This is a genomic window from Klebsiella sp. K47 (assembly GCF_051858335.1).
Lineage (GTDB): Bacteria > Pseudomonadota > Gammaproteobacteria > Enterobacterales > Enterobacteriaceae > Klebsiella > Klebsiella pneumoniae.
Genome location: NZ_JBPYUI010000026.1, coordinates 26,713 through 83,754 on the forward strand (window position 1 = coordinate 26,713; position 57,042 = coordinate 83,754).

A 57,042-nucleotide genomic window follows, 5' to 3' on the forward strand; every position below is an offset into this window, starting at 1 on the left:
GAACCAGGGAATGCCGGTATCAAAAACCGGTGCCTTACCGCTTGGCGATACCCCAATACCGTCGCGGTGAACCGCAAATATCGAAGAAATATGGCTGGGGTACCTGGATTCGAACCAGGGAATGCCGGTATCAAAAACCGGTGCCTTACCGCTTGGCGATACCCCATCCGTACAACGCTAACTGGTGAATGGTGCGGGAGGCGAGACTTGAACTCGCACACCTTGCGGCGCCAGAACCTAAATCTGGTGCGTCTACCAATTTCGCCACTCCCGCAAAAAAGATGGTGGCTACGACGGGATTCGAACCTGTGACCCCATCATTATGAGTGATGTGCTCTAACCAGCTGAGCTACGTAGCCATCTTTTTTTCGCGTAACCTTATCGGCGTTGCGGGGCGCATTATGCGTATTGGGCCTGCGAGCGTCAACCTCTTTTTCAAGGAAAATCGTTGTAATGTGACTGTTTGGTTAGGTTGCGAACAGCTCGCTGGAATATTCGGCAATTATTGGTTATTTATCGTTTTTCAGCGGTATAAATCCGGCAAAAAGAAAACGGACCCCGGAGGGTCCGTTTTGCGTTTCACCGCCCGTCTGGGCTTATTTGTAGGCCGACTGGTGGACACCGACCGCGCGGCCTGATGGATCGTTCATGGTTTTGAACGCTTCATCCCACTCAATGGCTTTCGCTGAAGAGCAGGCCACCGACGGACCGCCAGGGACGCACTCCGCCGCGCTCGGCAGCGGGAACAGCTCTTCGAAGATCTCGCGGTACAAATAGCCTTCTTTGGAGGTCGGCGTGTTGTACGGGAAGCGGAAGCTTGCGGTTTCCAGTTGCTGGTCGCTGATCTGTTTGGCGGCCACTTCTTTCAGGGTATCGATCCAGCTGTAGCCGACGCCGTCAGAGAACTGCTCCTTCTGGCGCCAGGCGACGCTGGCCGGCAGGTAGGATTCAAAGCATTCGCGCAGAATGTGTTTTTCCATTTTGCCGTTGCCGCACATCTTATCCTGCGGGTTAATGCGCATCGCGACGTCGAGGAACTTCTTGTCGAGGAACGGCACGCGGGCCTCCACGCCCCAGGCGGACATCGCTTTGTTGGCGCGGGCGCAGTCAAACATATGCAGCGCCTGCAACTTACGCACCGTCTCTTCGTGCAGTTCTTTGGCGTTCGGCGCCTTATGGAAGTAGAGGTAGCCGCCGAACACTTCGTCCGAACCTTCGCCGGAAAGCACCATTTTGATGCCCATGGCTTTAATTTTCCGCGACATCAGGTACATCGGCGTCGAGGCGCGAATAGTGGTCACATCGTAGGTTTCGATGTGATAGATAACGTCGCGGATGGCATCCAGCCCTTCCTGGACGGTAAAGTGAATTTCGTGGTGCACGGTGCCGAGGTGGTTGGCCACCTCCTGCGCCGCTTTCAGGTCAGGAGAGCCTTCCAGACCGACCGCGAAAGAGTGCAGCTGCGGCCACCAGGCTTCGCTACGCTCCTGATCTTCGACGCGACGGGCGGCGAATTTCTTGGTGATAGCCGAGATGACCGATGAATCAAGACCGCCGGAGAGCAGCACGCCGTAAGGCACGTCGGACATCAGGTGGCTTTTCACCGACTCTTCCAGCGCCTGACGCAGCTCGTTCTTATCGGTAACGTTGTCTTTCACCGCGTCGTAATCAAACCAGTCGCGCTGATAGTACTGGCGAATTTCGCCGTCTTTGCTCCACAGGTAGCTGCCCGCCGGGAACTCTTTAATGGTGCGGCATACCGGCACTAGCGCTTTCATTTCGGAGGCGACATAGAAGTTGCCGTGTTCGTCATGGCCCATATACAGCGGGATAATGCCGATATGGTCGCGGCCAATTAAGTACGCGTCTTTTTCGCTGTCGTACAGGGCGAAGGCGAACATTCCCTGCAGATCGTCGAGGAACTCCGGGCCTTTTTCCTGATACAGCGCGAGGATCACTTCGCAGTCGGAACCGGTCTGGAACTGGTAGCGATCGCCATACTCCGCGCGCAGCGCCTGGTGGTTGTAGATCTCGCCGTTAACGGCCAGCGCATGGGTTTTTTCGGCGTTGTACAGCGGCTGGGCCCCGGCGTTGACGTCGACAATCGACAGGCGCTCGTGCGCCAGAATCGCTTTGTCGCTGGCATATACGCCAGACCAGTCCGGACCGCGGTGGCGCATCAGGCGGGAAAGCTCCAGCGCCTTTTTACGCAGCTCGCCTGCGTCAGTTTTAATATCCAGTACGCCAAAAATAGAACACATAGCCTTCTCCATTACCCTGTCGTGTTTGATGTTGTGCTGGCTTCGTCTCGTGGCGAAGCCTGAGTGCGTGCTTAAGAAAATGCCGTAAAGGGGGAGCAGGCGCAAGGGTTTTGCGGCCGGAAAAAGAAAAAACGCAACCGTGATTGTTGAACAGTGAAAAAAGAGTATCTTTTGAACGGCTTTATTGAGGAATTCGTATTTATAGGCCGTTTTTATTAGATGGGGTAATTCTGATGGGCGCTAGAAATGAAAAACCACGTCCTGCGACGTGGTTGGCATCAGAAAATATCGATTTCCGCGACGGAAGGGTAAATCCACGACGGGCGGAACGGCATGCTGTCGATGTCGTCGAGGGTGGAGACGCCGGAGAGCACCAAAATAGTCTCCAGCCCCGCCTGGAAACCGGCCAGTATATCGGTGCGCAGGTTATCGCCGACGATCACCGTCTGCTCGGAGTGAGCCTGCATTTTATTCAGTGCTGAACGGATGATCCACGGGCTGGGTTTGCCGACGTAAAACGGCTTACGGCCGGAGATCTTCTCGATCCCGGCGCAAAGCGCGCCGCAGGCAGGGTAGAAGCCGCGACCGTGCGTATCCGGGTTAGTGGCAATGAAGCGGGCGCCGTTGGCGACGAAGAAGGCGGCCTTATGCATCATTTCCCAGTTAAAGGAACGAGTTTCCCCGACGATGACAAAATCCGGGTTCACATCGGTAATGGTAAAGCCGGCTTTGTACAGCTCGTGGATCAGCGCCCCTTCTCCCACCACGTAGGCTTTTTTGCCTTCCTGGCGACGCAGAAAATCGGCGGTGGCCATCGCTGAGGTGTAAAAGGCGCTATCCGGAACATCAATTCCAGCGGTGGCGAAACGGTTCGCCAGATCCTGGCCGGTTTGCGACGGGTAGTTGGTCAGCATTACCAGCGGCATGCCTTTATCGAGGATGCGCTTGATAAACTCGGCTGCGCCGGGAACGGCGACGTTATCGTGCATCAGTACGCCGTCAATATCACAAATTATGTTTTGAATGGTCATGGTGGGTCCAGAATCATTAACAAAGACGAAACTATACGCGTCATCGATGAGGTTTCACACCTCTGACGGGCGAGGCCCGCCCGTATCAAGGTGACGCGCTATCAGAAAAGGGGCGATTAGCTCTCAAGCAAACGCTGCAGCAGCGTGCCATTGAGCATGGCGCGTTTGACCAGCGCGAAGGCGCCGATTGCAGAGCGGTGATCGAGGGTGGAGCGCACCACCGGCAGGTTCTTACGAAACGCCTTAAGCGCCTGGGCGTTAATGCAGCCTTCGATGGCCGGAAGAAGGACCTTTTCAGCTTCCACTATTTCGCCGGCGACGACGATTTTTTGTGGGTTGAACAGGTTAATGGCGATGGCGATCGTTTTCCCGAGGTGGCGCCCCACGTACTCAATCACCTCGCAGGCCAGGGCATCGCCCTTGTTGGCCGCTTTGCAGATAGTTTTGATCGTGCAGTCATCCGGCGTCAGACGGCTCTGGTAGCCCTGCTCCAGCAGGTGGCGAACCCGCTGTTCAATGGCGGCATTGGCCGCGACGGTCTCCAGACAGCCGAAGTTGCCGCAGTGGCAGCGTTCGCCCAGCGGGTCGACCTGAATATGGCCAATTTCGCCAACGTTGCCGTTGCGGCCGATAAAAATGCGCCCGTTGGAGATAATCCCCGCCCCGGTACCGCGGTGCACGCGCACCAGAATGGAGTCTTCGCAATCCTGGCTTGCGCCAAAATAGTGCTCGGCCAGCGCCAGGCTGCGGATATCGTGGCCAACAAAGCAGGTAACGTTGAAGCGTTTCTCCAGCGCCCCGACCAGGCCCCAGTTTTCCACCGCAATATGCGGCATATAGCGGATCACGCCGCTTTCCGGGTCGACGAGGCCCGGCAGGATCACTGAGATAGCGATCAGCTCGCGAATTTTGCGCTGACAGTTTTCGATAAAGGTGGCGATGATATTCAGCAGGGCGTGTTCCAGCGTTTCCTGGGTGCGCTCGGGCAGCGGGAAGTGCTCCTCTTCCAGGGTCTTGCTGCTTAAATCATACAGGGTCAGAGTGGCGTCATAGCGGCCAAGCCGCACGCCGATGGCGTTGAAGCTGCGGGTTTCTGCGATGATAGAGATAGCGCGGCGGCCACCGGTGGAGGCCTGCTGATCGACTTCTTTGATCAGGCCGCGCTCAATAAGCTGACGCGTGATTTTGGTCACGCTGGCAGGGGCAAGCTGGCTTTGTTCGGCTATCTGAATGCGCGAGATGGGCCCATGCTGGTCAATCAGGCGGTACACGGCCGCGCTGTTCAGTTGTTTTACGAGGTCAACGTTACCAATTTGAGCTTGTCCGCCTGCTGTCATACTTTTACTTACTCAGTGACGACCTCGTTACCATTAACGATGGTCTTGGTGATTTTATAATCGCGTGTAAAGGCGGTCAGGTTAGCGACCATGCCCGGCGCAATGCTGCCGAGCTGCTTGTCCACGCCGATAGCGCGCGCAGGATAGAGCGTCGCCATGCGCAATACTTCGTCCAGTGCCACGCCGCAATGCTCAACCAGATTACGCACCCCTTCAATCATGGTCAGGGAAGATCCGCTGAGGGTGCCGTTTTCATCTACGCACAGCCCATTGCGGTAGTATATTGTTTTCCCGGCAAAAATGAACTGGTCAATATTCGCCCCCGCCGGCGCGGTGGCGTCGGTGACCAGGCACAGCTTGTCGCCTTTCAGGCGCTTGGCGTTGCGCACGTTGGCGTAATCGACGTGCATCCCGTCGACGATGATACCGCAGTAGACATCCGGCTCGTCAAAAATCGCCCCGGCAAGACCCGGTTCGCGGCCGGTAATGTACGGCATCGCATTATACAGGTGGGTGGCGAAGGTAATGCCCGCACGGAAGCCGACTTTCGCCTCTTTCAGCGTAGCGTTGGAGTGGCCCGCGGAGACAACGATCCCGGCGGCGACCAGTTTGCGGATCACTTCTGGCTCAACGCGCTCAGGGGCGAGGGTCACTTTGGTGATCACATCGGCGTTGTCGCACAGGAAATCGACCAGCGCCGCGTCCGGTTTACGCACGTAGTCCGGATTGTGGGTGCCTTTCTTAACGATATTCAGCCACGGCCCTTCGAGATGCAGGCCCAGCGCCTGGTTCGGATGTTTTTGCAGATATTCGCGCATCACGCGCACGCCTTGCTTCATCAGATCGTCGCTGGAGGTAATCAGCGTCGGCAGGAAGCTGGTGCAGCCTGAGCGTTCGTTGGCCTTCTGCATGATCTCCAGCGTTTCGACAGTGACCGCCTCTGGGCTGTCGTTAAACTGCACGCCGCCGCAGCCGTTGAGCTGGACGTCGATAAAACCGGGGGCGATTATTGCGCCGTTGACTGAGCGCTGCTCGATGTCAGACGGCAAATCTGCCAGCGGACAAAGACGTTCGATAAAGCCATTAGCGATAACAACCGCATGGTCATCGAGAATTTCATGACCGGTATAAACCCGGCCCTGGGTTAATGCATACATTACGACCCCCGGTATATACGCCTCATCAGGTCAGCGTTCGTTCGTTTGCCGCCGGCATGATGGTGCGTACAAAGAAAAAGATGATCCCGCGCCAGGGCGCGGGAAGGACTACATTACAGACCTTTAATATTTTCAGCTTCTAATTCGTTGAAATATTTCAGCGTCTTCACTTTCAGCTCCATGGTGGACGGTTCGTCGCAGACGATCACCGCCTTCGGATGCAGCTGCAGACAGGTAATGGTCCACATGTGGTTGACGTTACCTTCTACCGCCGCCTGCAGCGCCAGCGCTTTCTGATGACCCAGCACCAGAATCATCACTTCTTCTGCGTCCAGCAGGGTGCCCACGCCGACGGTCAGCGCATATTTCGGCACCAGATCCACATCGCCGTCGAAGAAGCGGGAGTTCGCTACGCGGGTTTCATGGGTCAGGGTCTTAATACGGGTGCGGGACGCCAGAGAAGAGGCCGGTTCGTTAAACGCGATATGACCATCGTTGCCCACGCCGCCCATGAACAGGTGGATTTTACCGTAGGAACGAATTTTTTCTTCATAGCGACGGCATTCCGCATCGATGTCCGGCGCGTTACCATTCAGCAGGTTGATATTTTCTGCCGGAATATCAACGTGGTCAAAGAAATTACGGTGCATAAAGCTATGATAGCTTTCCGGATGCTCTTTCGGCAGGCCAACGTATTCATCCATGTTAAAGGTGACGACGTGCTTGAAGCTAACCTGGCCTGCTTTATGCATTTCAACCAGCGCCTTGTAGGCGGTCAGCGGGGTACCACCGGTTGGCAGACCCAGGACGAACGGACGGTCCGCGGTTGGTTTAAATGCATTAATGCGGTTAACGATATGGCGGGCAGCCCATTTACCGACCTGCTCAGCGGTTACCAGGGGAATCAGTCTCATTCTTCACCTCTATAGTCAAAGTAGATTCTGGCGGATTGGCGCCAGCACTCTAAGGAGAGTATTGCAGCAACTGCGCCGACCGGGGTCAATCCGTGTTGATTTTTTGAATGATAAAATAAGTTTTCGTTGTTAGCCAGTGCAAGGGAGGAGGGAATACGATATTTGGTGATAATTATCACAAAAAATACCCGTTTAATTTGCGATACGAATTAATTTTTCACACACTTTGCCGGTAAGTGATAAAACCGACCTTGTTACACAATAAAAAAGTGGCTTTGAAATGAGCCTCATCGGGGTCTCATAGGGGGAATAAGATGAATATTTTAGGTTTCTTTCAGCGACTGGGTAGGGCGTTGCAGCTCCCTATCGCAGTGCTGCCGGTCGCGGCATTGCTGCTGCGTTTCGGGCAACCAGACCTGTTGAATGTACCCTTCATCGCGCAAGCGGGTGGGGCGATCTTCGATAATCTGGCGCTGATCTTCGCAATTGGTGTGGCATCAAGCTGGTCCAAGGATAACGCCGGTTCTGCGGCGCTGGCCGGTGCGGTAGGGTATTTCGTGATGACCAAAGCGATGGTCACCATCAACCCGGAAATCAATATGGGCGTGCTGGCCGGTATCATTACCGGTCTGGTGGCAGGGGCGGTATACAACCGCTGGGCCGGCATCAAGCTGCCGGACTTCCTGAGCTTCTTCGGCGGCAAACGCTTCGTGCCGATCGCCACCGGCTTCTTCTGTCTGATCCTCGCGGCGATCTTCGGCTACGTCTGGCCGCCGGTGCAGCACGCTATCCACTCTGGCGGCGAATGGATCGTCTCCGCAGGGGCGCTGGGTTCCGGTATCTTTGGTTTCATCAACCGTCTGCTGATCCCAACCGGTCTGCATCAGGTGCTGAACACCATCGCCTGGTTCCAGATTGGTGAGTTCACTAACGCCGCTGGCGCTGTGTTCCACGGCGACATCAACCGCTTCTACGCCGGCGACGGCACCGCGGGGATGTTCATGTCCGGCTTCTTCCCAATCATGATGTTTGGTCTGCCGGGTGCGGCGCTGGCGATGTATCTGGCGGCGCCGAAAGCGCGTCGTCCGATGGTAGGCGGTATGCTGCTGTCCGTGGCCATCACCGCGTTCCTGACCGGGGTAACCGAGCCGCTGGAATTCCTGTTCATGTTCCTGGCTCCGCTGCTGTACCTCCTGCATGCGGTGCTGACCGGTATCAGCCTGTTCATCGCAACGGCGCTCGGGATCCATGCGGGCTTCTCCTTCTCCGCAGGTGCAATTGACTACGTGCTGATGTACAGCCTGCCGGCCGCCAGCAAAAACGTCTGGATGCTGCTGGTGATGGGCGTGGTGTTCTTCTTCGTCTACTTCCTGCTGTTCAGCGCGGTGATCCGCATGTTCAACCTGAAAACGCCGGGTCGTGAAGACAAAGCCGCTGACGTGGTAACGGAAGAAGCCAACAGCAACACTGAAGAGGGGCTGACCCAGCTGGCGACCAGCTATATCGCCGCGGTGGGCGGAACAGACAACCTGAAAGCCATTGACGCCTGTATCACCCGTCTGCGTCTGACCGTGGGCGATTCGGCGAAGGTGAACGACGCCGCCTGTAAACGTCTCGGCGCGTCCGGGGTGGTGAAACTGAATAAGCAAACCATTCAGGTTATCGTCGGTGCGAAAGCAGAGTCTATCGGCGATGAGATGAAAAAAGTGGTTACCCGCGGCCCGGTAGCGGCAGCGGCAGCCGCACCGGCTGGCAACGTCGCCACCGCAGCGCCCGCGGCTAAACCGCAGGCGGTAGCGAACGCGAAGACCGTTGAGTCGCTGGTTTCGCCGATTACCGGTGACGTGGTGGCCCTCGAGCAGGTGCCGGACGAAGCCTTCGCCAGCAAAGCCGTTGGCGACGGGATCGCGGTGAAACCGACCAGCAACATCGTGGTGGCCCCGGCCGCCGGTACCGTGGTGAAAATTTTCAACACTAACCACGCGTTCTGCCTCGAAACCAACAACGGTGCGGAAATCGTCGTTCACATGGGTATCGACACCGTGGCGCTGGAAGGCAAGGGCTTCAAACGTCTGGTTGAAGAGGGCACGGACGTGAAGGCGGGTGAGCCGATTCTGGAAATGGATCTGGACTTCCTCAACGCCAACGCGCGCTCAATGATCAGTCCGGTCGTCTGCAGCAACAGCGATGACTACAGCGCGCTGGTGATACTGGCGAGCGGTAAGGTCGTTGCTGGCCAGACGCCGCTGTATGAGATTAAAGGCAAGTAAGGCTCCTGAGTCGAGTTTTTGCCTCAGCGGCGAAGGGAAACCTTCGCCGCTTTTTTTTCCAGCAATCGGCCCCATAATCCTCTTCTGATACCTATTTTACGTAACTAATAGTTGTCACTACGCCCTGCTTGTAAGATCATGTGCCGTTATACGTTGTTTACGCTTTGAGGAACCCGTGATGAGTGAGGCAGAAGCCCGCCCGACTAACTTTATCCGTCAGATTATTGATGAAGATCTGGCTACCGGTAAACATACCACCGTTCACACTCGCTTCCCGCCGGAGCCGAACGGTTATCTGCACATTGGCCATGCGAAATCCATCTGCCTGAACTTCGGCATCGCCCAGGATTATCAGGGTCAATGCAACCTGCGTTTCGATGACACCAACCCGGTGAAAGAAGATATCGAATACGTTGAGTCGATTAAAAACGACGTGCAGTGGTTAGGTTTCCACTGGTCCGGGGACGTATGCTACTCGTCTGATTATTTCGATCAGCTGCATCAATATGCGGTTGAGCTGATCAACAAAGGTCTGGCCTATGTTGATGAACTCTCTCCTGATGAAATTCGCGAATACCGCGGCACCCTGAAAGCGCCGGGTAAAAACAGCCCGTATCGCGACCGCAGCGTGGAAGAGAACCTGGCGCTGTTTGAAAAAATGCGCAGCGGCGGCTTCGAAGAGGGTAAAGCCTGCCTGCGCGCGAAGATCGATATGGCGTCGCCGTTTATCGTGATGCGCGATCCGGTGCTGTACCGCATTAAGTTCGCTGAGCATCATCAGACCGGCAACAAGTGGTGCATCTACCCGATGTACGACTTCACCCACTGCATCAGCGATGCGCTGGAAGGCATTACCCACTCGCTGTGTACCCTGGAGTTCCAGGACAACCGCCGCCTGTACGATTGGGTGCTGGACAACATCAGCATCCCGGTGCATCCGCGTCAGTACGAATTCTCGCGCCTGAATCTCGAATACACCGTGATGTCCAAGCGTAAGCTGAACCAGCTGGTGACTGAGAAGCACGTGGAAGGCTGGGACGACCCGCGTATGCCGACCATCTCAGGTCTGCGTCGTCGCGGCTACACCGCCGAATCCATCCGCGAGTTCTGCAAGCGCATCGGCGTGACCAAGCAGGACAACACCATCGAGATGGCGTCGCTGGAGTCCTGCATTCGTGAAGATCTGAACGAAAACGCCCCGCGCGCGATGGCGGTGATCGATCCGGTGAAACTGGTTATCGAGAACTATCCGCAGGGCGAAAGCGAAATGGTGGTGATGCCGAACCATCCGAACAAGCCGGAAATGGGCAGTCGTGAAGTGCCATTCAGCGCCGAAATCTGGATCGATCGCGCGGACTTCCGCGAAGAAGCCAACAAACAGTACAAGCGTCTGGTGCTGGGTAAAGAAGTGCGTCTGCGCAACGCCTACGTCATCAAAGCGGAACGCGTGGAGAAAGATGCCGAAGGCAATATTACCACCATCTTCTGCACCTACGATGCCGACACCCTGAGCAAAGACCCGGCCGACGGCCGCAAGGTCAAAGGCGTGATCCATTGGGTAAGCGCGGCGCATGCGCTGCCGGTAGAGATCCGTCTCTACGATCGTCTGTTCAGCGTGCCAAACCCGGGCGCGGCGGAAGATTTCCTCGCAGTGATCAACCCGGAATCGCTGGTGATCAAACAGGGGTACGCGGAGCCGAGCCTGGCGCAGGCCGAAGCCGGTAAAGCTTACCAGTTTGAGCGTGAAGGCTATTTCTGCCTCGACAGCCGCTATGCAACCGCAACCAGTCTGGTGTTCAACCGCACCGTCGGGCTGCGTGATACCTGGGCGAAAGCGGGCGAATAACATTTCTTTTCTGTCAAAGCGTCGCTCCCAGCGGCGCTTTTTTTTGTTTCAGAATCAGCTAATTAAACTTTTCATTTTCGCGATGCGAATTAATTCTGTTTCTGCGTGGTAATAAATAGCGCTTCTGATGTTTCCTGTCACATACAAAAAACCAATGTAATCGCTTTCAATGATTGCGTTTTTCCCTGATTTTGCAATGACTTCCATAACAAAATCATCAGAGATAAGACTGTAACAAAACGACATAAAATATGTGCGCTTTGTCATAATCTTAAGCTTTGCCTCACGAAAAACATTGATAATTCGCGCCACGAAAAATAGTCTATCTACAGTGGTTTCGCGGTCTTTTTTACCGCCCCACATTTTGCAGTTTTATTTATTTTTTAGCGATTGACCGCTGGTCTTCGCCTTTTAAAACGTCAAAGAGGATATGCACATGCGTACGTTTAGTGGCAAACGTAGTACGCTGGCGCTGGCTATTGCCGCCGTCACCGCGATGTCGGGCTGGGTTGTGGCTCCACAGGCCAGCGCAGCAGGCTTTATCGATGATTCAACCTTAACCGGCGGTATCTATTACTGGCAGCGTGAGCGTGACCGTAAAGATGTGACCGACGGCGACAAATACAAAACCAACCTTTCCCACTCTACCTGGAACGCCAACCTGGACTTCCAGTCCGGCTATGCCGCCGATATGTTTGGCCTTGATATTGCCGCGTTTACCGCGATTGAAATGGCGGAGAACGGCGATAGCGGTCACCCGAACGAAATTGCCTTCTCGTCACGTAACAAAGCCTATGACGAAGACTATTCCGGCGATAAGAGCGGCATCAGCCTGTATAAAGCCGCAGCGAAATTCAAATATGGTCCGGCGTGGGCACGTGCGGGCTATATCCAGCCAACCGGCCAGACTCTGCTGGCCCCGCACTGGAGTTTTATGCCAGGTACCTATCAGGGGGCGGAGGCCGGGGCTAACTTCGACTATGGCACGGCGGGCGCGTTAAGTTTCTCCTATATGTGGACGAACGAGTATAAAGCGCCATGGCATATCGAGATGGACGATTTCTATCAGAACGATAAGAAGACCAAAGTCGATTATCTCCACTCCGTCGGCGCTAAATATGATTTCAAAAATGACCTGGTGCTGGAGGCGGCATTTGGTCAGGCTCAGGGCTATATCGATCAGTACTTTGCTAAAGCCAGCTACAAGTTTGACGTCGCCGGCGCGCCGCTGAGCACCAGCTACCAGTTCTACGGCACCCGCGATAAGGTCAGCAACGGCGGGGTCAACGACATCTATGATGGCACCGCATGGCTGCAGGCGTTAACCTTTGGTTATAAGGTGGCGGATGTCCTGGATCTGCGTCTCGAGGGAACCTGGGTGAAGGCTGATGGCCAGCAGGGCTACTTCCTGCAGCGTATGACCCCGACCTACGCCTCTTCCAATGGTCGTCTCGATATCTGGTGGGATAACCGCTCCGACTTTAACGCCAATGGCGAAAAAGCGGTCTTCTTTGGCGCGATGTATGACATGAAAAACTGGGATATGCCGGGCTGGGCGTTCGGCGCGTCTTATGTCTACGCCTGGGATGCGAAGCCGGGCCGAATGTCCTCTCCGGATGCGTACTATGACCCTGACTATCGCCTGAAAGAGTCGGCCTATAGCCTGGATGCAATGTATACCGTACAGGAAGGGCGGGCGAAGGGCACCCTGTTCAAACTGCACTTTACCCAATACGACAACCATTCCGATATTCCGAGCTGGAGCGGCGGCTACGGCAACATCTTCCAGGATGAGCGCGACGTGAAGTTCATGGTTATCGCCCCGTTCACTATTTTCTGATGCCTGCGCGGCGGGCGTGAGCCTGCCGCACCTCTGGGAGAACGACAATGAAAAAAATGCTGCTTATTGCCATGATGGCAGCGGGCCTGGTGGCCTGCACCACGTCGCCGGCGCCGAAAGAAGACACCAAACTGAAAGATGCCTATAGCGCCTGTATTAATACGGCGGAAGGGAATCCGGACAAGATTGAAGCCTGCCAGAGCGTACTGAATGTGCTGAAAAAGGATAAACAGCACCAGCAGTTCGCCAACCAGGAGAGCGTTCGCGTCCTGGATTACCAACAGTGTATTCAGGCCACCCGCACCGGCAACGATCAGGCGGTGAAAGCGCGCTGCGATCAGATCTGGAAGGAGATCCGCAGCAATAATACGACCCATTAAATCAGACGACAGCGGCAAACGGGCGGGGCATATCTCCGCCCGTTTGTTTTTTTAGCGCTGACTCTCCGCCGGCTGATAGCCGCGGCTCAGCCGCACGAACAGTAGCGCGGTGGCAATGAATCCGCACAGCGCGGCGCACATTAGCCACCAGCCCGGCGCGCTTTTATCGCCGGTGAGCTCGACCAGGGCGGTGGAAATAGCTGGCGTCAGTCCGCCGAAGATCGTGGTGGCAAGGCTGAAGGCCAGCGAAAAGCCCATGGTGCGGACGTATACCGGCATAACTTCGGTCAGCGCCGCGACCATCGCGCCGTTATACATGCCAAAGAAGAACGAGAACCATAGCAGGACCAGCGTCATACGGGTGAAATCGGGCGCGACGGTGAGCCAGTGCATCACCGGCCAGGTGGTGAGCAGCGCCAGCACGGTAATGCCCATCAGCACCGGACGACGACCGATCCGATCAGAGATCGCCCCGCTGGCGAAGTTCCATATCAACTCTCCGGACAAAGCGGGGATGAGGAAAGTCACCCCAGGGGCGTGTGCGGGAAGGGCGCCAGAGGCGCCCATAAAAAAGCCAACCGGCAGGTTGGCTTTTCAGTCTCAGCGAAACGGGGAATTATTTTTCCACCGCGTCGTGGGCGTGTTCGTCCTCGCGGCAATCCCCTTCCGCACAGTGACCGTACAGATACAGACTGTGGTTGGTCAGGCGGATGCCGTGGCGGGAGGCAATTTCACGCTGGCGTAATTCGATCGAATCGTCGCTGAATTCGATCACTTTGCCGCAGTCGAGGCAGATCAGGTGATCGTGGTGATGCTGCTGGGTCAGTTCGAAAACGGATTTTCCGCCTTCGAAATTATGACGAGTCACGATGCCGGCGTCATCAAACTGGTTGAGGACGCGGTAAACGGTCGCCAGACCGATCTCTTCGCCCATGTCGATCAGGCGTTTATATAAGTCTTCCGCACTGACATGATGGTTATCCGGTTCCTGCAGCACTTCAAGGATTTTTAGTCGAGGAAGTGTGACTTTCAGGCCAGCCTTCTTTAATGCGGTATTGTTGTCAGTCATGCGGAATCTGTCCTGTTGCTAAACGATCTACTTCCTTCAACGGAAGTCATACAGAAATTAACCCGACGTAATGCGTCTCATTATAGAACTGCCACTGGTAAATGAAAACTGCAAGCATCAGGCCTGGTTTGCTGTCAAAAACGAGGCACCAGCTACAAACTGCGTCACGTGCCTCGTAGAATCAGAGGACATTGTACAGATATGTGATTAAAAGTTAAAAACTTGTAGCTATTAGTTTGATTGCTTTTGTCTATTAATGCGGCGCAACTCAATGATTGCGCCGCTTAATCATCAGGCGTTTTTGATTTCTTCGAGGTGCAGCTCTTCGGCAACCTGCTTCACCCATTTCTCAACGCGCTCGTTGGTCAGCTCCGGCTGGCGGTCTTCATCGATGGCGAGGCCGACGAAGTGGTCGTCATCCGCCAGGCCTTTGGAAGCCTCAAAATGATACCCCGCCGTTGGCCAGTGACCGACGATGGTCGCGCCGCGCGGCTCAATGATGTCGCGGATGGTGCCCAGCGCGTCGCAGAAGTATTCTGCGTAATCTTCCTGGTCGCCGCAGCCGAACAGCGCCACCAGTTTGCCATTGAAGTCGATCTCTTCCAGCGTCGGGAAGAAGTCATCCCAGTCACACTGCGCTTCACCGTAGTACCAGGTCGGGATACCGAGCAGCAGGATGTCGTGGGCTTCCAGGTCTTCTTTGCTGCTTTTGGCAATGTCGTGAACATCAGCAACATCTTTACCAAGCTGCTTTTGAATCATTTTTGCAATATTTTCGGTGTTGCCGGTGTCGCTGCCAAAAAAGATGCCGATGATTGCCATGAGTAAAATAACCTCTTGAAACTTAAATGATGTGGTAGGGACGCAATGCCCATAGATAACGGCAATCATAGCAGAACAGGCAAGGGCGCGGAAACAGCAATCACGCCCGACTGCACACTCTGCTACATGAATGCGGGTTTTTCGCGGAAAGTTAGACTTTTCCCTGGCTGCGCAGGGCGGTTAACTGGGTCATCAGCATCTCTTCAATGAGATCGCTGCGGCTCATATTACGCGCTTCCGCCAGCTCGTTGAGCGCATCGACCGCATCGGCGTTGAGTTTTAACTCCACGCGCTTCAGCCCGCGAACCTTATCGCGTTTCAGCTGGTTACGTTTGTTGATGCGCAGTTGTTCATCGCGCGACAGCGGATTGGTTTTCGGTCTTCCCGGGCGACGCTCGTTTGCGAACAAATCTAATGTCGTACGGTCCGTTTGTTCTTTTGCCATGATTCTGAGTGACTTCGGGGAAACAAGCTGCCGGGCTCTAGCCGGCGCAGATAGCGCGCCATCATACATCAGGCGAACGGCTGCGCCAACGACCGCGGGCATTCTGCGGCGCGGTCGGGCATATTTTAGCCAATCAGGCGGCGATGCTCGTCAGATAGCGGCGGATGGCGCGTAACACCGCCTCGGGTTTCTCAGCATGGACCCAGTGTCCGGCGCCGGCGATGACGTGGGCCCGGGCCTGCGGGAACTGGGCCAGCAGCGCGTCGCGGTAGGCGTCGGTCACATAGGGCGAGTTGCCGCCGGGAATAAACTGCGTCGGGTGCGGCCAGGCCGGGATGGTTTCCCAGCCGACGATATGCGGATACTGGTCCCACAGCACCGGCACGTTGAAGCGCCAGTCGCCGTCGACGAATGATTTCAGCAGGAACTGAATCACGCCTTCTTCCTGCAGGTGCTCGCGCATCACCTGCGCCGCCTGCTGGCGGGTGCTGGCGGCGGATTCGCTGACGGCGCGGATAGCGGCGAAGATCTCATCATGGCGGCGAACGTGATAATCCACCGGCGCGATATCGATCGCCACCAGACCGCTGATGCGTTCAGGCGCCAGGGCGGTAAGCGCCATTACCGCTTTCCCGCCCATCGAATGGCCGATAAAGGTGGCGCGCTCGATCTGGTGCGCGTCGAGCGTATCAAGCAGATCCTGCGCCATGGCGGGGTAGGTCATCTCTGGCGACCGCGGCGACAAACCGTGGTTGCGCATATCGACCTGCACAATATCATGGTCGGCGATCAGGTCGCGGGCGAGGATGCCCAGGTTGTCCAGGCTGCCAAACAGACCGTGGACCAGCACGATCGGGGAGTGGTTGTGCGGATTCTGTGCAGATTGCGCTCGGCTATTTAATTTCATGGCAAAGTTCTTTTTTTCGCTCCGTCGGGTTAGGGTATTATGTTGGACATTCTGCCATCCGGCTGCAAGACCCAGAAGTTTTCTGAGTTTTACCGCCATCCTGGTTTGACGCTATCCGCGGTTGGGATTTGTACTTATAATCCCAACGGTTTGTATTCAGAAAAGATATCGCACTGGATTAAGATGAAAACAATTGAAGTTGATGATGAACTCTATCGCTATATTGCCAGCCACACTCTGCATATCGGCGAGAGCGCATCCGACATTTTACGGCGTATGCTAAAATTTTCCGCCGTTTCCCAACCGGCTACACCGGTCAGCAAAGCCGCGCCGACGCTGGCGCCAGCGCCTGTCGCTGAGGTGAAACCCGCTAACCCGGTGAAAGATAAAGTCCGCGCCATGCGCGAGATGCTGTTATCTGATGAATACGCCGAGCAGAAGCGCGCGGTGAACCGTTTTATGCTGGTGTTGACGACCCTCTACTCCCTGGACAGTAAAGCATTTGCCGAGGCCACCGAGTCTCTGCACGGCCGCACGCGCGTTTACTTCGCGGAAGATGCGCGTACGCTGCTGAAAAGCGGTAATCAGACCAAACCGAAACAGGTTCCTGGTACACCGTGGTGGGTGATCACCAATACCAATACCGGCCGTAAATGCAGCATGATTGAGCACATCATGCAGTCGATGCAGTTCCCTGCGGAGCTGATTGAAAAGGTTTGCGGCACGATCTAGCTTTTTAACATTTGCACCAGAAGGATCAGGCAATGGCAATCGATAAACGTGCGGGGCAGCCTGCGCAACAGAGTGATTTGATTAACGTCGCCCAACTGACTGCTCAGTACTACGTGCTGAAGCCTGAAGTCGGTAATGCGGAGCATGCGGTAAAATTCGGCACCTCTGGCCATCGCGGTAGCGCGGCGCGCCACAACTTCAACGAACCGCATATCCTGGCCATCGCCCAGGCCATTGCGGAAGATCGTGCGAAAAACGGGATCACCGGTCCGTGCTATGTCGGCAAAGATACCCACGCCCTCTCCGAGCCGGCGTTTATTTCGGTGCTGGAAGTGTTAACCGCCAACGGCGTCGACGTGATCGTGCAGGAAAACAACGGCTTCACCCCGACGCCGGCGGTCTCCAACGCGATTCTGGTGCATAACAAAAAAGGCGGTCCGCTGGCGGACGGCATTGTGATCACCCCGTCACACAACCCGCCGGAAGATGGTGGTATCAAGTACAATCCGCCAAACGGCGGCCCGGCTGATACCAACGTCACCAAAGTGGTGGAAAACCGCGCCAACGAACTGCTGGCCGCGGGCCTGCAGGGCGTGAAACGCATTTCTCTGGACGCGGCGCTGGCTTCTGGCCACGTTAAAGAACAGGATCTGGTGCAGCCGTTCATCGAAGGGCTGGCGGATATCGTCGATATGGCCGCAATCCAGAAAGCCGGCCTGACGCTGGGCGTCGATCCGCTGGGCGGGTCCGGTATCGAATACTGGAAACGCATTGGCGAGCACTACAAGCTCAATCTGACCATTGTTAACGATCAGGTGGATCAGACCTTCCGCTTTATGCACCTCGATAAAGACGGCGCCATCCGCATGGATTGCTCCTCAGAGTGTGCGATGGCCGGCCTGCTGGCGCTGCGCGATAAGTTCGATCTGGCGTTTGCTAACGACCCGGATTACGACCGCCACGGGATTGTGACCCCGGCGGGGTTGATGAACCCGAACCACTACCTGGCGGTAGCGATCAACTACCTGTTCCAGCATCGTCCGCAGTGGGGCAAAGAGGTGGCGGTGGGTAAAACGCTGGTCTCCTCCGCGATGATTGACCGCGTGGTGAACGATCTGGGCCGCAAGCTGGTGGAAGTGCCGGTGGGCTTTAAGTGGTTTGTCGACGGTCTGTTCGACGGCAGCTTCGGCTTCGGCGGCGAAGAGAGCGCCGGGGCCTCCTTCCTGCGCTTCGACGGCACGCCGTGGTCCACCGATAAAGACGGCATCATCATGTGCCTGCTGGCGGCGGAGATCACCGCGGTGACCGGGAAAAACCCGCAGGAGCATTACAACGAACTGGCGGAACGCTTCGGTGCGCCGAGCTACAACCGTCTGCAGGCTTCCGCGACCTCCGCGCAGAAAGCGGCGCTGTCCAAGCTCTCTCCGGAAATGGTCAGCGCTGACACCCTGGCGGGGGATCCGATCACTGCCCGTCTGACCGCGGCGCCGGGCAACGGGGCGGCGATTGGCGGCCTCAAGGTGATGACCGACAACGGCTGGTTCGCGGCGCGTCCGTCAGGCACCGAAGACGCCTACAAGATCTACTGCGAAAGCTTCCTCGGCGAAGAGCATCGCAAGCTGATTGAAAAAGAAGCGGTAGAGATTGTCAGCGAAGTGCTGAAGAACGCTTAACGACGCACTACCATCAGGCCCCTTGCGGGCCTGATTTTTTTCGCAAGGATAGCGATGAAAATACAACGGAAGTCCCTGTTTTTGTTCTGGGCGTGGATGGATCTCTTTTTCGTCCTGCAATTCTTATGGTGGAATATTGCCCACCGCCGCCTCCCTTTTTACGACGATCTGCTGGCTTATCTCCAGCTGCTGCACACCTGGGGCTCCGCGGCGGTCTGGCTGTACCCGCTGAATGTTCTGCTGATTATCAGCATCCCGCTATCGATGATCTTTTTTTTCCGCCAGAGCCGCTATGCGCTGTGGCTGGCCTGGGGGCAGGCGCCGCTCAGGCTGCTGTTTATGCAGCCTTCGCTATCGCTGGGCCTGTGGCTGATTCAGGCTGCCGGCGTCCGGCATGTAGCGATCCTGTCAGGCTTTCTGCTGCTCTCTGAAGGGCTGAAAATCGCCAGCCTCTGGTACTGCAGAGGCGGGATTCAGGGCATAAAGCGATAGCCAATCCCGGTTTCGGTCAGCAAATGCTGCGGCCGTGCCGGATCGGCCTCCAGCTTTTGTCGCAGATGACCCATATAGATCCGCAGATAGTGGCTGTGCTCCACGGCGTTAGGCCCCCACACCTGATTCAGCAGCTGGCGCTGGGTAAGCACTTTGCCGGGATTATTCAACAGCGCCGCCAGCAGGCGAAACTCGATAGGCGTCAGGTGGATCTCTTCGCTGCCGCGCAGGATGCGGCGGGCGGGGATATTGACCTCCAGGTCAGCGAAGCGCACCACCGGCTCATCGGCCTGCGCCGCGCCGTGGCGACGCAGCGCGACGCGCAGGCGGGCCTGCAGCTCGCCGATGCCAAAGGGTTTACTTAAGTAGTCATCGGCGCCGGCATCCAGGGCGGCAATTTTGTCATGCTCTTCGCTACGCGCTGACAGGACGATAATCGGCATCTGGCTCCACTGACGCAGGTCGCGAATAAAATCAATGCCGTCACCATCCGGCAGGCCGAGATCGAGGATCGCGAGGTCGGGCTTACGGGTGGCGGCTTCAATCAGCCCACGCTGCAGGGTTTCCGCTTCAAATACGCGCATGCCGTCGGCTTCCAGCGCGGTGCGCAGAAAGCGTCGGATAGCGTGTTCGTCTTCGATAATCAGAACGTTAATCACAATTCCTCAGGTAGCTCTTCCAGTTCAGGGGGCGTTTCTCCCGGCAGTGTAACACGGAATGAGGCGCCGCCCTCGGGCCGGTTGCTGGCGGAGATGGTCCCGCCGTGGACGTCGACGATGGCCTGACAGATGGCAAGGCCCAGCCCGACGCCAGGGATCGCCGACTCTTTGTTGCCGCGGGCGAATTTATCAAAGATAGTCTGTTCCTGGCCTGCCGGGATCCCTGGACCGTTATCCCATACCTCCAGCGACAGCTGCCGGGCGTCCGCCTCGGCGCGAATGCCGATGCTCGCCCGGGCGCCGGCATACTTATGGGCATTTTCCAGCAGGTTGATCAGCACCCGCTCGAACAGCGGCCCGTCGACATGCACCAGCTGGAGGGGATCGGGTAAATCCAGCTGAATATGCTGGCCGCCGAGGCTTGGCTCGAGCATGCGCAGCGCGCTGCCGACCACTTCCTCCAGCGTCAGCCACTCCTTATGCAGATTAAAGCCGCCGGACTGGATCCGCGCCATATCCAACAGATTGTTCACCAGCCGGGTGGTGTTGAGCACATGCTGGCGGATTTCGTTGGCCTGCGGGGCATGTTTTGAACCTTCGCTGGCCAGATCGAGGGTCAGAATTTCCGCCTGGCCAAACAGCACGGTCAGCGGAGTACGCAGATCGTGCGACAGGGCGGCGAGCAGCGAGTTACGCAGGCTTTCCCGCTCGCTGGTCAGACGGGCCTGCTCTTCGCTGGCGGTCAGGGTGAGGCGCTCCAGAGCGCTGGCCACCAGCAGGGTAAAGGTCTCCAGCAGCCGCTGCTGCTCCGGGATCATCAATTGGCGCAGATTCTCCGGTTCCACCACCAGTAGTCCCCAGGTGCGGGCGGCGCTCTTCAGGGGCAAGATCTGATACGGCACGCCGGGCAGGGTATCAGTGCCGGCGCCGGCAGGTTGGCCCTTATCAAAGCTCCAGCGGGCGATGGCATCATCCCACGGGGTCAGCCCTGGCTGGTGGGTTAAGGGCAGCAGTTTTCCCTGGGCGTCCGGGAGCAGCAGCTGGCTGCGGGCCTGAAAGGTGGAGGCGATAAACCGCTCGCTGGTGGTGGCGATATCCTGCTGGCTACGACCCACCGCCAGCGCTTTAGACATCTCATACAGATGGCGGGTACGGCGTTCACGGTAGCGCGCCACCCGCGCCTGGTAGCGTACGCCGGCGGTGAGGTTGCCGATAAGCAGGCCCACGGTGAGCATCACGCCGAAGGTGAGCAGATACTGGACATCCGACACCGCCAGCGTCCCGCGCGGGGCGACAAAAAAGAGATCGAAGCTGATGACGTTGATCACCGTCGCCAGCACCGACGGCCAGCGGCCATAGACCAGGGCGATGAGCACCACCCCCAGCAGATAGAGCATCACCAGGTTGGCGGCTTCGAAGGCCATCAACCACTGCATGGCCACCAGGGTAATGATGGCGCATAGCGCCACCGCCACCGCGCAGCCCTGCAGCTGCAGGCGCCATTTCTCCAGCGCCGGACGGCTGTCGCTGGCGCGTGCGGCAAGGGGGAAGGGTTTCTCATCGAGGGCGATCACCACCAGATCGAGGTCCGGCGCATGGCGAGCCAGACGATCGGCGAAGCCGCTGCGATCCCACCAGCGGCGCTTGCTTTGGCGGCCAATGACGATTTTGCCGAGGTTATGTTCGCGGGCGTAATGGAGGACCGCTTTCTCTTCCGACGGGTCGGAGAGGGTGGCGGTTTCGGCCCCCAGCTCCTGGGCCAGACGCAGCGCGGCGAGAATAGCCCGCCGCCGGCCTTCCTGCAGCCGGTGCAGGGAAGGGGTCTCGACATACACCGCATGCCAGACGCTGCCCAGGCGGGCGGCGAGCCGGGCGGCGGCGCGCACCAGCTTTTCGCTGCCGGTGTTGTGCCCGATACAGAGCAGGATCGCATCGCGGGTGTGCCAGACTTTCTCCTGGCCCTGACGGTCGCGCCAGGCGCGCATCTGCTCATCGACGCGGTCGGCGGTGCGGCGCAGGGCCAGCTCGCGCAGCGCAATCAGATTGCCCTTGCGGAAAAAGTTTTCGATAGCGCGCTCGGCCTGGCCGCCGATGTAGACTTTGCCCTCATTGAGCCGCTGGCGCAGATCGTCAGGGGGGAGGTCCACCAGCACCACGTCGTCCGCGGCGTCAAAGAAGGGATCGGGAACCGTCTCCCGCACCTGCACGCCGGTGATCCCGCTGACGACGTCATTCAGGCTTTCCAGATGCTGGACGTTAACGGTAGTGAAAACATCTATCCCGGCCTCCAGCAGTTCATCCACATCCTGCCAGCGCTTTGGATGGCGGGAGCCTGGCGCATTGCTGTGCGCCAGCTCATCCACCAGAATCAGCGCCGGACGGCGGGCGAGGGCGGCGTCGAGATCGAACTCATAGACGTACCGCCCGCGATGGGCAAGCCGCCGCGGCGGCAGGGTGCTCAGGCCCTGCAGCATCGCGGCGGTCTCTTTACGGCCGTGGGTCTCCGCCACGCCAATCAGAATATCCAGCCCCTGGGCGCGCAGCCGCTGCGCTTCCGCCAGCATCGCCCAGGTTTTCCCCACCCCGGCGCAGGCGCCAAAGAACACTTTCAGTTTGCCGCGATGCGGGGCGGCGGTGTGCTGCAGCAGGCGGTCAGGGTCCGGGCGCAGCGGCTCGTCACTCATTTACTTATCCTTCAGGGCATCCAGCGCCATATTGAGTTGCAGTATATTGACCACCGGCTGGCCAAGGAAGCTCAGCAGCGGGGTTTGTGTGGCCTGATTCACCAACTGGGTTACCTGCTCAACGCTCAGCTGGCGCGCTTGAGCCACCCGGGGCACTTGCCACAGCGCGGCGGCCGGAGTCAGGTTGTTATCGAGACCGCTCGCCGAGGTGGTGACCAGTTCGACCGGCACCCGCGGGTCGGCGTCCGGGTTGGCGGCGCGCAGGGCCTGCACGCGCTCGCTCACCGCTTTATCCAGCGCCGGGTTGCTGGCGGCGAGGTTGCTGCCGCCAGAGGCCATGGGATTATCCGCCGTCTCCGCGGTGGCCGACGGGCGGCCCTGGAAATAGCCTGCGGCGGTGAAGTTCTGGCCAATCAGCGCCGAGCCGCGCACTTCACCGTTCAGGCGGATCAGCGAGCCGTTGGCCTGTGAGTTAAACCACCATTGTCCCAGGCTGGTGGTTAGCAGAGGATAGACGCCGCCGGTGAGCAGCGTTAACAGAATAAATAGCACAAGTGCCGGACGAATCAATGACATAGTTTGTTCCTCACACCAGACCACTCAGGGTCAGCAGCAGGTCGATGGCTTTAATACCGATAAAGGGCACCAGCAGACCGCCGAGGCCGTAGATCCACAGGTTGCGGCGCAGCATCGCCGAGGCGGAGAGCGGGCGATAGCTGACGCCTTTCAGGGCCAGCGGGATCAGAAAGACGATGATCAGCGCGTTGAAGATAACGGCGCTGAGGATCGCCGATGAGGGCGAATGCAGGCCCATCACGTTCAGCATGGCCAGCTGAGGATAGACCGCGGCAAACGCCGCCGGAATAATGGCGAAATATTTCGCCACGTCGTTGGCAATACTGAAGGTGGTCAGCGAGCCGCGCGTCATTAACATCTGTTTGCCGATATGGACCACCTCAATCAGCTTGGTGGGGTTGGAATCCAGGTCGACCATGTTGCCCGCTTCCTTCGCCGCCTGGGTGCCGGAGTTCATGGCCACCGCCACGTCGGCCTGAGCCAGCGCGGGCGCGTCGTTGGTGCCGTCGCCGGTCATCGCCACCAGCCGACCTTCCGACTGGTACTGGCGGATCAGCGCCAGCTTGGCTTCCGGCGTCGCTTCGGCGAGGAAATCATCGACGCCGGCCTCGGCGGCGATCGCCGCGGCGGTCAGGCGGTTATCGCCGGTGATCATCACCGTTTTAATGCCCATTTTGCGCAGCTGGGCGAAACGTTCTTTGATGCCGCCTTTGACGATATCTTTGAGCGCAATAATCCCCAGCACCTTTTCGCCTTCGGCGACCACCAGCGGCGTGGCCCCCTGGCGAGCGACCTCTTCCACCTGTTTATCGACATCGGCAGGGAAGTGGCCGCCGTTGGCCTCCACGTGGCGGCGAATGGCGTCCACCGACCCTTTGCGGATCATGCGCTGATCGATATTGATGCCGCTCATCCTCGTTTGCGCGGTAAAGGGGACAAAGGTGGCGTGCAGCGACTGCAGATCGCGTTCGCGCAGGTTAAAGCGCTGTTTCGCCAGCACCACGATGCTGCGCCCCTCAGGGGTTTCATCCGCCAGCGAGGAGAGCTGGGCGGCGTCGGCGAGGGTTCGCTCTTCCACGCCGCGAGCCGGCAGGAAGGCGGAGGCCTGGCGGTTGCCGAGAGTAATAGTCCCGGTTTTATCCAGCAGCAGAACATCGACGTCGCCAGCGGCTTCCACCGCGCGGCCGCTGGTGGCGATCACGTTGGCGCCGAGCATACGGCTCATCCCGGCGACGCCGATGGCCGACAGTAGCCCTCCGATGGTGGTCGGGATCAGGCACACCAGCAGGGCGACCAGTACGGTAACGCTGACCGCATTGCCGCTCCACGCCGAGAAGGGCCAGATGGTGGCGGTGGCCAGCAGGAACACCAGCGTCAGGGCGATCAGCAGGATCGTCAGGGCGATCTCGTTCGGCGTTTTACGGCGCTGGGCGCCTTCCACCATGGCGATCATCCGGTCGAGGAAGGTTTCTCCCGGGTTCACGCTGCAGCGGATCACCAGCCAGTCGGAGAGAATGCGTGTCCCGCCGGTCACCGAGGCAAAATCGCCACCGGATTCACGGATCACCGGGGCAGATTCGCCGGTAATGGCGCTTTCGTCCACCGAGGCGCCGCCTTCGATGACTTCGCCATCGCAGGGGATAATATCCCCGGCTTCCACCAGCACCACGTCGCCTTTGCGCAGATCTTCCGCCGGCACGTGGTCGACCGGCGCGTCATGCTGCGGGGCGCGCAGTTTGCGGGCGAAGGCCGTTTTTTTCACCCCTTTCAGGCTGTTGGCCTGGGCTTTGCTGCGGCCTTCCGCCATCGCTTCGGCAAAGTTGGCGAACAGCACGGTAAACCACAGCCAGATACTGACGGCGGCGGTAAAGGTGGCGCTACCGGTCAGGGCGCCGCCAGCCATGGCGATCGCCAGCAGGGTAGTTAACAGACTGCCCACCCAGACGATAAACATCACCGGATTGCGCCATTGCACCATCGGGCTGAGTTTTTTCACGGCATCCAGCAGCGCCTGGCGCACCAGCGTCGGCTCCAGCAGGGCTAATTGTTTGCGACTCATAACAGGGTGCTCCGCATCGCTCAAAGTAAGGAAAAGTGTTCAGCCAGCGGGCCAAGCGCCAGCGCAGGAATAAAGGTCAGGGCGCCCACCAGCAGCACGGTGCCGATCAGTAAACCGATAAACAGGGCGTCGTGGGTGGCCAGGGTGCCGGGGCTGGCCGGTTGAATTTTCTTCGCCACCAGCGAGCCGGCGATGGCCATCACCGGAATGATGACGGCGAAGCGGCCGACCAGCATGCAGAACGCCAGCAGCAGGTTCCAGAACGGCGTCGCCGCGCCCAGGCCAGCGAAGGCGCTGCCGTTGTTATTGGCCGCCGAGGTGACGGCGTATAGCACTTCGCTAAAGCCGTGCGGTCCAGGGTTGAACATCCCGGCGCGGCCGGCGTCGGTCATCATCGCCAGCGCCGTGCCAAGCAGCACCAGCGTCGGGGTGACCAGAATGGCGAGGGCGATCATTTTCATTTCCCGGACATCGATTTTCTTCCCGAGGTACTCCGGGGTGCGGCCGACCATCAGCCCGGCGATAAATACCGCCAGCATAACGAACAGCAGCATGCCGTACAGGCCCGAGCCGACGCCGCCGAATACCACTTCGCCAATCTGCATCAGCCACATCGGCACCATGCCGCCCAGCGCGGTGAAGGAGTCATGCATGGCATTGACCGCGCCGCAGGAGGCGGCGGTGGTGATCACCGCGAACAGACTGCTGGCGAGAATACCGAAGCGACTCTCTTTTCCTTCCATATTCAGGCTGCTGTCGGCACCCAGCGTCAGCAGATGCGGATTGCCGCGGGTCTCCGCCCACATCACCACGGCGACGCAGAGGATAAAGATCAGCGTCATTGCCCACAGGATGGCGCGTCCCTGACGCCGATCGCTTACCACCTCGCCGAAGGCGAAGCACAGCGCCGCCGGGATCAGGAAGATCGCCAGCATCTGCACGAGATTGGTCAGCGCGGTCGGGTTTTCAAACGGATGGGCGGAGTTGGCATTGAAGAAACCGCCGCCGTTAGTGCCCAGCAGCTTAATCGCTTCCTGTGAGGCGACAGGCCCCATCGGCAGCAGCTGGTGCACCCCTTCGAGGGTGGTAAAGGGCTGGTAGGCCTGCAGATTCTGCGGCACGCCCTGCTGAATAAAGAACAGGGCCACCAGCAGAGAGAGCGGCAGCAGCAGCCACAGGGTAATGCGCGTCAGATCGACCCAGGCATTGCCGAGGGTCGACATTTTCTGCCGGGCGAAGGCGCGGGTCAGGGCGAAGACCACGGCGATGCCGGTGGCGGCGGAGAGGAAATTCTGCACCGTCAGGCCGACCATCTGGCTGAGATAACTCATGGTGCTTTCGCCGGCGTAAGCCTGCCAGTTGGTATTGCTGACAAAGCTGATCGCGGTATTGAGCGCCAGATCCCATGACAGCCCCGGCAGGTGCTGCGGGTTAAACGGCAGCACGCCCTGGAGCATCAGCAGGGCAAACAGCGCCAGGCCGCCGAGGGCGTTAAACAGCAGGAGCGCCAGCAAATACTGCAGCCAGCCCATCTCTTCGGCGCGGATCCCGGCCACGCGCCACAGGACGCGCTCGACCCCGGCCAGGCCGGGAAGCGGGATATCGTTCACCATTCTTGCCAGACACATCCCCAGCGGGCGCGCCAGCACCAGCAATACCAGCAGATAGCTGGCTAATAATAAAAATCCCTGGGCAGCCATCAGAATGCCTCCGCATGTATCAAGGCATAAACCAGATAAGCCAGTAACAGGAACACCAGCCCAACGCCAGTGAGTACGCCTGCAGTCACAATCCACCTCCGGGTGTGTTTTCGATTTACCTGGAGGATAGAAATTACGGCGCAAAGATTTCGCAAAAATCCGCGGGTGCGGTGTAAAAAAAGTATAAAAATGACAAAGGCACAAATTAACTGATGGTTAGTATTAATTTAACTTTTTCGTAACTAATTTACGTGGCGAATGTAAATTAAGTATAAATACGTGCTTTTTAGTGGTCGGATGAGTAGTAAAATTACAAGCAGAGCGGTATTATTTTGCTCAGACAAACATGATTAATTTTACCGGCGCTGCTTGCCGGCCTGACAAAGGGGAGAGAAATGATGGCGTTGTACAAAGCTTATCCTGCTCATATTATTTTGCTGCGTCGTGCTTTCGCCGTCGTGGCTGGCGTCGCGGCGCTGCCGGTGATGCTGTTCTGGAAAGATCGCGCCCGTTACTACAGCTGGCTGCACCGGGTGTGGTCGAAAACCAGCGAGCAGCCGGTGTGGATGGCGCAGGCGGAGAAAGCCGCTCACGATTTCTATTAATCCTCCTGCTGCGAAGAAAATAACAAGACCGCCGGGTTGCCCCGGCGGTTTTTTTTCGCCGCTTGTCTACACTCGTTTTTATGCGCCGCCTTGGAATTGGCAGGTGCGTATTTTGCCGGAGCGCGCTATTTTTGCCGGCTTAGATCATAAGATGAGTATTGCTGACGGATAATAAGGAGTGATATGGCCACCCATCTGGTCTGGTTACGCACGGATTTACGCATTCACGATAACCTGGCGCTGGCTGCCGCCTGCCGCGATCCGCAGGCGCAGGTGCTGGCGCTGTATATCGCCACCCCGGGGCAGTGGCGTGAACATCACCTGGCGCCACGGCAGGCCGCTTTTATCACCAGCCATTTACAGAGTCTGCATGCCGCGCTGGCGGAACGGGGCATACCGCTGTGGGTAGAAGAGGCGGACGATTTTACCGCCAGCGTCGAACGGCTGGCCGATTTTTGCCAGCAGCATCAGGTCAGTCACCTGTTCTACAACTATCAGTACGAATTCAATGAACGCCAGCGCGATGCCGCCGTTGAGAACACCTTGCGCGACGTGATTTGCCAGGGCTTTGACGACAGCGTCCTGTTGCCGCCCGGCAGCGTACTGACCGGTGGCGGCGAAATGTATAAAGTCTTCACCCCGTTTAAAAATGCGTTTATTCGCCGTCTGCGGGACGGACTGCCGGCGTGCGTGGCGGCCCCGAAGCCGCGCCAGGCGCCTGCCCGCCAGGCGCCGCCGCTGCCTGAGCTTAACTACCCGCAAACGCCGTTCGACGGGCTGCTGTTTGCCGCGGATGAAAAAACGGCGCTGGCGCGTCTGCGCGCGTTTTGTCAGCAAGCGGCGGCGGATTACGAGGGGCAGCGCGACTTCCCGGCCGTGGAAGGGACCAGTCGCCTGTCGCCCTGCCTGGCCATCGGCGTGCTGTCCCCCCGCCAGTGCCTGCATCGTCTGCTGACGGAACATCCCGCCGCGCTGGACGGCGGAGCCGGCGCCACCTGGCTTAACGAGCTGATCTGGCGCGAGTTTTACCGCCATCTGATGGTCTACTATCCGAAGCTCTGTAAAGGGCGGCCATTTACTGCCTGGACAGATAAGGTCGCCTGGCGCGCAGAGGAGGCCGCCCTACAGGCCTGGCAGCGCGGGGAGACCGGTTTTCCAATTGTTGATGCCGCCATGCGCCAGCTTAACGCCACCGGCTGGATGCATAACCGGTTGCGCATGATTGTCGCCAGCTTCCTGACCAAAGATTTGCGCCTCGACTGGCGGGCGGGCGAGCGCTATTTCATGAGCCAGCTGATTGATGGCGACCTGGCGGCGAATAACGGCGGCTGGCAGTGGGCGGCTTCAACGGGCACCGACGCCGCGCCCTATTTCCGCATATTTAATCCCACCACCCAGGGCGAAAAGTTTGATAAACAGGGGGTGTTTATACGTCGCTGGCTGCCGGAGCTGGCAAAGGTGCCGGAGAAGGCCCTGCATCAGCCGTGGGCGTGGGCGGATAAACAAGGGATCACGCTGGACTATTCGCGCCCGATAGTTGATCACAAGCAGGCGCGGCAGGAGACGCTGGCGGCCTGGGAGGCCGCCAGAAAAGGAATTACTCCACCGCCAGACGGCGGGTCCTGACTTTCAGCGAATGATACAGCCAGATGACCAGCACCACGCCGACGCAGGCCAGCGCGCCCCAGGTGATCTGGCTGAAGACGGTAATGTAGGCGTCAATGGAGTAGTTCACCGCTCCGGCGGCGTCGAATGACGCCTGCGAGGTCTGGTCGGCGATAACGCCGGCCAGATAGTTGGCGATGGCCCCTGAGAGCAGCATATAAATACCGGTCAGCACCCCAGTGACACCCGGGATCTCAATGCGGGTGATCTGCGACATCGCGACCGGGTCGATAAACAGTTCGGCAAAGCCCATCACCGCCAGACCCAGCACCATCAGCGGCATGGACGACTGACCATAGGCCGCCGACCAGCGGGCGCTGAGGGTCAAAATGCAGAACCCGGCGCTCATCAGGCCCAGACCGAGGGCAAATTTCCCCCAGATGCGCACGGTACGATTGCCGTTCACGCTCTCTTTCACCAGCCACGCCAGCACCATCCCGCAGAGCATCACCGCGAAGGCGTTGATTGACTGGAACATAGCGGTAGGGACTTCGTAGCTCATGATATGGCGGTTAACGAAGCGGTCAATATACAGGCTGATGGAGCTCCCGCCCTGCTGGGCGAAGGCCCAGAACAGCAGGCTGAAGGCGGTCAGGACGACGATCAGGCGCAGATCCTTGCGCTGTTTATCGGTTTCGGCGCGCAGGTAGATCCGCGCCAGTACCGCGAGGCCAATGGCCGTGGCCACCATCAGGGCATACACCGACCACTCCTGCCAGAACAGTACCGCAATCAGCAGCGGGGCGGTAACCAGCAATACCAGCAGCCAGCCCCAGTTCGGCAACAGGAAGCGGCGTGCGCACAGCGCCTGGCGGTTGACGCCGGCGGTATGCTGGAAATGACGGTTGCCGCAGAGGAAAATCACCAGCCCCGCGACCATGCCGATGGCCGCCAGGGCAAAGCCCATCGCCCAGCTATACTCCTCCTGTACGTAGCCGCAGGCGATCGGCGCGATAATCGAGCCGATATTGCCGGCGGCATACATCAGCGAAAAGCCGCCATCGCGACGCGGATCGGCGGGTTCGTACAGCTCCCCCAGCAGACAGCTGACGTTGGATTTAAACAACCCGTAGCCGCAGACGATGATCGCCAGCGACAGGTACAGGAAAAGCGGAGCGGTTTCGCTGGCCCCGAGCACCAGATGGCCAATGGCCATCAGCAGCGCGCCGAGCATGACCGCCATCCGGTTGCCTAACAGCTTATCGGCCAGATAGCCGCCGAGGATCGGCGTCACATAGACCAGCGAACAGTAGGCGCTGAACAGGGCGTAGGCATGGTTATCGTCATATTTGAGCTGATTGGTGAGATAGAGGATCAGCAGGGCGCGCATGCCGTAAAAGCTAAAGTACTCCCAGATTTGCAGCGCCACGACGTAGTAGATCGCCCGCGGCTGCGATGATGTTGTCTGCATATGAAGTGTGTTTCCTGGCGTAAAGCGAAAGTCGATCGTTCTGCATGAATAGCGATTTATCAGTCATATTCATGGCTTGAGGGGCTTTCTGATTATTTAATATGCTTTATTGGTGCATAAATATACACTAATGCGCGGCGGGATGAATAGACAAATTGCGGGATTCGTTAAAAAGTCATGGTCAGTGACGGTAGCGGACTATCGACGACCCGAATGGATATGGTTATGTTATGCCTTTGTATAACCTGATTATCTGCTGGAGTGGCGATGAAAAATAGCGAACTGGAACAACTGATTAACGACAAGCTCAATAGTGCGGCCATCAGTGACTTCGCCCCTAACGGTCTGCAGGTGGAAGGACGCGAAACGGTGCACAAGATCGTCACCGGAGTGACGGCCTGCCAGGCGCTGCTGGATGAGGCCGTCCGTCTGCAGGCGGATGCGGTGATTGTTCATCACGGCTATTTCTGGAAAAACGAATCGCCAGTGATCCGCGGCATGAAGCGCCGTCGCCTGAAAACCCTGCTGGCCAACGATATCAATCTCTACGGTTGGCACCTGCCGCTGGATGCCCATCCGGAGCTGGGCAATAACGCGCAGCTGGCGCATCTGCTGGGGATTAACGTGCTCGGCGAAATCGAACCGCTGGTGCCTTGGGGCGAGCTGTCGATGCCGGTTTCCGGCCTCGAACTGGCCTCGTGGATCGAAGCGCGACTGGGGCGCAAGCCGCTGTGGTGCGGCGATACCGGGCCGGACACCGTCAGCCGCGTCGCCTGGTGTACCGGCGGCGGCCAGAGCTTTATCGACGCCGCGGCGCGCTTTGGCGTGGACGCCTTTATCACCGGCGAGGTGTCGGAACAAACTATTCACTCTGCCCGCGAGCAGGGCCTGCATTTTTATGCCGCCGGCCACCACGCCACCGAGCGGGGCGGCATTCGCGCCCTCAGCGAATGGCTGACGGAAACGACCGATCTGGATGTTACCTTTATTGATATTCCTAACCCTGCCTGACGGGAGAGAAGAAAGTGCAGCGAGCGCGTTGTTATCTGTTAGGTGAAACGGCGGTGGTCCTGGAGCTTGAGCCTCCGGTGACCCTGGAGAGCCAAAAACGTATCTGGGGCCTGACGCAGCGGTTGACCGATCGCGAAGAGGTGGTTGAAGTGATCCCGGGGATGAACAACATCACCGTTGTGCTGCGTCGTCCGCAGGAGATGGCGTGGGAGGCGATTGACAAGCTGCAGCGCTGGTGGGAAGAGAGCGATGCGCTGGAGCCGGAATCCCGTGAGATAAGTATCCCGGTTATCTACGGCGGCGAGGCGGGACCAGATCTTGGCGACGTCGCGCGCCATAGCGGGTTGAGCGAAAAGCAGGTGGTCGAACTGCACTCTTCGGTGGAGTATATGGTGTGGTTTCTGGGTTTCCAGCCGGGGTTTCCGTATTTTGGCGGCCTGCCGGAGCAGCTGGCGATGCCGCGTCGCGCCGAGCCGCGCGTACTGGTACCGGCGGGATCCGTCGGTATCGGCGGATCGCAAACCGGTATTTATCCGCTGGCGACGCCGGGCGGCTGGCAGCTGCTGGGGCGCACGCCGCTGGCATTATTCGATCCAAAACGTGAAGAGCCGGTGCTGCTGCGTTCCGGCGATCGCGTGCGCTTTGTGCCGCAGAAGGAGGGGGTATGTTGAAATTTATCCGTGCCGGCATGTATACCTCGGTACAGGATGGCGGCCGGGAAGGCCAGCGCCAGTGGGGGATTAGCCGCTGCGGCGCGCTGGATAAACCGGCGATGACCATTGCCAATCTGCTGGTGGGCAATGCGCCGGAGGCGGCGGCGCTGGAAATTACGCTGGGTCAGATCGATGTGCAGTTTACCCGCCACTGCTGGTTCGCGTTGACCGGCGCCGCCTGTGAAGCGACGCTCGACGGCGCGCCGGTCTGGTTGGGCTGGCGAATGGAGGCGAAGGCCGGGCAGCGGCTGGTGCTGAAAAATCCTCAGCATGGGATCCGCAGCTATCTGGCGGTCGCGGGCGGTATTGATGTCCCTGAAGTTTTAGGTTCCCGCTCTACCGATCTGAAAGTCGGTATCGGCGGAATCGAAGGGCGCCGGTTGCAGGATGGCGATCAAGTGAAGATTGGGAAATCGTCCCGCCGCTTTAGCGCCTCGCGCGGCGTTAAACAGCTGCCGATAGGCAATATTATTCGCGCGCTGCCGGGGCCGGAGTATCACGAATTCGACAGCGTGTCGCAGGAGTCTTTCTGGCGCTCGCCGTGGAAGCTGAGTCCGCAAAGCAACCGTATGGGCTACCGCCTGCAGGGGCAGCCGCTCAGGCGCACAACCGACCGGGAAATGCTCTCTCATGGCCTGCTGCCCGGCGTGGTACAGGTACCGCATAACGGCCAGCCGATTGTGTTGATGAACGATGCGCAAACCACCGGCGGCTATCCGCGTATAGCCTGCATTATTGAAGCCGATATGTACCAACTGGCGCAAATTCCGCTAGGTCAGCCGATCCATTTCGTCCCCTGTTCGCTGGAGGAAGCGCTAAAAGCGCGCGCCGACCAGCAGCGCTACCTTGAACAACTGGCCTGGAGATTAAGCGATGAAAATTGATTTAAATGCCGACCTCGGCGAAGGCTGCGCCAGCGATAGCGCGCTGCTGCAGCTGGTCTCTTCCGCCAATATCGCCTGCGGCTTTCACGCCGGCGATGCGGTTCTCATGCAGCAATGCGTGCGTGAGGCGCTGAAAAACGGCGTCGCTATTGGCGCACACCCGAGCTTCCCGGACCGGGAAAATTTCGGTCGAACCGCGATGCAGTTACCGCCAGAGACGGTCTACGCCCAGGTGCTGTATCAAATTGGCGCGCTGGCGGCAATCGTACACGCCCAGGGGGGCGAGCTGCGGCACGTCAAACCGCATGGCATGTTGTACAACCAGGCGGCGAAAGAGCCGCCTTTGGCCGACGCTATCGCCCGTGCGGTGCGCGATGCCGACGCCGACCTGGTGCTGGTTGGGCTTGCGGGCAGCGAGCTTATCCGCGCCGGACAGCATTATCAGTTGACGACGCGCCAGGAAGTCTTCGCCGATCGCGGCTATCAGGCCGACGGCAGCCTGGTGCCGCGTAGCCAACCGGGCGCGCTGATTGAGAGCGAAGAGCAGGCGCTGGCGCAAACGCTGGAAATGGTGCAGCACAATCGGGTGCGCAGCCTGAGCGGCGAATGGGCGCATGTAAAGGCGGAAACGGTCTGCCTGCATGGCGATGGCGCTCACGCGCTCGATTTCGCCCGACGCTTGCGCGCCGCGTTTGCCGGGCGGAATATCGACGTCAGCGCGGACCTCGAGTAATAGTCCGCCTAAGTTATTAATAATAATTAAATCAAATAATTAACAACACTCACAATACTCACAACTGAACAGGACGTTATTATGCAAGAGGCGATATCCCTCTGGCCGCTAATCGGCATTGCCGTGATTGTGGTCGGTTTTGTATTACGCTTTAACCCGGTGCTGGTGGTGATTATCTCCGGGATCGTCACCGGCGTGGCGGCGCATATGCCAATAGCCACTATTCTGGAGAAACTGGGCGAGGGCTTCCTGAATACCCGTAATCTGCCGTTTATTCTGCTGCTGCCGCTGGCGGTGATCGGGCTGCTGGAGCGCCATGGTCTGAAAGAGCGGGCGCAGGCGTGGATCGCGAAGATCCATAGCGCGACCGCCGGACGTCTGCTGATCGTCTATCTGTTTGTGCGCGAAGCCACCGCCGCTCTGGGGTTGACCAGCCTCGGCGGACATCCGCAAATGGTGCGCCCGCTGCTGGCGCCGATGGCGGAGGGGGCGGCGGAAAAGCGCTTTGGCCCGCTGCCGGGCAATGTACGCTACCGCCTGCGCGCGATGTCGGCGGCGACCGATAACGTCGGGCTGTTCTTCGGCGAAGATATTTTTGTCGCCTTCGGCGCGATCATCTTCATGCACAACTTTATGCTGGAGTCGGGTGGGATCCAGACGGAACCGTTGCATATTGCCCTGTGGGGGATCCCGACGGCGATCTGCGCCTTTCTGATCCACGCCGCGCGCCTGTGGCGACTCGATCGCCATCTCCAGCGCGAGCTGGACCGGATAAACGCCGGACAGGCGAAAGGCGGTGCGGCATGAATTTCCAGCAAACCTATTTATACTGGCTGGCCGGCGCGGTACTGCTGGTCGTGGCTATCATGTCCTGGCGCGACAAAAGCAATCCGCGGCGTCTGACAACCGGTCTGTTCTGGGGCCTGTACGGGCTGGTGTTCTTGCTCGGCGACTGGACATATCAACTGGTGGGCGATAAGCGTACGGTGAATATCGCTGTCGGCGGGGTGGTGGTCATCCTGGCGCTGATCGCCGGTTTTGGCGGCGTGCGCCTCGGCAGCTACCATCAGCGTACCCAGGAAGAGAAAACCACCAGCGCGAAACGCCTCGGCAACAAACTTTTCTTTCCGGCGCTGGCGATTCCGGTCGTCACCGTCATTGGCGTACTGCTGTTTAACAATCTGCCCTCATGGCAGGTGGCGCTCTTCGGGCCGGGCAACCACGCGACGCTGATTACTCTGTTCTCGATGACTGTCGGTACGCTGATTGGCCTGGCGATGGCGATTCGTATGACGCATGAAACGGTAGCGCAGCCAATGCAGGAAGCGCGCCGTTTGCTTGATTCCGTCGGCTGGGCCTTTATCCTGCCGCAAATCCTCGCGGTGCTGGGGCTGCTGTTTACCGCAGCGGGCGTCGGAACCAGCATTTCATGGCTGACCGAGCACTATCTGGCGGTCGATAACCGCTTTATCGCCGTGGCTGTGTATGCCATCGGCATGGCGGTGCTGACAATGGTGATGGGCAACGCCTTTGCCGCTTTCCCGATTGTGACCGCCGGAGTTGGCATTCCGATTTTAGTCCTGCAGCACGGCGGCAATCCGGCGGTAATGGCGGCGATTGGTATGTTTTCCGGCTACTGCGGCACGCTGATGACGCCGATGGCGGCGAACTTCAATATTGTCCCGGCGGCGCTGCTGGAATTGCCGGATAAAAACGCGGTGATTAAAGCCCAGATACCGACCGGTATCCTGCTGCTTATCGTCAATGTATTCTTACTCTATTTCCTGATGTTCCTGTAAGGAGGGATGATGGCTGGCGTATTGATTACCGGTTTTGAGCCGTTCGGCGGCGAAACGGTTAATCCTTCATGGGAAGTGGTTAAGCAGCTGGATGGCATGATTATTCGCGGACAGCAGGTGGTGGCTAAACAGTTACCCTGCGTATTCGGCGAAGCGCTGACGGTGCTGAAGGCGGCGCTGGAAACCTATCAACCGCGGCTGACGATTGCCGTCGGACAGGCCGGCGGCCGTGTCGATATCACCGTCGAACGTGTAGCGATCAATGTCGATGATGCGCGGATCCCCGACAATAAAGGCCAGCAACCGATCGACGAGCCGATCGTCGCTAATGGCCCTGCGGCCTGCTTCAGTACGCTACCGATCAAAGCGATCGTCAGCGCGCTGCGCCAGCAGGGGATCCCGGCCTCGGTGTCGCAAACCGCGGGCACCTTCGTCTGCAATCACGTGATGTATGGTTTGCTGCATCAGCTGCAGGGAAAAAGCGGGCAGAAGGGCGGTTTTATCCATATTCCTTATCTGCCTGAACAGGCGGCGGCCCACCCGGGGCAGGCGAGTATGTCGGTCGCGACGGTACGCGCGGCGCTGGAAACGGCGATTGCCGTCGCCCTTGAACAGGATGACGATGTCAAAATTGGCGGCGGCGCCACCCATTAACAGAAGGATGACAGTATGCCGGAAGGTCCGGAGATCCGCCGTGCGGCGGATAAACTGGAGGCGGCAATCAAAGGCGAACCCTTAACCAACGTCTGGTTCGCCTTTCCTCAGTTGCAACCCTATCAAACTCAGCTAATTGGTCAGCGGGTGACCCATATCGCCACCCGCGGCAAGGCCCTGTTAACCCACTTCTCCGGCGGATTGACCCTGTATAGCCATAACCAGCTGTACGGCGTCTGGCGCGTGGTGGATGCCGGCGTTGAGCCGCAATCGAACCGCGTACTGCGCGTCAGGCTGCAGACCGCCAGCAAGGCGATTTTGCTCTACAGCGCGTCGGACATTGATATCCTCACGGCGGAGCAGGTTGCCAACCATCCGTTCTTGCTGCGCGTCGGACCGGACGTGCTGGACATGACGTTAACCGCGGAGCAGGTGAAAGCGCGGCTGCTGTCGGCCAAATTCCGCAATCGTCAGTTTTCCGGCCTGCTGCTGGATCAGGCTTTTCTTGCCGGGCTCGGAAACTATCTGCGGGTGGAAATTCTCTGGCAGGTGGGATTAAGCGGTAAGCGTAAAGCCGCTGAACTGAGCGACAGTCAGCTGGATGCGCTGGCGCACGCGCTGCTCGATATCCCGCGGCTGTCCTATCGTACTCGCGGTCTGGTGGATGACAACAAGCATCATGGCGCGCTGTTTCGCTTTAAGGTCTTCCATCGCGATGGGGAAAGGTGCGAACGCTGTGGGGGAATCATTGAGAAGACGACGCTCTCCTCGCGGCCATTTTACTGGTGTCCAGGATGCCAGCATTAAGCCGGCTGGCGGGCGATTTCAGCATGAAGCGCGTTATCAGGCATAAAAAAACGCGCCAGCAGGCGCGTTTTTATGATCCGGACAGTGAGATTAACGCTTAATGTCGGACTGGAAATCGCGTTTGGCGTAGCCGGTATACAGCTGACGCGGACGGGCGATCTTCATGCCATCGCTGTGCATTTCGTTCCAGTGCGCAATCCAGCCCACGGTACGCGCCATGGCGAAGATAACGGTAAACATGGAGGACGGAATACCCATCGCTTTCAGGATGATACCGGAGTAGAAGTCGACGTTCGGATACAGTTTCTTCTCGATGAAGTACGGGTCGTTCAGCGCGATATGCTCCAGCTCCATGGCCACCTGCAGCAGGTCGTCTTTGGTGCCCAGCTCTTTCAGCACTTCATGGCAGGTTTCACGCATTACGGTGGCGCGCGGATCGTAGTTTTTGTAAACACGATGGCCGAAGCCCATCAGGCGGAAAGAGTCATTCTTGTCTTTCGCACGACGAACAAATTCCGGAATGTGCTCAACGGAGCTGATCTCTTCCAGCATTTTCAGCGCCGCTTCGTTGGCGCCACCGTGTGCCGGTCCCCACAGGGAGGCGATGCCCGCAGCGATACAGGCGAACGGGTTAGCGCCGGAGGAGCCCGCGGTACGTACCGTGGAGGTCGACGCGTTCTGCTCGTGATCGGCGTGCAGGATCAGAATACGATCCATCGCGCGCTCCAGCACCGGATTGACTTCATACTCTTCGCACGGTGTCGCAAACATCATGCGCAGGAAGTTGCCGGCGTAGGAGAGGTCGTTGCGCGGATAAACAAACGGCTGGCCGATAGAATACTTGTAACACATGGCTGCCATGGTTGGCATTTTGGACAGCAGACGGTAGGCGGCAATCTCGCGGTGACGCGGGTTATTCACGTCGAGGGAATCATGATAGAACGCCGCCAGCGCGCCGGTGATCCCGCACATCACCGCCATCGGGTGGGAATCGCGACGGAACGCGTGGAACAGACGGGTGATCTGCTCATGAATCATGGTGTGGCGGGTGACGGTAGTTTTGAATTCGTCATATTCGGCCTGGGTCGGCTTTTCGCCGTACAGCAGGATATAACAGACTTCAAGATAATTAGATTCGGTCGCTAACTGGTCGATCGGGAAGCCGCGGTGCAGCAGGATCCCCTCGTCACCATCGATAAACGTAATTTTAGATTCACAAGAAGCCGTTGATGTGAAACCTGGGTCAAAGGTAAATACGCCTTTTGAACCAAGACTACGAATATCAATAACATCCTGACCGAGCGTGCCTTTTAGCACATCCAGTTCAATAGCAGTGTCACCACCCAGGGTGATTTTTGCTTTAGCATCAGACATTTATGGTCTCCTTAGCGCCTTTATTGCTTAAGACTGCCGGGTGGTGGATTTGCTTTCGGCCCGCGCCTGCATACGTTACCAGTTTGTTATGTTGCACACAGCTCTGCGTCAGCGAAAAGGGCAGGGTACAGAGCAACGGCGCTTGATGGCACGTCCTTCAGGGCTGCGGTGAAACAACAGCAAATCAGCGTTTTAGCAGTCCGAATATTAAAACCTATATACCACTAATAACTGTCCTGATTACATCGGTCAATACTGACACACTGTTACATAACTTATTCTCAGGTGAAAGAGTGACCCCATAACTTTTGAGCATTATTGCATTTAACTGGTAATGGTTGTAACAAGAATGTTTAATATTTGTCAAATCAGGTGATTAAAAATTAAAAAAATGTTGGTATCGTGACCTTGATCACTGTTCCGGAGAAAACCCAACAAACTATATGTAGGTTAATTGTAATGATTTTGTGAACGGCCTATACTGCGGCCAGGTCTCCGGAACACCCTGCAATCCCGAGCCACCCAGCGTTGTTTAGTGATGTTTTAATGCCTGAAAAGACGTTTTAACATGACTTCTGGTTATAGAAAGGACGCTGTCTGACCCGCAAGCAGACCGGAGGAAGGAAACAATAAGAACAGCATGTGGGCGTTATTCATGGTAAGAAATGTGAAAAAACAAAGACCTGTCAATCTGGATCTACAAACGATACGGTTCCCAATCACGGCGATAGCGTCCATTCTCCATCGCGTTTCCGGTGTCATCACCTTCGTGGCGGTCGGAATTCTGCTTTGGCTGCTGGGCACCAGCCTTTCCTCCCCAGAAGGTTTTCTGACGGCGGCCTCCATCATGGATAGCTTCTTTGTGAAGTTCATCATGTGGGGCATTCTCACCGCGCTGGCCTATCACGTCGTTGTCGGTATTCGCCATCTGATGATGGACTTTGGCTACCTTGACGAAACCCTCGAAGCAGGGAAACGTTCCGCCAAAATTTCTTTTGTTATTACTGTCGTGCTTTCACTTCTCGCAGGAGTCCTCGTATGGTAAGCAACGCCTCAGCACTGGGACGCAACGGCGTACATGACTTTATCCTGGTCCGTGCTACCGCCATCGTTCTGACCCTCTACATCATCTACATGGTTGGCTTCTTCGCCACCACCGGTGAAATCTCATGGGAAGTGTGGACCGGATTCTTTGCCTCCGGCTTCACTAAGGTCTTCACTCTGCTGGCTCTCGTTTCCATTCTCATCCATGCCTGGATCGGGATGTGGCAGGTGTTAACAGACTACGTTAAACCACTGGCTCTGCGCCTGGTTCTGCAACTGGCTATCGTTGTGGCGCTGGTGGCTTACGTTCTTTATGGATTTGTTGTGGTGTGGGGTGTGTAATGAAATTGCCAGTCAGAGAGTTTGATGCTGTTGTCATCGGTGCCGGCGGCGCAGGTATGCGCGCGGCGCTGCAAATTTCCCAGAGCGGACAGACTTGTGCACTGCTCTCCAAAGTGTTCCCTACCCGTTCCCATACCGTATCCGCGCAGGGTGGAATCACCGTCGCGCTCGGTAACTCCCATGAAGATAACTGGGAATGGCATATGTACGACACCGTAAAAGGGTCGGACTATATCGGCGACCAGGACGCCATCGAATACATGTGTAAGACCGGCCCGGAAGCGATTCTTGAGCTGGAGCACATGGGACTGCCGTTCTCTCGTCTTGACGATGGCCGTATTTATCAGCGCCCGTTTGGCGGCCAGTCGAAGAACTTCGGCGGCGAACAGGCGGCGCGTACCGCGGCGGCGGCTGACCGTACCGGTCACGCCCTGCTGCACACTCTGTATCAGCAGAACCTGAAAAACCACACCACTATCTTCTCCGAATGGTACGCCCTCGATCTGGTGAAAAACCAGGACGGCGCGGTAGTCGGTTGTACCGCCCTATGCATCGAGACCGGCGAAGTGGTCTACTTTAAAGCCCGCGCCACCGTGCTGGCGACCGGCGGCGCAGGCCGTATCTATCAGTCCACCACCAACGCCCACATCAATACGGGTGACGGCGTCGGGATGGCCATCCGCGCCGGCGTGCCGGTGCAGGATATGGAAATGTGGCAGTTCCACCCGACCGGTATCGCCGGGGCTGGGGTTCTGGTTACAGAAGGTTGCCGCGGCGAAGGCGGTTACCTGCTGAACAAACACGGCGAACGCTTTATGGAGCGTTATGCCCCGAACGCTAAAGACCTTGCGGGCCGTGACGTGGTGGCGCGTTCCATCATGATCGAAATCCGCGAAGGCCGCGGCTGCGACGGTCCGTGGGGCCCGCACGCGAAACTGAAACTGGATCACCTCGGTAAAGAGGTTCTGGAATCTCGTCTGCCGGGTATCCTTGAACTTTCCCGTACCTTTGCCCACGTCGATCCGGTGAAAGAGCCGATCCCGGTTATCCCAACCTGTCACTACATGATGGGCGGTATCCCGACCAAAGTCACCGGCCAGGCGTTGACCGTGAATGAGAAGGGCGAAGACGTGGTGATCCCGGGCCTGTTCGCGGTAGGCGAAATCGCCTGCGTATCGGTCCACGGCGCCAACCGTCTGGGCGGCAACTCGTTGCTCGACCTGGTGGTCTTCGGCCGCGCGGCGGGCCTGCATCTGCAGGAATCCATTGCCGAGCAGGGCACGCTGCGCGACGCCAGCGAATCCGATATCGAAGGCTCGCTGGATCGCCTCAACCGCTGGAACAACACCCGCTCTGGTGAAGATCCGGTGGCGATTCGTAAAGCGCTGCAGGAATGTATGCAGCATAACTTCTCGGTGTTCCGCGAAGGCGATGCGATGCACAAAGGTCTGGAGCAACTGAAAGTGATCCGCGAGCGCCTGAAAAACGCCCGTCTCGACGATACCTCCAGCGAGTTCAACACCCAGCGCGTTGAGTGCCTGGAGCTGGATAACCTGATGGAAACCGCCTACGCGACCGCCGTATCCGCTAACTTCCGTACCGAGAGCCGTGGCGCCCACAGCCGCTTCGACTTCCCGGATCGTGATGATGAAAACTGGCTGTGCCATTCCCTGTACCTGCCAGAGTCGGAATCCATGACGCGTCGTAGCGTCAATATGGAACCGAAACTGCGTCCGGCATTCCCGCCGAAGATTCGTACTTACTAATGCGGAGACAGGAAAATGAAACTCGAGTTTTCAATTTATCGCTATAACCCGGATGTTGACGACGCTCCGCACATGCAGGATTACACCCTTGAAGCGGAAGAAGGTCGTGACATGATGCTGCTGGATGCGCTGATCCAGCTGAAAGAAAAAGATCCGTCGCTGTCGTTCCGCCGCTCCTGCCGTGAAGGGGTCTGCGGGTCCGATGGTCTGAACATGAACGGGAAAAACGGTTTGGCGTGCATCACGCCAATCTCCGCGCTGAATCAGCCGGGCAAGAAGATTGTTATCCGTCCGCTGCCAGGATTACCGGTTATCCGTGATTTGGTGGTGGACATGGGGCAATTCTATGCACAATATGAGAAGATTAAGCCTTACTTGTTGAATAATGGGCAAAATCCTCCGGCTCGCGAGCATCTGCAGATGCCTGAGCAGCGTGAGAAACTCGACGGGCTGTACGAGTGTATTCTGTGCGCCTGCTGTTCGACCTCGTGCCCGTCGTTCTGGTGGAACCCGGACAAGTTCATCGGCCCGGCTGGCCTGCTGGCCGCGTATCGGTTCCTGATCGACAGTCGCGATACCGAAACCAGCGAGCGCCTGGACGGCCTGAGCGATGCTTTCAGCGTATTCCGCTGTCACAGCATTATGAACTGCGTCAGTGTGTGTCCGAAGGGGCTGAACCCGACGCGCGCCATCGGCCATATTAAGTCGATGCTGCTGCAGCGCAGCGCGTAAGCAACACGGTCTGTCCCGGATGGCGCTAGCGCTTATCCGGGCTACCAAAGCAGTAGCCCCGGCAAGCGTTAGCGCCGCCGGGGGATATAGCAGGAAATCTTTAAAAACCGCCACAAGATGTACCAGTAATCGAGGCGTTCAGTGCGAGGTAAGGCGGCAACTGAGCGCATCCCCGGGAGCATAGTGAACTATGTGACCGGGGTAAGCGAAGGCAGCCAACGCAACCGCAGCCTGAACGCTGAAGATTAATGGCAGTTTTTAAAGGTTCCTTAGCGGATAGAAACCACAACTCGTCCGCAACAAGTGAACCCCGGCACGTGCACTCGGTGTGCGTGGTAGTTTCTACGGCGAAATAAGCATATGAATGCTTAAGGGATCACGATGCAGAACGGCGCAATGAAAGCCTGGCTGGACTCTTCTTACCTCTCTGGTTCGAACCAGAGCTGGATAGAACAGCTCTATGAAGACTTCTTAACCGATCCTGACTCTGTTGACGCCAACTGGCGTTCAATGTTCCAGCAGTTACCTGGCACCGGAGTTAAACCGGATCAATTTCATTCCAAAACGCGTGATTATTTCCGTCGACTGGCGAAGGATGCCTCACGTTACACTTCTTCGATTTCCGACCCAGACACCAATGTGAAGCAGGTTAAAGTCCTGCAGCTCATCAACGCATACCGTTTCCGTGGCCACCAGCATGCGAATCTCGATCCGCTGGGGCTGTGGAAGCAAGAGAGAGTGGCGGATCTCGATCCGGCCTACCACGATCTGACCGAGGCCGATTTCCAGGAAAGCTATAACGTAGGTTCATTTGCCATCGGTAAAGACACGATGAAGCTGGGCGAGCTGATTGCCGCCCTCAAGCAAACCTACTGCGGCTCCATCGGCGCGGAATACATGCATATCACCTCTACCGAAGAAAAACGCTGGATCCAGCAGCGCATTGAATCGGTAGCTGGCAAAGCGAGCTTTACCGCGGAAGAGAAAAAACGCTTCCTCAGCGAACTGACCGCCGCGGAAGGTCTGGAGCGCTACCTCGGCGCCAAATTCCCGGGGGCGAAGCGCTTCTCGCTGGAGGGTGGCGACGCCCTGATCCCGATGCTCAAAGAGATGATCCGCCATGCAGGCAAAAGCGGCACCCGCGAAGTGGTGCTGGGCATGGCGCACCGCGGCCGTCTGAACGTGCTGGTCAACGTGCTGGGTAAAAAACCGCAGGACCTGTTCGACGAGTTCGCGGGCAAACATAAAGAACACCTCGGCACCGGCGACGTGAAGTACCACATGGGCTTCTCTTCCGATATGGAAACCGAAGGCGGTCTGGTGCACCTGGCGCTGGCGTTTAACCCGTCGCACCTCGAGATCGTCAGCCCGGTGGTTATCGGTTCCGTACGCGCCCGTCTGGATCGTCTGGACGAGCCAAGCAGCAACAAAGTTCTGCCTATTACCATCCACGGCGACGCCGCCGTCACCGGCCAGGGCGTGGTTCAGGAAACTCTGAACATGTCCAAAGCCCGCGGTTACGAAGTGGGCGGTACCGTGCGCATCGTTATCAACAACCAGGTGGGCTTCACGACCTCTAACCCGCTGGATGCGCGCTCAACGCCGTACTGCACCGACATCGGTAAAATGGTGCAGGCGCCGATTTTCCACGTCAATGCGGACGATCCGGAAGCGGTCGCCTTCGTCACCCGTCTGGCGCTTGATTTCCGCAATACCTTTAAACGCGATGTCTTCATTGACCTGGTGTGCTACCGCCGTCACGGCCACAACGAAGCCGATGAGCCGAGCGCAACCCAGCCGCTGATGTATCAGAAGATCAAAAAGCATCCGACTCCGCGCAAAATCTATGCTGACAAGCTGGAGCAGGAGAAGGTGGCGACTCTGGAAGATGCGACCGAGCAGGTTAACCTCTACCGCGATGCGCTGGATGCCGGCGAATGCGTGGTGCAGGAATGGCGTCCGATGAATATGCATTCCTTTACCTGGTCGCCGTACCTCAACCACGAGTGGGACGAGAGCTATCCGGATAAAGTTGAGCCGAAACGTCTGCAGGAGTTGGCCAAACGCATCAGCACGGTACCGGAAGGTATCGAAATGCAGTCCCGCGTGGCGAAAATTTACGCCGACCGCCAGGCGATGGCGGCAGGCGAGAAGCTGTTTGACTGGGGCGGTGCCGAAAACCTGGCCTACGCCACGCTGGTTGACGAAGGTATTCCGGTTCGTCTGTCCGGCGAAGACTCCGGCCGCGGCACCTTCTTCCACCGTCATGCGGTGATCCATAACCAGACCAATGGTTCAACCTACACGCCGCTGCAGCATGTCCATAACGGCCAGGGCCAGTTCCGCGTTTGGGACTCGGTACTGTCTGAAGAAGCGGTGCTGGCGTTCGAATATGGTTACGCCACCGCCGAGCCGCGCACTCTGACCATCTGGGAAGCGCAGTTTGGCGACTTCGCCAACGGTGCGCAGGTGGTGATCGACCAGTTCATCTCCTCCGGTGAGCAGAAGTGGGGGAGGATGTGCGGCCTGGTGATGCTCCTGCCGCACGGTTACGAAGGCCAGGGCCCGGAGCACTCCTCCGCGCGTCTGGAGCGTTATCTGCAGCTGTGCGCTGAACAAAACATGCAGGTCTGCGTGCCGTCCACGCCGGCACAGGTTTATCACATGCTGCGTCGCCAGGCGCTGCGCGGTATGCGTCGTCCGCTGGTGGTGATGTCGCCGAAGTCGCTGCTGCGTCATCCGCTGGCGGTCTCCAGCATGGATGAGCTGGCGAACGGCACTTTCCTGCCGGCTATTGGTGAAATCGATCAACTTGATCCGCAGGCTGTGAAGCGCGTTGTGCTGTGCTCTGGTAAGGTTTACTACGACCTGCTGGAACAGCGCCGCAAAAACGAGCAAAAAGATGTCGCTATCGTTCGTATCGAGCAGCTCTATCCGTTCCCGCATCAGGCGGTGCAGGAAGCGCTGAAAGCGTATGCGCACGTGCATGATTTTGTCTGGTGCCAGGAAGAGCCGCTCAACCAGGGCGCATGGTACTGCAGCCAGCATCACTTCCGTGAAGTGATTCCGTTTGGGGCCTCTCTGCGTTATGCAGGCCGCCCGGCCTCCGCCTCTCCGGCGGTAGGGTATATGTCCGTTCACCAGAAACAGCAACAAGATCTGGTCAATGACGCGCTGAACGTCGATTAATTAAAGGATACACAATGAGTAGCGTAGATATTCTGGTTCCCGACCTGCCTGAGTCCGTAGCTGACGCAACCGTCGCCACCTGGCACAAAAAACCGGGCGACGCGGTCGTCCGTGACGAAGTTCTGGTCGAAATCGAAACTGACAAAGTGGTACTGGAAGTACCGGCATCAGCGGACGGCATTCTGGATGCAGTGCTGGAAGACGAGGGCGCCACCGTCCTGTCTCGCCAGATCCTTGGCCGCCTGCGCGAAGGCAACAGCGCAGGTAAAGAAAGCAGCGAGAAAGCCGATGCGAAAGCGTCCACTCCGGCGCAGCGTCAGCAGGCCTCTCTGGAAGAGCAGAACAACGACGCGCTGAGCCCGGCGATCCGTCGTCTGCTGGCTGAACACAACCTTGACCCAGCGGCCATCAAAGGCACTGGCGTCGGCGGCCGTCTGACCCGCGAAGACGTTGAGAAACATCTGGCGAAAGCCCCGGCGCCGGCAGAAGCCAAAGCGCCAGCCGTCGCCCCGGCAGCCGCGCCGGCGCCGCAGCTGGGCCACCGTTCGGAAAAACGCGTCCCGATGACCCGCCTGCGTAAACGCGTAGCCGAACGTCTGCTGGAAGCGAAAAACTCTACCGCCATGCTGACGACCTTTAACGAAGTCAACATGAAGCCCATCATGGATCTGCGTAAGCAGTACGGTGAGGCGTTCGAAAAACGTCATGGCATCCGCCTGGGCTTTATGTCCTTCTACGTGAAAGCGGTAGTGGAAGCGCTGAAACGCTATCCGGAAGTGAACGCTTCCATCGATGGCGACGACGTGGTGTACCACAACTACTTCGACGTCAGCATGGCCGTATCCACTCCGCGCGGTCTGGTCACCCCGGTTCTGCGTGACGTCGACCTGCTGGGCATGGCGGATATCGAAAAGAATATCAAAGAGCTGGCAGTGAAAGGCCGCGACGGCAAGCTGACCGTAGACGACCTGACCGGCGGTAACTTCACTATTACCAACGGCGGCGTCTTCGGCTCCCTGATGTCCACGCCGATCATCAACCCACCGCAGAGCGCTATTCTGGGTATGCATGCCATTAAAGACCGTCCGATGGCGGTCAATGGCAAGGTAGAGATCCTGCCGATGATGTACCTGGCGCTCTCCTATGACCACCGTCTGATCGACGGACGTGAATCGGTAGGCTTCCTGGTGGCGATTAAAGAGCTGCTGGAAGATCCGACCCGTCTGCTGCTGGACGTGTAGTCAGCAAGCGTATTACCTACCGTAGGCCGGATAACACGCGTTAGCGCCGTTATCAGGCCTACAGGTTTAAAGATAATTACACCCTGAAGGATGGACTGAACACATGAACTTACATGAATATCAGGCAAAACAACTTTTTGCCCGCTATGGCTTACCGGCGCCGGTGGGTTATGCCTGTACTACTCCGCGTGAAGCAGAAGAAGCCGCTTCAAAAATCGGCGCGGGTCCGTGGGTAGTGAAATGTCAGGTTCACGCTGGTGGCCGCGGCAAAGCGGGCGGTGTGAAAGTAGTTAAGAGCAAAGAAGAGATCCGCGCATTTGCCGAGCACTGGCTGGGCAAACGTCTGGTGACCTATCAAACAGATGCGAACGGCCAGCCGGTTAACCAGATCCTGGTTGAAGCGGCGACCGATATTGACAAAGAGCTGTACCTGGGCGCGGTTGTTGACCGCAGCTCCCGTCGCGTGGTGTTCATGGCGTCTACCGAAGGCGGCGTGGAAATCGAGAAAGTGGCGGAAGAGACCCCGCACCTGATCCACAAGATCGCCATCGATCCGCTGGCGGGCCCGATGCCTTACCAGGGTCGTGAACTGGCGTTCAAACTGGGTCTGGAAGGTAAACAGGTTCAGCAGTTCACCAAGATTTTCATGGGGCTGGCGACTATTTTCCTTGAGCGCGACCTGGCGCTGATCGAGATCAACCCGCTGGTGATCACCAAGCAGGGCGACCTGATCTGCCTCGACGGCAAACTGGGCGCTGACGGCAACGCGCTGTTCCGCCAGCCGGATCTGCGCGAAATGCGCGATCAGTCTCAGGAAGACCCACGTGAAGCGCAGGCGGCGCAGTGGGAACTGAACTACGTCGCGCTGGACGGCAACATCGGCTGCATGGTTAACGGCGCAGGCCTGGCGATGGGTACCATGGACATCGTTAAGCTGCACGGCGGCGAACCGGCTAACTTCCTCGACGTAGGCGGCGGCGCGACCAAAGAGCGCGTGACCGAAGCGTTCAAAATCATCCTCTCTGACGACAACGTTAAAGCGGTGCTGGTTAACATCTTCGGCGGCATCGTGCGTTGCGACCTGATCGCTGACGGCATCATCGGCGCGGTAGCGGAAGTAGGGGTTAACGTTCCGGTTGTTGTACGTCTGGAAGGTAACAACGCCGAACTGGGCGCGAAAAAACTGGCTGACAGCGGCCTGAATATTATTGCAGCGAAAAGTCTGACGGACGCAGCACAGCAGGTTGTTGCCGCAGTGGAGGGGAAATAATGTCAGTTTTAATTAATAAAGATACCAAGGTTATCTGCCAGGGCTTCACCGGTAGCCAGGGGACCTTCCACTCTGAACAAGCGATCGCTTACGGTACGCAAATGGTTGGCGGCGTGACGCCAGGCAAAGGCGGCACCACTCACCTGGGCCTGCCGGTGTTCAACACCGTGCGCGAAGCCGTTGAAGCGACCGGCGCGACCGCGACCGTGATCTACGTTCCGGCGCCGTTCTGCAAAGATTCCATCCTGGAAGCGATCGACGCGGGCATTAAGCTTATCATCACCATCACCGAAGGTATCCCAACGCTGGATATGCTGACCGTGAAGGTGAAGCTGGACGAAGCGGGCGTGCGTATGATCGGCCCGAACTGCCCGGGCGTTATCACTCCGGGCGAGTGCAAAATCGGCATCATGCCGGGTCACATTCACAAGCCGGGTAAAGTGGGCATCGTTTCCCGTTCCGGCACCCTGACCTATGAAGCGGTTAAGCAGACCACCGACTACGGCTTCGGCCAGTCTACCTGCGTCGGTATCGGCGGCGACCCGATCCCGGGCTCCAACTTCATCGATATCCTGAAGATGTTCGAGGAAGATCCGCAGACCGAAGCGATCGTCATGATCGGTGAGATCGGCGGCAGCGCGGAAGAAGAAGCGGCTGCTTATATTAAAGATCATGTCACTAAGCCGGTTGTCGGCTACATCGCGGGTGTTACCGCGCCGAAAGGCAAGCGTATGGGCCACGCGGGCGCTATCATCGCCGGCGGTAAAGGTACAGCGGATGAGAAATTCGCAGCGCTGGAAGCGGCGGGTGTGAAAACTGTTCGCAGCCTGGCCGACATCGGCGAAGCGCTGAAAGCTATTATCAAGTAAACCCTCTCTGCTTGTCCGCAAGCAGAAATCTGTCCGATTTCGACATGGTTGGCCACCGTCAGGTGGCCTTTTTTGTGACCGTTATCCCGTCTCGTCAGAACCGCAGCGCCAACAACGAATTGATTTTATGCGAAAAGCCCTATCTATCATATTGATTTAATTTATTATTTAATAAGTATTTTCGATGCGCTGTACTGGCTAAAAAATATATCCCGGCTGTACCGTTGGGAAACAAAAGCGGCAGCGAAAAAGCGTGGGGCAGGGGATAAGGAAGCAGATAAAATACTGTGAGCGGTCTAACATTATTCGGATCGGTTCCTTTTTTTTGTTTTTTTTCCACGACGTTAAATAATATTACCTATGATTCTCATATCTCTCTTTTTAGTAACTGGAAAAGCCATAGTTTAAACACTTAATTAACATTAAGTTCACCAATATTCTTTATTGGGCTACATAATTAACACATAGAGTAAAAATTGATTTATATCAATACTTAATCCTTGGAAAAATCCCTCAAAAAACGTTAAATTGTCTCAAGTCAAATTGGCTGAATTCAGCCATCTTCACTATATATTGATCACCGTCGAAAAATGTAAAACTGGAACAATAAAAACATATTTATTGTAAGGTTATTGCGGCGTAATATATTGGGGAATCAATTGGGTTTTTCGTTAACGTATTTGTAACCTTACCCTGGCATGGTTTTACCTTCGATTGAAACCTGCTGTGGACGGGCGACAAATAAATTTGTATTGGGGCATGCGTATGAGCCAGAGCTTCTCGGTTCATTTTCGGAGTCTTCATGCGATGAGCAAGGAGTCATGATGTTAGATATAGTCGAACTGTCGCGCTTACAGTTTGCCTTGACCGCGATGTACCACTTCCTGTTTGTGCCGCTAACGCTCGGTATGGCGTTCCTGCTGGCCATCATGGAAACGGTCTACGTCCTTTCCGGCAAACAGATTTATAAAGATATGACCAAATTCTGGGGCAAGTTGTTTGGTATCAACTTCGCGCTGGGTGTGGCGACCGGTCTGACCATGGAGTTCCAGTTCGGGACTAACTGGTCGTATTACTCACATTACGTGGGCGATATCTTTGGTGCGCCGCTGGCCATTGAAGGTCTGATGGCCTTCTTCCTCGAATCCACCTTTGTAGGTCTGTTCTTCTTCGGTTGGGATCGTCTGGGCAAAGTTCAGCACATGGCCGTCACCTGGCTGGTTGCGCTGGGTTCCAACCTCTCCGCGCTGTGGATCCTTGTCGCCAACGGCTGGATGCAGAACCCTATCGCATCGGACTTCAACTTCGAAACCATGCGTATGGAGATGGTCAGCTTCTCTGAACTGGTGCTCAACCCGGTCGCCCAGGTGAAATTCGTTCACACTGTGGCGTCGGGCTATGTCACCGGCGCGATGTTCATCCTGGCGATTAGCTCCTGGTACATGCTGAAAGGTCGCGACTTCGCCTTTGCCAAGCGCTCCTTTGCCATCGCAGCCAGCTTCGGTATGGCGGCGATCCTCTCCGTTATTGTGCTGGGTGACGAATCCGGTTACGAAATGGGTGACGTGCAGAAAACCAAACTGGCGGCTATCGAAGCAGAGTGGGAAACCCAGCCTGCGCCGGCGGCCTTCACCCTGTTTGGTATTCCCGATCAGAATGCGCAGACCAACCACTTTGCGATCCAGATCCCCTACGCGCTGGGCATCATTGCTACCCGCTCGGTGGACAAGCCGGTTATCGGCCTCAAGGATCTGATGGTTCAGCACGAAGAGCGTATCCGTAACGGCATGAAAGCCTACGCGCTGCTGGAACAGCTGCGCGCCGGTTCAACCGATCAGGCCGTGCGTGACCAGTTCAATAACGTGAAGAAGGACCTCGGTTATGGCCTGCTGTTGAAGCGCTATACCCCGAACGTCGCTGACGCCACGGAAGAGCAGATCGCCAAAGCGACCAAAGACTCCATTCCAAGCGTCGCACCGCTGTACTTCGCCTTCCGTATCATGGTGGCGTGCGGCATCCTGATGCTGCTGATTATAGGCGCCTCCTTCTGGAGCGTGATCCGTAACCGCATCGGCGAGAAAAAATGGCTGCTGCGCGCCGCATTCTACGGCCTGCCGCTGCCGTGGATTGCCGTGGAGTCGGGCTGGTTTGTTGCCGAATACGGCCGTCAGCCGTGGGCGATTGGTGAGGTCCTGCCGACGGCGGTGGCTAACTCATCATTAACCGCGGGCGATCTGATCTTCTCAATGTTGCTGATCTGCGGTCTGTACACGCTGTTCCTGGTGGCTGAACTGTTCCTGATGTTCAAGTTTGCCCGCAAAGGACCTAGCAGCCTGAAAACCGGCCGCTATCACTTTGAACAGTCCTCTGCGGCTATTCAGTCGGCACGCTAAGACAGGAGTCGTCAAATGATCGATTATGAAGTATTGCGTTTTATCTGGTGGCTGCTGATTGGCATTCTGCTGATTGGTTTTGCCGTCGCCGACGGGTTCGACATGGGGGTGGGCATGCTCACCCGCTTCCTCGGCCGCAACGACACCGAGCGTCGGATTATGATCAACGCCATCGCCCCGCACTGGGACGGTAACCAGGTGTGGCTGATCACCGCCGGCGGCGCGCTGTTCGCTGCCTGGCCGATGGTTTACGCCGCGGCGTTCTCTGGCTTCTATGTGGCGATGATTCTGGTGCTGGCCTCGCTGTTCTTCCGTCCGGTCGGTTTTGACTACCGTTCCAAGATCGAGGACACCCGCTGGCGCAACATGTGGGACTGGGGCATCTTCATCGGTAGCTTCGTGCCGCCGCTGGTGATTGGCGTGGCCTTTGGCAACCTGCTGCAGGGCGTGCCGTTCCACGTCGATGAATACCTGCGTCTGTTCTATACCGGTAACTTCTTCCAGTTGCTGAACCCGTTTGGTCTGCTGGCCGGTATCGTCAGCGTGGCGATGATCCTGACTCAGGGCGCCACCTACCTGCAGATGCGTACCGTAGGCGAACTGCACCTGCGTACTCGCACCGTTTCCATGGTGGCGGCGCTGGTGACGCTGGTCTGCTTCGCGCTGGCGGGCGTGTGGGTCTACTACGGCATCGACGGCTATGTGGTGAAATCGGTGATTGACCATACCGGCCCGTCTAACCCGCTGACCAAGGAAGTGGTGCGGGAAGCTGGCGCGTGGATGGTGAACTTTAACAATATGCCAGCGCTGTGGGCGGTGCCTGCCCTGGGCGTGGTGTTGCCGCTGCTGACCGTCGTTTCGACCAAAGCGGATAAAGGTGCCTGGGCATTCCTGTTCTCCTCGCTGACCCTGGCCTGCATCATTCTGACTGCCGGTATCGCGATGTTCCCGTTCATCATGCCGTCCAGCACTATGCTGAACGCCAGCCTGACAATGTGGGACGCGACCTCCAGTCAGCGGACGCTGAACCTGATGACCTACGTGGCGATTGTTTTCGTGCCGATCATTCTGGCCTACACCAGCTGGTGTTACTGGAAGATGTTTGGCCGCATCACGCGCGAAGACATCGAAAAGAATACCCACTCGCTGTACTAAGGTAAGGAGCTATATATGTGGTACTTCGCATGGATTTTGGGAACGCTTCTTGCCTGTGCTTTTGGGGTCATTACCGCGCTGGCGCTTGAGCACGTGGAAGCCACCAAAGCCGGGAAGAAAGAAGAAATCTGATGAAATTTATCGCTACTCTGTACGCGATAATGGACAAGCGCCCGCTCCGGGCGCTTTCCTTATTGATGGCGCTGCTGCTGGCTGGCTGCATTTTCTGGGATCCGTCGCGCTTTGCGGCGAAGACCAGCGAGCTGGAAATCTGGCATGGTTTCTTGCTGATGTGGGCGGTTTGCAGCGGCGTTATTCACGGCGTGGGCTTTCGCCCGCGTGCCGTTCACTGGCAGGGGATTTTTTGTCCGCTTCTCGCTGATATCGTGCTCGCTTTAGGTCTCTTCTTTTTCTTCTTTTGAATAAGAGATCTCTGTTAATGCTATGGGCTTGCATAAGCCCATAAAAATTTACGCCCCGTTTACTTTCCCCCATTCCAAACCACCTTTCCCGCGCGTATAGTAGCGAAGTTTGAAAGCTCTAACCTTTTTTTGCATTACCGGGATGTAAAGTGAATACAACGCTGTTTCGATGGCCGGTTCGGGTCTACTACGAAGATACCGATGCCGGTGGTGTGGTTTACCACGCCAGTTACGTCGCTTTTTATGAAAGAGCACGCACAGAGATGCTGCGCCACCATCACTTTAGTCAACAGGTGCTGTTGGCTGAACGCGTTGCCTTCGTGGTTCGCAAAATGACGCTGGAGTATTTTGCCCCCGCCAGACTCGACGACATGCTCGAAGTCCAGACGGAAATTACCTCGATGCGCGGCACCTCTTTGGTTTTCACGCAGCGAATCGTCAACGCCGAGAATACAGTGTTAAACGAAGCTGAGGTTCTCATTGTGTGCGTTGATCCACTCTTAATGAAGCCACGTGCGCTTCCCAAGTCTATTGTCGCGGAGTTTAAGCAGTGACTGACATGAATATCCTTGATTTGTTCCTGAAGGCGAGCCTTCTGGTAAAACTTATCATGTTGATTTTGATTGGTTTTTCTATCGCTTCCTGGGCTATCATTATTCAGAGAACGCGTATCCTTAACTCGGCCGCGCGTGAAGCTGAAGCGTTCGAGGACAAATTCTGGTCCGGGATCGAGCTCTCTCGTCTGTACCAGGAGAGCCAGGGGCGTCGCGATAACCTGACCGGTTCGGAACAAATCTTCTACAGCGGTTTCAAAGAGTTTGCACGCCTGCATCGGGCTAACAGCCATGCGCCGGAAGCGATTGTCGAAGGGGCATCGCGTGCGATGCGTATTTCGATGAACCGCGAACTGGAAACGCTGGAGACCCATATTCCGTTCCTCGGCACCGTAGGCTCGATCAGCCCGTATATCGGTCTGTTCGGTACCGTCTGGGGGATTATGCACGCCTTTATCGCCCTTGGCGCGGTGAAGCAGGCCACCCTGCAGATGGTGGCGCCAGGTATCGCCGAAGCGCTGATCGCCACCGCGATTGGTCTGTTCGCCGCGATCCCGGCGGTCATGGCGTATAACCGCCTGAACCAGCGCGTGAACAAGCTTGAACTGAATTACGACAACTTTATGGAAGAGTTCACCGCTATTCTGCACCGTCAGGCCTTTACCACCAGCGAAAGCAATAAGGGGTAAGCCATGGCCAGAGCACGTGGACGCGGACGTCGCGAACTGAAGTCCGAGATCAACATCGTTCCGCTGCTGGATGTCCTGCTGGTGCTGCTGCTGATCTTTATGGCAACGGCGCCGATCATTACGCAGAGCGTGGAAGTCGATCTGCCGGACGCCACGGAATCGCAAGCGGTGAAAAGCAATGACGATCCGCCGGTGATTGTGGAAGTCTCCGGGGTAGGGCAGTACAGCGTGAAGGTGGGGCAGGAGACGCTGTCCCAGCTGCCGCCGGAGCAGGTAATTGCCGAAGCGAAGCGTCGTCTTGAAGCCAATGAAAAAACGGTATTCCTGATCGGCGGTGCGAAAGACGTCCCTTACGATGAAATTATTAAAGCGCTGAACCTGTTGCATAGTGCAGGGGTTAAATCGGTCGGCTTGATGACCAAACCTATTTAATCGCTTCAGGTAGGTGCGTCCGCGCGGCGTCCGGTGGCGGGTATCGCTCGCCGTCGGTGCGCATCGCGGATACAGGCGAACAGTTTTTGGGAACCGATAGTGTCAAAGGCAACCGAACAAAACGACAAGCTTAAACGAGCGATCATCATTTCAGTCGCGCTGCACATCATTCTGATCGCGCTGCTGATCTGGAGTTCGTTTGACGAGCATCTGGATGCCTCTGCCGGCGGCGGCGGCGGATCGTCGATTGATGCCGTCATGGTCGATCCGGGGGCGGTGGTAAATAACTATAACCGTCAGCAACAGCAGCAGGCCAGCGCACGTCGCGCCGCTGAACAGCGTGAAAAACAGGCGCAGCAGCAGGCGGAAGAGTTACGTGAGAAACAGGCGGCGGAACAGGAACGGCTGAAACAGCTCGAACAGGAGCGGCTGCAGGCGCAGGAAGCGGCGAAAGAAGCGAAGGAGCAGCAGAAGCAGGCTGAAGAAGCGGCTGCCAAGGCCGCCGCGGCGGCAAAAGCCAAAGCGGACGCACAGGCAAAAGAAGCGCAGGAAGCCGCTGCCAAAGCGGCCGCCGAGGCGAAAGCGAAGGCGGATGCCCAGGCGAAAGCGGCAGAACAGGCGGCGGCCAAGGCGGCTGCTGACGCGAAGAAGCAGGCCGAAGCCGCTGCAGCGAAAGCCGCTGCCGAGGCGAAGAAACAGGCGGAAGCTGAAGCGGCGAAAGCTGCGGCCGAGGCGCAGAAGAAAGCGGAAGCGGCGGCTGCGAAGAAAGCGCAACAGGAAGCGGAGAAAAAAGCCCAGCAGGAAGCGGCTAAGCAGGCGGCAGCTGAAAAAGCGGCTGCCGAAAAAGCCGCTGAGAAAGCCGCCGCGCAAAAAGCGGCCGCTGAGAAGGCCGCCGCCGAGAAAGCCGCAGCCGCTGAAAAAGCGGCGGCAGCGAAAGCGGCTGCAGCAGAGAAGGCTGCAGCTGATAAAGCGGCCAAGGCGGCAGCAGCAAAAGCCGCGGCGGCGAAGAAAGCGGCGGCTGCGAAAGAAGCGGACGGCGTTGACAACCTGCTCGGCGATCTGAGTTCTGGTAAGAATGCGCCTAAAACAGGCGGTGGGGCCAAAGGAAACAATGCCTCCGCTGCCGGGAGTGGTAATACTAAAAACAGTGCCTCAGGGGCTGATATCAACAACTATGCCGGACAGATAAAATCGGCGATTGAAAGTAAGTTTTATGACGCATCGTCCTATGCGGGCAAAACATGTACCTTGCGTATCAAACTTGCTCCTGACGGCCTGTTGTTAAATATACAGTCCGAAGGTGGTGATCCTGCTCTGTGCCAGGCCGCTCTTGCCGCAGCCCGACAGGCTAAGTTTCCGAAACCACCTAGCCAGGCAGTATATGAAGTCTTCAAAAATGCGCCACTGGACTTCAAACCTCAGTGACATTTTTCCCCGTGCAAACGGGGAAAAACAATCTATGGTAGTCACAGGGTTTTGGTAGTTTTGTATATTTGAGTTTGTTAACATTCTGCTAAATTATCGTGGGCTTTCCGCCCGGATAAGGGAGATATGATGAAGCAGGCATTACGAGTAGCATTTGGTTTTTTAATGCTGTGGGCGGCGGTGCTGCACGCAGAAGTACGTATCGAGATCACCCAGGGGGTGGACTCGGCGCGCCCTATCGGCGTGGTACCGTTCCAGTGGGCCGGCCAGGGCGCTGCGCCGGAAGATGTCGGTGGTATCGTGGCAGCTGACCTGCGCAACAGCGGTAAATTCAATCCGCTGGATCGCTCTCGTCTGCCGCAGCAGCCGACCAGTGCCCAGGAAGTGCAGCCTGCTGCCTGGTCTGCGCTGGGTATTGACGCCGTAGTCGTCGGCCAGGTCACGCAAAATCCGGATGGTTCTTATCAGGTTGCGTATCAACTGGTGGACACCGGCGGAGCGCCGGGCACAACGCTGGCGCAAGGTTCTTTTAAAGTCACTAAGCAGTACCTGCGCTATGCGGCGCACGCGGCCAGCGACGCGGTATTTGAGAAGCTGACCGGCATCAAGGGCGCCTTCCGTACCCGTATCGCCTACGTGGTGCAGAAAAACGGCGGCCAGTACCCTTACGAACTGCGCGTGTCCGACTACGATGGTTACAACCAGTTCCTGGTTCACCGTTCCTCCCAGCCGCTGATGTCCCCGGCCTGGTCTCCGGACGGTTCTAAACTGGCCTACGTTACCTTTGAAAGCGGTCGTTCTGCGCTGGTGGTTCAGACCCTGGCGAACGCCTCTGTGCGTCAGATCGCCTCCTTCCCGCAGCACAACGGCGCCCCGGCGTTCTCACCGGATGGTTCTAAATTGGCGTTCGCGCTGTCGAAAACCGGTAGCCTGAACCTGTACGTAATGGATCTGGGATCGGGTCAGATTCGTCAGGTGACCAACGGTCGCAGCAACAACACCGAACCAA

The 57,042-nt window shown here is 57.5% G+C and carries 54 protein-coding genes and 4 tRNA genes (2 of these 58 cut by a window edge); 34 read left to right on the top strand and 24 right to left on the bottom strand.

The genetic code is table 11. The features are described from left to right. From RRF55_RS21595 to nagB, 9 genes are all read right to left on the bottom strand, one after another. A tRNA-Gln gene (locus RRF55_RS21595) sits at window positions 1-55 on the bottom strand (it extends 120 nt beyond the left edge of the window). Window positions 56-91: 36 nt separating this feature from the next. After that, a tRNA-Gln gene (locus RRF55_RS21600) sits at window positions 92-166 on the bottom strand. A gap of 23 nt (window positions 167-189) precedes the next feature. After that, a tRNA-Leu gene (locus RRF55_RS21605) sits at window positions 190-274 on the bottom strand. An 8-nt stretch (window positions 275-282) separates the two neighbouring features. Beyond that, a tRNA-Met gene (locus RRF55_RS21610) sits at window positions 283-359 on the bottom strand. Between the two features lie 237 nt (window positions 360-596). Next, the gene (gene asnB, locus RRF55_RS21615; RefSeq protein WP_002894734.1) at window positions 597-2,261 is read right to left on the bottom strand and encodes an asparagine synthase B; all 1,665 of its coding nucleotides are present in this window, start codon (window positions 2,259-2,261) and stop codon (window positions 597-599) included. 278 nt (window positions 2,262-2,539) lie between these two features. Next, the gene (locus tag RRF55_RS21620) at window positions 2,540-3,292 is read right to left on the bottom strand and encodes an HAD-IIA family hydrolase (RefSeq protein WP_002894738.1); all 753 of its coding nucleotides are present in this window, start codon (window positions 3,290-3,292) and stop codon (window positions 2,540-2,542) included. A gap of 116 nt (window positions 3,293-3,408) precedes the next feature. Next, entirely contained in the window at window positions 3,409-4,629 is a 1,221-nt protein-coding gene (nagC, locus tag RRF55_RS21625) for a DNA-binding transcriptional regulator NagC (RefSeq protein ID WP_029602342.1), read from the bottom strand. Between the two features lie 8 nt (window positions 4,630-4,637). Further along, entirely contained in the window at window positions 4,638-5,786 is a 1,149-nt protein-coding gene (gene nagA, locus RRF55_RS21630; RefSeq protein WP_002894747.1) for an N-acetylglucosamine-6-phosphate deacetylase, read from the bottom strand. Window positions 5,787-5,899: 113 nt separating this feature from the next. Further along, on the bottom strand, window positions 5,900-6,700 hold the full coding sequence (gene nagB / locus RRF55_RS21635) for a glucosamine-6-phosphate deaminase (RefSeq protein WP_002894749.1): 801 nt from the start codon (window positions 6,698-6,700) through the stop codon (window positions 5,900-5,902). Window positions 6,701-7,014: 314 nt separating this feature from the next. On the opposite strand from nagB, the gene nagE reads away from it, so the two are divergent. After that, window positions 7,015-8,970: a PTS N-acetyl glucosamine transporter subunit IIABC gene (gene nagE, locus RRF55_RS21640; protein ID WP_004147599.1), complete on the top strand. Its 1,956-nt coding sequence runs from the start codon at window positions 7,015-7,017 to the stop codon at window positions 8,968-8,970. Between the two features lie 178 nt (window positions 8,971-9,148). Beyond that, window positions 9,149-10,816 carry a glutamine--tRNA ligase gene (gene glnS / locus RRF55_RS21645; protein WP_016529783.1) on the top strand — a complete coding sequence of 556 codons (1,668 nt, stop codon included), beginning with the start codon at window positions 9,149-9,151 and terminating at the stop codon, window positions 10,814-10,816. A 54-nt stretch (window positions 10,817-10,870) separates the two neighbouring features. On the opposite strand, the gene RRF55_RS21650 is transcribed toward glnS, so the two are convergent. Then, on the bottom strand, window positions 10,871-11,179 hold the full coding sequence (locus tag RRF55_RS21650; protein WP_004176868.1) for a hypothetical protein: 309 nt from the start codon (window positions 11,177-11,179) through the stop codon (window positions 10,871-10,873). Between the two features lie 73 nt (window positions 11,180-11,252). Here RRF55_RS21650 and chiP point away from each other — a divergent pair, with 73 nt between their 5' ends. Beyond that, window positions 11,253-12,656, top strand: coding sequence for a chitoporin ChiP (gene chiP / locus RRF55_RS21655; protein WP_004152230.1), 1,404 nt, complete (start codon window positions 11,253-11,255; stop codon window positions 12,654-12,656). 47 nt (window positions 12,657-12,703) lie between these two features. Further along, window positions 12,704-13,036 (top strand): ChiQ/YbfN family lipoprotein, encoded by a 333-nt coding sequence (gene chiQ / locus RRF55_RS21660; protein ID WP_002894759.1) that lies wholly within the window; start codon window positions 12,704-12,706, stop codon window positions 13,034-13,036. Window positions 13,037-13,087: 51 nt separating this feature from the next. On the opposite strand, the gene RRF55_RS21665 is transcribed toward chiQ, so the two are convergent. From RRF55_RS21665 to ybfF, 5 genes are all read right to left on the bottom strand, one after another. Next, the gene (locus RRF55_RS21665; protein ID WP_016947158.1) at window positions 13,088-13,531 is read right to left on the bottom strand and encodes an MFS transporter; all 444 of its coding nucleotides are present in this window, start codon (window positions 13,529-13,531) and stop codon (window positions 13,088-13,090) included. 121 nt (window positions 13,532-13,652) lie between these two features. Then, the gene (fur, locus tag RRF55_RS21670; protein ID WP_002894761.1) at window positions 13,653-14,105 is read right to left on the bottom strand and encodes a ferric iron uptake transcriptional regulator; all 453 of its coding nucleotides are present in this window, start codon (window positions 14,103-14,105) and stop codon (window positions 13,653-13,655) included. A 291-nt stretch (window positions 14,106-14,396) separates the two neighbouring features. Further along, window positions 14,397-14,927: a flavodoxin FldA gene (gene fldA / locus RRF55_RS21675; protein ID WP_002894765.1), complete on the bottom strand. Its 531-nt coding sequence runs from the start codon at window positions 14,925-14,927 to the stop codon at window positions 14,397-14,399. 151 nt (window positions 14,928-15,078) lie between these two features. After that, window positions 15,079-15,372, bottom strand: a complete 294-nt coding sequence (ybfE, locus tag RRF55_RS21680; protein WP_002894767.1) for a LexA regulated protein — start codon at window positions 15,370-15,372, stop codon at window positions 15,079-15,081. A gap of 133 nt (window positions 15,373-15,505) precedes the next feature. Then, entirely contained in the window at window positions 15,506-16,279 is a 774-nt protein-coding gene (ybfF, locus tag RRF55_RS21685; RefSeq protein ID WP_004152229.1) for an esterase, read from the bottom strand. A 183-nt stretch (window positions 16,280-16,462) separates the two neighbouring features. Between ybfF and seqA the strand changes: the two genes are divergently transcribed. The 3 genes from seqA to RRF55_RS21700 are packed head-to-tail and all read left to right on the top strand — an operon-like array spanning window position 16,463 to window position 19,176. Next, window positions 16,463-17,011: a replication initiation negative regulator SeqA gene (gene seqA, locus RRF55_RS21690; protein ID WP_002894771.1), complete on the top strand. Its 549-nt coding sequence runs from the start codon at window positions 16,463-16,465 to the stop codon at window positions 17,009-17,011. 32 nt (window positions 17,012-17,043) lie between these two features. Beyond that, window positions 17,044-18,684: a phosphoglucomutase (alpha-D-glucose-1,6-bisphosphate-dependent) gene (pgm, locus tag RRF55_RS21695; protein ID WP_002894773.1), complete on the top strand. Its 1,641-nt coding sequence runs from the start codon at window positions 17,044-17,046 to the stop codon at window positions 18,682-18,684. 54 nt (window positions 18,685-18,738) lie between these two features. Continuing rightward, the gene (locus tag RRF55_RS21700) at window positions 18,739-19,176 is read left to right on the top strand and encodes a hypothetical protein (protein WP_032414678.1); all 438 of its coding nucleotides are present in this window, start codon (window positions 18,739-18,741) and stop codon (window positions 19,174-19,176) included. Here RRF55_RS21700 and kdpE read toward each other — a convergent pair. Genes kdpE through kdpF form a run of 6 tightly spaced genes read right to left on the bottom strand, consistent with a single transcriptional unit; the run spans window position 19,158 to window position 26,943 of the window. Beyond that, a complete protein-coding gene (gene kdpE / locus RRF55_RS21705; RefSeq protein ID WP_002894776.1) occupies window positions 19,158-19,835 on the bottom strand; it encodes a two-component system response regulator KdpE in 678 nt (225 codons plus the stop codon). The genes RRF55_RS21700 and kdpE overlap by 19 nt on opposite strands. Beyond that, a complete protein-coding gene (gene kdpD / locus RRF55_RS21710; RefSeq protein ID WP_032414679.1) occupies window positions 19,832-22,519 on the bottom strand; it encodes a two-component system sensor histidine kinase KdpD in 2,688 nt (895 codons plus the stop codon). Before kdpD ends, kdpE begins: the two co-directional genes overlap by 4 nt. Then, window positions 22,520-23,095, bottom strand: coding sequence for a potassium-transporting ATPase subunit KdpC (gene kdpC, locus RRF55_RS21715; protein WP_004142248.1), 576 nt, complete (start codon window positions 23,093-23,095; stop codon window positions 22,520-22,522). A gap of 10 nt (window positions 23,096-23,105) precedes the next feature. Next, complete coding sequence (kdpB, locus tag RRF55_RS21720; RefSeq protein WP_004147607.1) at window positions 23,106-25,154, bottom strand: potassium-transporting ATPase subunit KdpB; 2,049 nt, start codon at window positions 25,152-25,154, stop codon at window positions 23,106-23,108. A gap of 20 nt (window positions 25,155-25,174) precedes the next feature. Then, entirely contained in the window at window positions 25,175-26,854 is a 1,680-nt protein-coding gene (gene kdpA / locus RRF55_RS21725) for a potassium-transporting ATPase subunit KdpA (RefSeq protein WP_004142245.1), read from the bottom strand. Then, window positions 26,854-26,943 carry a K(+)-transporting ATPase subunit F gene (gene kdpF, locus RRF55_RS21730; RefSeq protein WP_020323459.1) on the bottom strand — a complete coding sequence of 30 codons (90 nt, stop codon included), beginning with the start codon at window positions 26,941-26,943 and terminating at the stop codon, window positions 26,854-26,856. Before kdpF ends, kdpA begins: the two co-directional genes overlap by 1 nt. A gap of 306 nt (window positions 26,944-27,249) precedes the next feature. On the opposite strand from kdpF, the gene RRF55_RS21735 reads away from it, so the two are divergent. Together RRF55_RS21735 and phrB are read left to right on the top strand one after the other, a co-directional pair. Next, on the top strand, window positions 27,250-27,459 hold the full coding sequence (locus RRF55_RS21735; RefSeq protein ID WP_004142243.1) for a DUF2517 family protein: 210 nt from the start codon (window positions 27,250-27,252) through the stop codon (window positions 27,457-27,459). Window positions 27,460-27,642: 183 nt separating this feature from the next. Then, complete coding sequence (phrB, locus tag RRF55_RS21740; RefSeq protein WP_021312502.1) at window positions 27,643-29,085, top strand: deoxyribodipyrimidine photo-lyase; 1,443 nt, start codon at window positions 27,643-27,645, stop codon at window positions 29,083-29,085. Here the strand turns inward: phrB and dtpD are convergent. Beyond that, window positions 29,057-30,535 (bottom strand): dipeptide permease DtpD, encoded by a 1,479-nt coding sequence (dtpD, locus tag RRF55_RS21745; protein WP_021470147.1) that lies wholly within the window; start codon window positions 30,533-30,535, stop codon window positions 29,057-29,059. The genes phrB and dtpD overlap by 29 nt on opposite strands. 267 nt (window positions 30,536-30,802) lie before the next feature. Here dtpD and RRF55_RS21750 point away from each other — a divergent pair, with 267 nt between their 5' ends. The 8 genes from RRF55_RS21750 to nei all read left to right on the top strand — a co-directional run bounded on the left by RRF55_RS21750 (window position 30,803) and on the right by nei (window position 37,136). After that, window positions 30,803-31,546: a type 2 GTP cyclohydrolase I gene (locus RRF55_RS21750; RefSeq protein WP_004176858.1), complete on the top strand. Its 744-nt coding sequence runs from the start codon at window positions 30,803-30,805 to the stop codon at window positions 31,544-31,546. A 14-nt stretch (window positions 31,547-31,560) separates the two neighbouring features. Then, window positions 31,561-32,217, top strand: a complete 657-nt coding sequence (gene pxpB, locus RRF55_RS21755) for a 5-oxoprolinase subunit PxpB (RefSeq protein WP_004176857.1) — start codon at window positions 31,561-31,563, stop codon at window positions 32,215-32,217. Then, window positions 32,211-33,143 carry a 5-oxoprolinase subunit PxpC gene (pxpC, locus tag RRF55_RS21760; RefSeq protein WP_004147614.1) on the top strand — a complete coding sequence of 311 codons (933 nt, stop codon included), beginning with the start codon at window positions 32,211-32,213 and terminating at the stop codon, window positions 33,141-33,143. Before pxpB ends, pxpC begins: the two co-directional genes overlap by 7 nt. Then, entirely contained in the window at window positions 33,133-33,876 is a 744-nt protein-coding gene (gene pxpA / locus RRF55_RS21765; protein WP_004176856.1) for a 5-oxoprolinase subunit PxpA, read from the top strand. Before pxpC ends, pxpA begins: the two co-directional genes overlap by 11 nt. Window positions 33,877-33,957: 81 nt before the next feature. Beyond that, complete coding sequence (locus tag RRF55_RS21770; protein WP_002894928.1) at window positions 33,958-34,683, top strand: DUF969 domain-containing protein; 726 nt, start codon at window positions 33,958-33,960, stop codon at window positions 34,681-34,683. Beyond that, complete coding sequence (locus RRF55_RS21775) at window positions 34,680-35,675, top strand: DUF979 domain-containing protein (protein ID WP_021470144.1); 996 nt, start codon at window positions 34,680-34,682, stop codon at window positions 35,673-35,675. Before RRF55_RS21770 ends, RRF55_RS21775 begins: the two co-directional genes overlap by 4 nt. Before the next feature lie 9 nt (window positions 35,676-35,684). Continuing rightward, window positions 35,685-36,329: a pyroglutamyl-peptidase I gene (gene pcp, locus RRF55_RS21780; protein ID WP_004183438.1), complete on the top strand. Its 645-nt coding sequence runs from the start codon at window positions 35,685-35,687 to the stop codon at window positions 36,327-36,329. 15 nt (window positions 36,330-36,344) lie between these two features. Next, a complete protein-coding gene (nei, locus tag RRF55_RS21785; protein WP_002894935.1) occupies window positions 36,345-37,136 on the top strand; it encodes an endonuclease VIII in 792 nt (263 codons plus the stop codon). A gap of 90 nt (window positions 37,137-37,226) precedes the next feature. On the opposite strand, the gene gltA is transcribed toward nei, so the two are convergent. Both gltA and RRF55_RS21795 read right to left on the bottom strand, forming a co-directional pair. After that, window positions 37,227-38,510, bottom strand: coding sequence for a citrate synthase (gene gltA / locus RRF55_RS21790; RefSeq protein ID WP_002894943.1), 1,284 nt, complete (start codon window positions 38,508-38,510; stop codon window positions 37,227-37,229). Window positions 38,511-38,724: 214 nt separating this feature from the next. Next, window positions 38,725-38,826, bottom strand: a complete 102-nt coding sequence (locus RRF55_RS21795; RefSeq protein ID WP_418133188.1) for a hypothetical protein — start codon at window positions 38,824-38,826, stop codon at window positions 38,725-38,727. 324 nt (window positions 38,827-39,150) lie between these two features. Between RRF55_RS21795 and sdhC the strand changes: the two genes are divergently transcribed. The 17 genes from sdhC to tolB all read left to right on the top strand — a co-directional run. Then, on the top strand, window positions 39,151-39,555 hold the full coding sequence (sdhC, locus tag RRF55_RS21800) for a succinate dehydrogenase cytochrome b556 subunit (protein ID WP_004142216.1): 405 nt from the start codon (window positions 39,151-39,153) through the stop codon (window positions 39,553-39,555). Beyond that, window positions 39,549-39,896: a succinate dehydrogenase membrane anchor subunit gene (sdhD, locus tag RRF55_RS21805; RefSeq protein ID WP_002894949.1), complete on the top strand. Its 348-nt coding sequence runs from the start codon at window positions 39,549-39,551 to the stop codon at window positions 39,894-39,896. Before sdhC ends, sdhD begins: the two co-directional genes overlap by 7 nt. Further along, window positions 39,896-41,662 (top strand): succinate dehydrogenase flavoprotein subunit, encoded by a 1,767-nt coding sequence (gene sdhA, locus RRF55_RS21810; protein ID WP_004179067.1) that lies wholly within the window; start codon window positions 39,896-39,898, stop codon window positions 41,660-41,662. The genes sdhD and sdhA overlap by 1 nt, the downstream gene beginning before the upstream one ends. A 15-nt stretch (window positions 41,663-41,677) precedes the next feature. Then, window positions 41,678-42,394 (top strand): succinate dehydrogenase iron-sulfur subunit SdhB, encoded by a 717-nt coding sequence (sdhB, locus tag RRF55_RS21815; RefSeq protein ID WP_002894954.1) that lies wholly within the window; start codon window positions 41,678-41,680, stop codon window positions 42,392-42,394. Window positions 42,395-42,775: 381 nt separating this feature from the next. Beyond that, the gene (sucA, locus tag RRF55_RS21820; RefSeq protein ID WP_004147623.1) at window positions 42,776-45,583 is read left to right on the top strand and encodes a 2-oxoglutarate dehydrogenase E1 component; all 2,808 of its coding nucleotides are present in this window, start codon (window positions 42,776-42,778) and stop codon (window positions 45,581-45,583) included. Window positions 45,584-45,597: 14 nt separating this feature from the next. Beyond that, window positions 45,598-46,824: a 2-oxoglutarate dehydrogenase complex dihydrolipoyllysine-residue succinyltransferase gene (gene odhB / locus RRF55_RS21825; RefSeq protein ID WP_009484141.1), complete on the top strand. Its 1,227-nt coding sequence runs from the start codon at window positions 45,598-45,600 to the stop codon at window positions 46,822-46,824. Between the two features lie 103 nt (window positions 46,825-46,927). Beyond that, a complete protein-coding gene (sucC, locus tag RRF55_RS21830; protein WP_002895039.1) occupies window positions 46,928-48,094 on the top strand; it encodes an ADP-forming succinate--CoA ligase subunit beta in 1,167 nt (388 codons plus the stop codon). Continuing rightward, complete coding sequence (sucD, locus tag RRF55_RS21835; protein ID WP_002895043.1) at window positions 48,094-48,963, top strand: succinate--CoA ligase subunit alpha; 870 nt, start codon at window positions 48,094-48,096, stop codon at window positions 48,961-48,963. The genes sucC and sucD overlap by 1 nt, the downstream gene beginning before the upstream one ends. An 824-nt stretch (window positions 48,964-49,787) precedes the next feature. Further along, on the top strand, window positions 49,788-51,356 hold the full coding sequence (gene cydA / locus RRF55_RS21840) for a cytochrome ubiquinol oxidase subunit I (protein WP_002895047.1): 1,569 nt from the start codon (window positions 49,788-49,790) through the stop codon (window positions 51,354-51,356). A 15-nt stretch (window positions 51,357-51,371) separates the two neighbouring features. After that, window positions 51,372-52,511, top strand: a complete 1,140-nt coding sequence (gene cydB, locus RRF55_RS21845; protein WP_002895049.1) for a cytochrome d ubiquinol oxidase subunit II — start codon at window positions 51,372-51,374, stop codon at window positions 52,509-52,511. Between the two features lie 15 nt (window positions 52,512-52,526). Beyond that, on the top strand, window positions 52,527-52,643 hold the full coding sequence (gene cydX / locus RRF55_RS21850) for a cytochrome bd-I oxidase subunit CydX (protein ID WP_002895051.1): 117 nt from the start codon (window positions 52,527-52,529) through the stop codon (window positions 52,641-52,643). Next, window positions 52,643-52,933, top strand: coding sequence for a cyd operon protein YbgE (gene ybgE / locus RRF55_RS21855; protein ID WP_023287382.1), 291 nt, complete (start codon window positions 52,643-52,645; stop codon window positions 52,931-52,933). The genes cydX and ybgE overlap by 1 nt, the downstream gene beginning before the upstream one ends. Window positions 52,934-53,082: 149 nt before the next feature. Then, the gene (ybgC, locus tag RRF55_RS21860) at window positions 53,083-53,487 is read left to right on the top strand and encodes a tol-pal system-associated acyl-CoA thioesterase (RefSeq protein WP_002895056.1); all 405 of its coding nucleotides are present in this window, start codon (window positions 53,083-53,085) and stop codon (window positions 53,485-53,487) included. Beyond that, the gene (tolQ, locus tag RRF55_RS21865; protein WP_004152221.1) at window positions 53,484-54,176 is read left to right on the top strand and encodes a Tol-Pal system protein TolQ; all 693 of its coding nucleotides are present in this window, start codon (window positions 53,484-53,486) and stop codon (window positions 54,174-54,176) included. Before ybgC ends, tolQ begins: the two co-directional genes overlap by 4 nt. 3 nt (window positions 54,177-54,179) lie before the next feature. Continuing rightward, window positions 54,180-54,608 carry a colicin uptake protein TolR gene (gene tolR, locus RRF55_RS21870; protein ID WP_002895061.1) on the top strand — a complete coding sequence of 143 codons (429 nt, stop codon included), beginning with the start codon at window positions 54,180-54,182 and terminating at the stop codon, window positions 54,606-54,608. A 99-nt stretch (window positions 54,609-54,707) separates the two neighbouring features. Continuing rightward, window positions 54,708-56,033 carry a cell envelope integrity protein TolA gene (tolA, locus tag RRF55_RS21875; protein WP_004179068.1) on the top strand — a complete coding sequence of 442 codons (1,326 nt, stop codon included), beginning with the start codon at window positions 54,708-54,710 and terminating at the stop codon, window positions 56,031-56,033. 129 nt (window positions 56,034-56,162) lie between these two features. Further along, a protein-coding gene (gene tolB, locus RRF55_RS21880; RefSeq protein WP_002895066.1) for a Tol-Pal system beta propeller repeat protein TolB crosses the window boundary here: on the top strand, window positions 56,163-57,042 show its 5' portion. Its footprint extends 413 nt past the window's final position; 880 of the gene's 1,293 nt are visible here — the first part of the coding sequence; it begins with the start codon at window positions 56,163-56,165; its stop codon lies off the right edge, out of view.

What these genes read in the sequence shown, in the direction of transcription:
- RRF55_RS21650 (WP_004176868.1), bottom strand. Translation starts at nt 11,179, where the DNA reads ATGTGGGGCGGTAAAAAAGACCGCGAAACCACTGTAGATAGACTATTT.
- chiP (WP_004152230.1), top strand. Translation starts at nt 11,253, where the DNA reads ATGCGTACGTTTAGTGGCAAACGTAGTACGCTGGCGCTGGCTATTGCC.
- dtpD (WP_021470147.1), bottom strand. Translation starts at nt 30,535, where the DNA reads ATGCAGACAACATCATCGCAGCCGCGGGCGATCTACTACGTCGTGGCG.
- kdpB (WP_004147607.1), bottom strand. Translation starts at nt 25,154, where the DNA reads ATGAGTCGCAAACAATTAGCCCTGCTGGAGCCGACGCTGGTGCGCCAG.
- ybgE (WP_023287382.1), top strand. Translation starts at nt 52,643, where the DNA reads ATGAAATTTATCGCTACTCTGTACGCGATAATGGACAAGCGCCCGCTC.
- sucD (WP_002895043.1), top strand. Translation starts at nt 48,094, where the DNA reads ATGTCAGTTTTAATTAATAAAGATACCAAGGTTATCTGCCAGGGCTTC.
- tolR (WP_002895061.1), top strand. Translation starts at nt 54,180, where the DNA reads ATGGCCAGAGCACGTGGACGCGGACGTCGCGAACTGAAGTCCGAGATC.
- RRF55_RS21770 (WP_002894928.1), top strand. Translation starts at nt 33,958, where the DNA reads ATGCAAGAGGCGATATCCCTCTGGCCGCTAATCGGCATTGCCGTGATT.
- cydX (WP_002895051.1), top strand. Translation starts at nt 52,527, where the DNA reads ATGTGGTACTTCGCATGGATTTTGGGAACGCTTCTTGCCTGTGCTTTT.
- sdhD (WP_002894949.1), top strand. Translation starts at nt 39,549, where the DNA reads ATGGTAAGCAACGCCTCAGCACTGGGACGCAACGGCGTACATGACTTT.
- nagA (WP_002894747.1), bottom strand. Translation starts at nt 5,786, where the DNA reads ATGTATGCATTAACCCAGGGCCGGGTTTATACCGGTCATGAAATTCTC.
- chiQ (WP_002894759.1), top strand. Translation starts at nt 12,704, where the DNA reads ATGAAAAAAATGCTGCTTATTGCCATGATGGCAGCGGGCCTGGTGGCC.
- RRF55_RS21775 (WP_021470144.1), top strand. Translation starts at nt 34,680, where the DNA reads ATGAATTTCCAGCAAACCTATTTATACTGGCTGGCCGGCGCGGTACTG.
- RRF55_RS21795 (WP_418133188.1), bottom strand. Translation starts at nt 38,826, where the DNA reads ATGCTCAAAAGTTATGGGGTCACTCTTTCACCTGAGAATAAGTTATGT.
- fldA (WP_002894765.1), bottom strand. Translation starts at nt 14,927, where the DNA reads ATGGCAATCATCGGCATCTTTTTTGGCAGCGACACCGGCAACACCGAA.
- gltA (WP_002894943.1), bottom strand. Translation starts at nt 38,510, where the DNA reads ATGTCTGATGCTAAAGCAAAAATCACCCTGGGTGGTGACACTGCTATT.
- pxpA (WP_004176856.1), top strand. Translation starts at nt 33,133, where the DNA reads ATGAAAATTGATTTAAATGCCGACCTCGGCGAAGGCTGCGCCAGCGAT.
- nagB (WP_002894749.1), bottom strand. Translation starts at nt 6,700, where the DNA reads ATGAGACTGATTCCCCTGGTAACCGCTGAGCAGGTCGGTAAATGGGCT.
- RRF55_RS21620 (WP_002894738.1), bottom strand. Translation starts at nt 3,292, where the DNA reads ATGACCATTCAAAACATAATTTGTGATATTGACGGCGTACTGATGCAC.
- nei (WP_002894935.1), top strand. Translation starts at nt 36,345, where the DNA reads ATGCCGGAAGGTCCGGAGATCCGCCGTGCGGCGGATAAACTGGAGGCG.
- ybfF (WP_004152229.1), bottom strand. Translation starts at nt 16,279, where the DNA reads ATGAAATTAAATAGCCGAGCGCAATCTGCACAGAATCCGCACAACCAC.
- kdpC (WP_004142248.1), bottom strand. Translation starts at nt 23,095, where the DNA reads ATGTCATTGATTCGTCCGGCACTTGTGCTATTTATTCTGTTAACGCTG.
- pgm (WP_002894773.1), top strand. Translation starts at nt 17,044, where the DNA reads ATGGCAATCGATAAACGTGCGGGGCAGCCTGCGCAACAGAGTGATTTG.
- ybfE (WP_002894767.1), bottom strand. Translation starts at nt 15,372, where the DNA reads ATGGCAAAAGAACAAACGGACCGTACGACATTAGATTTGTTCGCAAAC.
- sdhA (WP_004179067.1), top strand. Translation starts at nt 39,896, where the DNA reads ATGAAATTGCCAGTCAGAGAGTTTGATGCTGTTGTCATCGGTGCCGGC.
- sdhC (WP_004142216.1), top strand. Translation starts at nt 39,151, where the DNA reads ATGTGGGCGTTATTCATGGTAAGAAATGTGAAAAAACAAAGACCTGTC.
- sucA (WP_004147623.1), top strand. Translation starts at nt 42,776, where the DNA reads ATGCAGAACGGCGCAATGAAAGCCTGGCTGGACTCTTCTTACCTCTCT.
- nagC (WP_029602342.1), bottom strand. Translation starts at nt 4,629, where the DNA reads ATGACAGCAGGCGGACAAGCTCAAATTGGTAACGTTGACCTCGTAAAA.
- cydB (WP_002895049.1), top strand. Translation starts at nt 51,372, where the DNA reads ATGATCGATTATGAAGTATTGCGTTTTATCTGGTGGCTGCTGATTGGC.
- sdhB (WP_002894954.1), top strand. Translation starts at nt 41,678, where the DNA reads ATGAAACTCGAGTTTTCAATTTATCGCTATAACCCGGATGTTGACGAC.
- seqA (WP_002894771.1), top strand. Translation starts at nt 16,463, where the DNA reads ATGAAAACAATTGAAGTTGATGATGAACTCTATCGCTATATTGCCAGC.
- odhB (WP_009484141.1), top strand. Translation starts at nt 45,598, where the DNA reads ATGAGTAGCGTAGATATTCTGGTTCCCGACCTGCCTGAGTCCGTAGCT.
- glnS (WP_016529783.1), top strand. Translation starts at nt 9,149, where the DNA reads ATGAGTGAGGCAGAAGCCCGCCCGACTAACTTTATCCGTCAGATTATT.
- RRF55_RS21735 (WP_004142243.1), top strand. Translation starts at nt 27,250, where the DNA reads ATGATGGCGTTGTACAAAGCTTATCCTGCTCATATTATTTTGCTGCGT.
- nagE (WP_004147599.1), top strand. Translation starts at nt 7,015, where the DNA reads ATGAATATTTTAGGTTTCTTTCAGCGACTGGGTAGGGCGTTGCAGCTC.
- sucC (WP_002895039.1), top strand. Translation starts at nt 46,928, where the DNA reads ATGAACTTACATGAATATCAGGCAAAACAACTTTTTGCCCGCTATGGC.
- fur (WP_002894761.1), bottom strand. Translation starts at nt 14,105, where the DNA reads ATGACTGACAACAATACCGCATTAAAGAAGGCTGGCCTGAAAGTCACA.
- pcp (WP_004183438.1), top strand. Translation starts at nt 35,685, where the DNA reads ATGGCTGGCGTATTGATTACCGGTTTTGAGCCGTTCGGCGGCGAAACG.
- cydA (WP_002895047.1), top strand. Translation starts at nt 49,788, where the DNA reads ATGTTAGATATAGTCGAACTGTCGCGCTTACAGTTTGCCTTGACCGCG.
- kdpA (WP_004142245.1), bottom strand. Translation starts at nt 26,854, where the DNA reads ATGGCTGCCCAGGGATTTTTATTATTAGCCAGCTATCTGCTGGTATTG.
- RRF55_RS21700 (WP_032414678.1), top strand. Translation starts at nt 18,739, where the DNA reads ATGAAAATACAACGGAAGTCCCTGTTTTTGTTCTGGGCGTGGATGGAT.
- pxpC (WP_004147614.1), top strand. Translation starts at nt 32,211, where the DNA reads ATGTTGAAATTTATCCGTGCCGGCATGTATACCTCGGTACAGGATGGC.
- RRF55_RS21750 (WP_004176858.1), top strand. Translation starts at nt 30,803, where the DNA reads ATGAAAAATAGCGAACTGGAACAACTGATTAACGACAAGCTCAATAGT.
- asnB (WP_002894734.1), bottom strand. Translation starts at nt 2,261, where the DNA reads ATGTGTTCTATTTTTGGCGTACTGGATATTAAAACTGACGCAGGCGAG.
- phrB (WP_021312502.1), top strand. Translation starts at nt 27,643, where the DNA reads ATGGCCACCCATCTGGTCTGGTTACGCACGGATTTACGCATTCACGAT.
- kdpD (WP_032414679.1), bottom strand. Translation starts at nt 22,519, where the DNA reads ATGAGTGACGAGCCGCTGCGCCCGGACCCTGACCGCCTGCTGCAGCAC.